This window comes from Streptomyces sp. enrichment culture, assembly GCF_964272895.1.
Taxonomy (GTDB): Bacteria; Actinomycetota; Actinomycetes; order Streptomycetales; family Streptomycetaceae; genus Streptomyces.
Map to the genome: position 1 here is coordinate 1180001 of NZ_OZ186832.1, position 57671 is coordinate 1237671.

Below are 57671 nucleotides of genomic sequence, written 5' to 3' on the forward strand. Positions count from 1 at the left end.
GACGCTTGGACGCGTCACTCAGCCCCCGGCAGGAGAACGACTGTACACGGGGCCGCGAAGCCCGCGCAAATCCATTAAGCTGGTGGTCTAGACCTCTGGACCGGGACCTCTCATGCGGAACCGGGACTTCATATGACATACGCTGCTGAACAACGCGCGTCATGGACAGGCAGTGACGACGCGTATGCAGACTCCACCCCTGGGAGGCTTCCCATGACCACCGTGACGTCCCCTCTCGCAGGACGCGCCATCGGGCTCGCGGCCGTGCCGGATCCCGTCTTCTCCGGGGCCATGGTCGGCCCGGGCACCGCCATCGACCCCGTCCGGGAGCCCTCCGAGGCTGTCGCTCCCGTCGACGGGGTCATCGTCTCCCTGCACCCCCACGCCTTCGTGGTCGTCGACGGCGAGGGGCACGGTGTGCTGGTCCACCTCGGCATCGACACGGTGCAGCTGAACGGTGAGGGCTTCGAGCTCCTGGTGAACAAGGGGGACTCCGTGACGCGCGGCCAGGGGGTCGTGCGCTGGGACCCCGCCGCCGTGGAGGCCGCCGGCAAGTCCCCGGTCTGCCCGATCGTTGCGCTGGAGGCCACGGCCGAGGCTCTCTCCGATCTCCGCGAGGACGGCGACGTCAAGGCGGGCGACAGTCTCTTCCTCTGGAAGTGACACAGGCGCCGTCGTCATGACGGCAGGCAGGACAACCACCGCGGCGGCGGGACCCGCCGCACTATCGGAGACGGGTGAGATGGAGACAACGCTGCGAGGCGTCGGCGTGAGCCACGGTGTGGCGATCGGCGAGGTTCGGCACATGGGCACGGCGGTTCTGGAGCCGCCGGCCAAGCAGATCCCGGCGGAGGACGCGGAGCGCGAACAGGGGCGTGCCCGCAAGGCCGTGGAAGCTGTGGCGGCCGACCTGATGGCGCGCGGCAATCTGGCGGGGGGCGAAGCCCAGGCGGTGCTCGAGGCGCAGGCCATGATGGCCCAGGACCCCGAGCTCATGGCGGACGTGGATCGCAGGATCGCCGTCGGCAGCACCGCCGAGCGGGCTGTCTACGACGCCTTCGCCGCGTACCGCGAGCTGCTGGCCGGCGCGGGTGAGTACCTCGCCGGACGCGTCGCCGACCTCGACGACGTGCGGAACCGTATCGTCGCGCGGCTGCTCGGCGTGCCCATGCCGGGTGTGCCGGACAGCGACGAGCCGTATGTGCTCGTGGCGCGTGATCTGGCGCCGGCGGACACGGCGCTGCTGGACCCGACTCTGGTTCTCGGCTTCGTGACCGAGGAGGGCGGGCCGACCAGCCACAGCGCGATCCTGGCCCGTGCGCTCGGGGTGCCCGCCGTGGTGGCGCTGCCGGGTGCGGGTGAGCTGGCCGAGGGCACCGTGATCGCGGTGGACGGCAGCACCGGTGAGATCTTCGTGGACCCGAGCGAGGAGAAGAAGGCTCAGCTGGAGGCCGCGGCCGCCGAGCGCAAGGCCGCGCTGGCCGCGTCGACGGGTCCGGGCGCCACCGCCGACGGGCACAAGATGCCGCTGCTGGCCAACATCGGCGGCCCGGCGGACGTGGCCGCCGCGGTGGAGGCCGGTGCCGAGGGTGTGGGTCTGTTCCGTACCGAGTTCCTCTTCCTGGACGACAACAAGAACGCGCCGTCCGAGGAGAAGCAGGTCGAGGCATACCGCAAGGTGCTCGAAGCCTTCCCCGAGGGTCGCGTGGTCGTGCGTGTGCTGGACGCGGGCGCCGACAAGCCGCTCGACTTCCTGACGCCCGCCGACGAGCCGAACCCGGCGCTGGGCGTGCGTGGTCTGCGGACGCTGCTCGACCACCCCGAGGTGCTGCGGACCCAGCTGACGGCGCTGGCGAAGGCCGCGGAGGGGCTGCCGGTCTACCTTGAGGTCATGGCCCCGATGGTGGCGGACCGTATCGACGCCAAGGCGTTCGCGGACGCGTGCCGTGAGGCCGGGCTGCGGGCGAAGTTCGGTGCGATGGTCGAGATCCCGTCGGCGGCGCTGCGGGCGCGCTCCATCCTTCAGGAGGTGGAGTTCCTGTCGCTGGGCACCAATGATCTCGCCCAGTACACCTTCGCCGCCGACCGTCAGGTGGGCGCGGTGTCGCGGCTGCAGGACCCGTGGCAGCCGGCGCTGCTGGATCTTGTCGCGCTGTCCGCGGAGGCAGCGAAGGCCGAGGGCAAGAGCTGCGGTGTCTGCGGTGAGGCCGCGTCCGATCCGCTGCTGGCGTGTGTGCTGACCGGTCTGGGTGTCACCTCCCTGTCCATGGGCGCGGCGTCGATTCCTTACGTGCGCGCCACGCTGGCGAAGTACACGCTCGCCCAGTGCGAGCGGGCCGCGGCGGCGGCTCGGGCGGCGGACAGCGCCGAGGAGGCGCGGACCGCCGCGCAGGCGGTGCTGTCCGGCGAGTGACGGCGGTTCATCGGCCGCCGGTGTCGCCGGTTGTCGTCGAGGGGCGCTCCATCCATGGGTGGGGCGCCCCTCGGGCGTTCAGTGGCCGTGGCTGTCCGGTGTGGCTCCCCGTTCCCCGAGGTCCGGTGGCTCGCGGTAGTCGACGTTGGACTCCGGTGAGATGAGCTCGCCGGATTCGGCGTCGGTGCAGTAGGCGTCGAAGACCTCGCCGGCGGTCAGCGGTTCGAGGGTGTCGCCGCGCAGGCGCCAGCCGTAGATCTGATCGGGGTGGCCGGGGGCCGTGGTCCGCATGACCAGTCCGCCGGGGCGGTGGGTGGCGAGGCCGAGCGCCAGGACGGTGGTGAACTCAAGGGCTTCCGCTTCGTCGAGGTCGAGCCCGCCGGGCTGGGTCTGCTCCGCGTGCAGGACGGAGACGAGGGCTTCGGGTGTGGTCGTGACGCTGCAGACGAGGTGGTGGTGGCCGGCCGGTGCGGTGTCGAGGATGCGGAGGAGGAGGTCGGAGGCGCGGGTGAGGGCGGCCCGTCCGAGGTCCTCGCCGCAGGAGGCGCAGGTGCCGAGGCCGGCCAGCAGCATGGTGGCGTACTCCCAGGTCGCCTGGCGTACGGCTTCGTCGACGAGGGCGGGGAGCAGGTCGCTGAGGGGCTGGCCCTCGTAGGGGAGGGCTGGTCCGGTGGCGGCGAGGTGCGCGGTGAAGCGGGCGCGGCTGGATGCCTTGTCGGGATCGAGGCCGGTCTCGGCGCAGTAGTCGGCGTACTCCTGCGGGTCGAAGAGCGCCACGGTCGTGTGGCCGCCCTGGGCGGCGCGGGTGCGCAGGAGGGCCTCCACCTCGTGGAGGTAGTGGGCGTGGTCGTGGAAGGTGAAGCTGCGGTAGCGCCGCATCGCGCGGAAGTCCTGTTCGTCGGCCAGCAGGCCGATGGTGCCGGCGATCTCGCGGCGCAGGACGCGTCGCAGGGTCTGGTGGTCGGTGTGCGCCATTGCTTACCCCCGTGCGGTTGATCAATGCTCACTCACAGTAACCGCCGCCACTGACAACGGGGGCCTGGCCGGGGGTCTTCGCAGGTCAGCGGGGGGTGCGTGGGGGTGGCCGCGGATCCGTCGGTGACGGTCCGCGGCCGGGTGACCGGTCGCCGCGGTCGGGTCAGGCGCGCTTGCGGGCGAGGTCCTCGTAGAAGCGGAGAAGGTCGAGGTTGTCGATCGAGCCGGGGTTGACGGCCTTGGCGAGGGGGGTTCCCTGGAGCAGGCGCTTGACCGGGACCTCGATGCGCTTGCCGGTCAGGGTGTGCGGGATGCCGGGGACCTCGATGACCTCGTCGGGGACGTGGCGGGGGGACAGCTGCTCGCGGATGGTCTGCTTGATGCGGTTCAGCAGGGCGTCGTCGAGGGCGGCGCCGGGGGCGAGGTGGACGAAGAGGGGCATCCAGTAGCCGCCGTCGGGTTGTTCCACGCCGATGACGAGGGATTCCTTGATCTCGGGCAGGCGTTCCACGGCCTCGTAGATGTCGGCGGATCCCATCCGTACGCCCTGGCGGTTGAGGGTGGAGTCGGAGCGTCCGTGGATGACGACGGAGCCTCGGGAGGTGACGGTGATCCAGTCGCCGTGGCGCCAGACGCCGGGGTAGGTGTCGAAGTAGCTGTCGTGGTAGCGGCTGCCGTCGGGGTCGTTCCAGAAGTGGATCGGCATCGACGGCATCGGGTTGGTGACGACGAGCTCGCCGACCTCGTCGATGAGGGGCTTGCCGCTGGGGTCCCAGGACTGCAGGTCGGTGCCGAGGCCGGGGGCCTGGAGCTCGCCGATGTAGACGGGGAGGGTGGGGACGGCTCCGGCGAAGCAGGAGCAGACGTCGGTGCCGCCGCTGACGGAGGCGATCCAGAGGTCGTCGCGGACCTCGTCGTGCAGCCAGCGGAAGCCGTCGGGCGGGAGCGGGGAGCCGGTGGTCGCGACGCAGCGGACCGTGGAGAGGTCGTAGTCGCGCGAGGGGTGCACGCCGGCCTTGCGGCAGGCCATGACGTACGCGGCCGAGGTGCCGTAGAGGGTGGCGCGCGTGCGTTCGGCGACGCGCCACTGGGCGCCGGTGTCGGGGTATCCGGGGCTGCCGTCGTAGAGGACGACGGTGGTGCCGGTGAGCAGGCCGGAGACGAGGAAGTTCCACATCATCCAGCCGGTCGAGGTGTACCAGAAGAAGCGGTCCTCGGGGCCGAGGTCGCAGTGCAGGCCGAGTTGCTTGAGGTGTTCGACGAGGATGCCGCCCTGGGACTGGACGATGGCCTTGGGCAGTCCGGTGGTGCCGGAGGAGTAGAGGACCCAGAGCGGGTGGTCGAAGGGGACCTGTTCGAATTCGGGTGCGGTGTCGGCGGTGGTGAGGGCGGACCAGTCGAGGGTGCCCTCGGGTGCTTCGGTGCCGAGCAGCGGGATGTGGACGACGGCGCGCAGGGTGGGGAGCTCGCGGCGCAGTTCGGCGACGGTGTCGCGGCGGTCGTGTTCCTTGCCGCCGTAGCGGTAGCCGTCGACGGTGAACAGGACGACCGGTTCGACCTGCTGGAAGCGGTCCAGGACGCTGCGGGCGCCGAAGTCGGGTGCGCAGGAGGTCCAGACTCCGCCGACCGCGGCGGTGGCGAGGAGGGCGACGACGGCTTCCGGGATGTTCGGGAGGTATCCGCTGACGCGGTCGCCGGGCCGGACGCCCAGGGCGCGCAGTTCGGCGGCCAGGGAGCCGACCTGCCGGCGCAGTTCCGCCCAGGTGACGGGGCGTGTCTCGTGCGTCTCGTCGACGTACAGGAGGGCGGCTTCGTCGGCGCGGGTCGCGGCCGCGCGCAGGGCGTGTTCGGCGTAGTTGAGGGTGGCGCCGGGGAACCATTGGGCGCCGGGCATGGAGCGGTCGGCGAGCACGCGCGTGTAGGGGGTGGTGAAGCGGACGTCGAACCACTGGGTGACGGCCTCCCAGAATGCCTCCGGTTCGTCGACGGACCAGCGGTGCAGTGCGGGGTAGCCGCCTTCGGCGGGTGCTCCGTGGTGGTCGGCGGCCCAGGTCTGGAACTTGGTGATCCGCGCGTCGGCGATGCGTTCGGGATCGGGCTGCCAGAGGGGCTGAGGGTTCTCGGTCGACATGGGGCGGCTCCCGGACTGTGCGCGTGGTGTGCGTCGGCCGCGCACGAGCGGGGTGTGCGCGTGACGCGGATGACACGGACGATGCCACGTGATCGACTTCCGCACCAGGGGCCACCCCACATAGTCCGTGTCGTGAAGGTGTGGTCCCGGCACGGGTGAACGGCAGTTGAACGACACGCGCGCGGGGGCCTGTCAGTGGCAGGGTGAGCGGCATGGACGGTCGTGACCTGGTGCGTTCGGTGAAGGCGGTCGGCTCTCTCGGGTTTGCGCAGGGGTTGCGCGCCGTGGGGGCGGCGTGGCGCCGGCGGCGTGCCGACGCTGCCGGGCTGCCGCCGCGGGGTGCCGAACGCGCGCGGGTGCCCGGTCCGCTGCGGGAGGCGGAGCCGGGGCCCGGTGGTGGGGTGATCCGGTTCGGCCGTGCGGAGCTGCGGATCATGGTGACCGTGCACGGGGCGGTGTTCTGGGGCTGGGACGGGGCCGGTCCGGAGCCGTCGTACGCGCTGGCCGGGCGGTGTCCGGAACCGGATCCCCGGGCGGTGCTGGAGCCGGACAAGGACGGCGGCTGGCGGGTGGTGGCGGAGCGGATGACGGTGGCCGTCTCGCGCCACGGGGCGGTCGAGGTGCAGACGCCGGGTGGCGTGATGCTGCGCCGCGATCTGCCGCCTCGCTGGTGGGAGCCGGTGGGCGGGGGTCCCGCGCGGTGGTTGCAGCGGTCGCGGGTGCCCGCGGACGCCCGGTTCTTCGGGCTGGGCGGACGGGCTTCGGGTCCGCGGCTGCGGGACGGTGTCTACCGGCTGTGGAACACCGATCCGGGCTTCGCCTTCGGGCCCGGGGACGATCCGCTGTACATCACGATGCCGGTGCAGATGGTGGTGGCGGACGCGGCGACGCATCTGGTCTTCCATGACACGTCGTGGGACGGCACGGTGACCCTGCGGGAGGGCGAGGAGGGCGCCGGTTCGGGCCATGACCGCGCGGGGGCGTGCGAGCTGCGGATGGAGGGCGGCCCGCTGCGCTGCTGGGTGATGGTGGGCACGCCCGCGCGCGTGCTGCTGGCCTGGGCGTCGCTGACCGGTGCGGCGGCGCTGCCGCCCGCCTGGGCGCTCGGACACCATCACGCGCGGTGGGGTTTCGGCAGTGAGCAGGAGGTGCGGCGGATCGTCGCCGGCTATCAGGAGCGGGGGCTTCCGCTCGACGCCGTGCATCTGGACATCGATCACTTCGACGAGCACCAGGTGTTCACGGTCGACGAGGAGCGTTTTCCCAAGCTGTCCGGGCTGGCCGAGGAGCTGCGCCGGGACGGGGTCCGGCTGGTGTCGATCGTCGATCCGGCGGTGAAGGCCTCCGCGGGGAACGCCGTGTACGACAGCGGTACGGCCGAGGACGTGTTCGTCAGGGACGCCTCGGGCCGGGTGGTGCGCGGGCTGGGATGGCCCGGGGACTCGGTGTTCCCCGACTTCACACACGCGCGCGTGCGCGCGTGGTGGGGGCGCTGGTACGAGGAGCGGCTGGCGCTGGGTTTCTCGGGTTTCTGGCATGACATGAACGAGCCGACGTCGTTCACGGCGTTCGGTGAGTCGACGTTGCCGCGTTCGGCCCGGCATTCCCTGGAGGGACGGGGCGGTGACCACCGCGAGGCGCACAACGTGTACGCGCTGGGCATGGCCAGAGCGGGTTACGAGGGGTTGCGCGAGCTGGCGCCCGAGCAGCGGCCGTTCGTCTTCTCGCGCTCGGGGTGGGCGGGCATGCAGCGGTACGGCGGGACGTGGTCGGGCGATGTGGCCACGGGGTGGCCGGGGCTGCGGGCGTCGCTGTCGCTGGTGATGGGGCTGGGTCTGTGCGGGGTGCCGTATTCGGGGCCGGACGTGGGTGGTTTCGACGGCAGTCCGTCGCCGGAGCTGTTTCTTCGTTGGTTCCAGATGGCGGCGTATCTGCCGCTGTTCCGCACCCATGCGAGTCTGCGGGCGGGGCGCCGGGAGCCCTGGGAGTTCGGGCCCGAGGTGTTGGAGCACGCGCGCGTGGCGCTCGTCGAGCGGCGGCGGCTGCTGCCGTACTTCCTGACGCTGGCGCATCTGGCCCGGCGTACCGGGGCGCCCTATGTGCGGCCGCTGTGGTGGGGCGCGCCGGAGGACCGGGTGCTGCGGGACTGCGAGGACGCGTTCCTGCTCGGTGACTGTCTGCTGGTGGCGCCGGTGCTGGACCCGGGGACGGACCGGCGTGCGGTGCAGCTGCCGCGGGGGCGCTGGTACGACACGGCGACGGGTCGGGCGTACCAGGGGCCGGGGCAGGTGCTGGTGGACGCGCCCTTGTCGCGGATTCCGGTGCTCGCGCGCGCGGGTGCCGTGATTCCGGTGCGGGGCGCCGACGGAGGGCTGGAACTGGAGGTGTGGGCGCCGGCCCGGGGCCGGACGGGCGGCGGGCTGGTCGTGCCGGATTCCGGTGAGGGGTGGCAGGAGCCGGAGATCGAGCGCTATGTCAGCCGCTGGGAGGGGCGGCGGGTGGTGGTGCGGCGCGAGGGTGAGGACGGCGTCGGTGCGCCGCCTCACCCGGTGCGTTTGCGTGGTGTCGCCGACGGCGAGGGTCGGGTGTAGCGGCCCTCGGGTCGGGTCCTGCGGGGATCAGACGTAGCGGCCCTCGAACCAGGCGCGTACGGCCAGGGTGTGGAGGGGGAAGGCGAGTTCCTCGGGCCTGCGCAGCAGGTGCCAGCCTTCCGTCTCGTCGGTGGGGGCGGACGGGGGCAGGCGGTCGGCGGGGCGCTCCGGGAGGATGCCGAACAGCAGCAGGTGCCCGTCGGCCGAGCTCATGGCGTCCGCGAGGCGCACGTCGCGGCTCGCCGCGTCGATGCCGGTCTCCTCCTTGAGCTCCCGTACGAGGGCCTGCCGCCAGTCCTCGCGGTCGTCGATGTAGCCGCCGGGCAGGGCGATGCCCCCGCGCGCGGGAGGTACGTCACGGGTGACGACGACCAGGGCGGTGCCCTTGGTGTCGTAGACGGGCTGGAGCGCCACCGCGACGGGCAGCGGGTTGCGGTAGGCCACGGTGCCGCAGGCGGGGCAGGTGCGGGGCCAGCCGGAGATGCCCTCTCCGTAGGGCGATCCGCAGCTCGAACAGTGGGAGCCCGGCGCGGAGTTGGGGGTGGAGGTCTGGTTCTCGGACACGTCGCGGACTGTATCCGATCACGGAGAGGGCGGCCGCATCGGAAGGTTCAGCGGTGGTGGGTGAGCGATCCGGCGGAGACGGGGAAGTCGAAGTAGGTGTCGGGGTAGGGCTCGGGCTTGTAGGTGTAGTGCCACCATTCCTCGGCGAGGTTGACGAAGCCGAGCTTCTCCAGGGTGTTCTTGAGCCGCAGCCGGTTGGCGCGCTGTTCGCCCTGGATGCGGGGGTCGAGGGTGTGGCTGAGGGTGTCGAAGCAGTCGAAGCCGGTTCCCATGTCGACGGAATTGTCGGGGAAGCGTTCGCTCTGGGGCGCGTAGCAGGGCACGAGGGGTTCGCCCGGGTGGTAGGGCCGGGTGGGCTTCGCCGGGAGTCTCACCAGGGTGAGGTCGACGGTGGAGCCGCGGCTGTGGCCCGACTTCTCAGCGATGTAGCCGTCGGTGAACAGGCGGCTCTTGTCCACGTTCGGGTAGAACTCGGCCTTCATGGCCTCGTCGTCGAGGTCCTCGGCCCAGCGGACGAAGTGGTCGACCGCGCGCTGGGGGCGGTAGCAGTCGTAGACCTTGAGGCTGTATCCCTGGCGCAGCAGTTGCCGCTGTGCCGTGTGAAGGGCTTCGGCGGCGGGGCGGGTGAGGAGGCACAGGGGCTGGCGGTAGCCGTCGATGCGCTCGCCGACGAAGTTGTGCGGGGTGAAGTAGCGCATCTCCTGGATGATCGTCCGGTCCACGCTTCGCAGGGACACGAAGTCGGCGGGGGCCTGGGGTTCGGTCGCGGCCCGGGCGCTCGGGGGTGCGGCGGTCATGGCCGTGAGGGCGGCCAGCGCGGTGACGATCCCGCGGAATGCGGTGGTGACGCGTACTGCGGCGAGGAGTCGTGTCATGTCTCCTGCGTCTATCAGGAGCGGGGCCCTCCGGGGAAGCGGTCCGGCCGCGATGGGGGCTCGGGGGGAGGGACGGTCGGGGCCACCCCCGTGGGCCTCGTCCGTCCCTCCCGATACGACGACGCCGGGGAGGCGCGGTTGGTTCACCCCTGATGGCCTGCACTTTTATGGTTGCCCGTGGCACACTTCTGACGGTCCATCAGATCTGCTGCCAGGGAGGGACGTTGACGCGTACACGTATTCCTGTCGTCGAGGGGTGGTTCACCGGTGAGGGCGATTCGTTTCGTCTGCTCGGCACGCGCTGCTCCGCCTGCCTGTCCGTGTTCTTCCCCCGGGAGGACACGCACTGCCGTAATCCGGGGTGCGCGGGGGGTGACCTGAAGGAGGTGCCGCTGTCCCGGCGCGGCCGGATCTGGTCGTACACGGACACGCGATACCGGCCACCGTCACCCTATGTGACGAATCCGGAACTTCCCTGGGTGCCGTACGCGTTGATCGCTGCGGAGCTGGAATCGGAGCGGATGGTGGTGCTGGGGCAGGCCGCACCCGGTGTCACCGTCGCCGATCTGGCGGTGGGCATGGAGGTGGAGGTCGTCGGCGGCGTGCTGCACGAGGACGCCGAGACGGTCCGGACGACATGGCACTGGCGGCCGACGGGGGTGCGGACATGACGGATGTGGCGGTGCTGGGGGTGGGCATGCACCCCTGGGGGAAGTGGGGACGTGGCTTCGTCGCGTACGGGGCGGTGGCCGCCCGCGCGGCGCTCGCCGACGCCGGGATGGAGTGGCGGGACATCGGGTCCGTGGTCGGCGCCGGCACCGTGCGCGGGGGCTATCCGGGCCATGTGGCCGGGGCGGCCTTCGCCAAGGCGCTCGGGTGGCAGGGCGCCCGGGTGACGAGCGTGTACGCGGCGTGCGCCTCGGGGGCCCAGGCGGTGAACACCGCGCGGGCGCAGATCCTCTCCGGGCTCGCCGACGTGGTGCTGGTGGTGGGCGCCGACTCCGCGCCCAAGGGCTTCTTCCGGCCGGCGGGCGGGGACCGGCCGGACGATCCCGACTGGCTGCGGTTTCGGGTGCTCGGCGCGACCAACCCCGTCTACTTCGGGCTCTACGCGCGGCGGCGGATGGCGGTGTACGGGGACACGGAGGAGGACTTCGCGCGGGTCAAGGTCAAGAACTCCGCGGCGGGGGCGCTCAATCCGTACGCCCGCTACCGCACACGCGTCACCAAGGAGGAGGTGGCCGCCTCGGCGGTGGTCGCCGATCCCCTGCGGCTGCTGGACATCTGCGCCACCTCCGACGGCGGTGCGGCGCTGGTCCTGTCGAGCGTGGACTTCGCTCGCCGACGAGGCGTCAAGGAGCCGGTGCGCATCCGGGCGGTGTCCACGGTGACGCCGCGCTATCCCAACACCGTGCTGGACCTTCCCGACTTCGCGACCGACTCCGCCGCGGCCGTGGAACCGGCGCCGGAGACCTTCCGCGCCTCGATCGCCCGCGCGGCCTACGAGGAGGCGGGTGCCGGTCCCGAGGACCTGTCGCTCGCGGAGGTCTACGACCTGTCGACCGCTCTGGAGTTGCAGTGGTACGAGGATCTCGGGCTGTGCGGCGAGGGCGAAGGGGCGAAGCTGCTCAGGGAGGGCGCCACCGCTCCTGGCGGACACATACCGGTGAACGCGAGCGGCGGCCTTGCGTCCTTCGGCGAGGCGGTGCCGGCCCAGGCGATCGCCCAGGTGTGCGAGCTCACCTGGCAGTTGAGGGGCGCGGCCGGGGACCGGCAGGTGGACAGGGCGCGGGTCGGGCTCGCGGCCAACCAGGGGCTCTTCGGGCACGGTTCGGCGGTGGTCGCGGTGCGGTGAGGCGCGGTGGCGGTGGGGGCGCGCTGGCAGTCGGGAGGCGGTGGCGGTCGGGGTGCGGCCTCGCGACGGTAGCGCGTCCGTCGAGAGCGGGCCTCGGGGTCGTACGGCTGTTCCCGTCGGCGATGTGCACTCTGAGTGAGCGGGCAGGAATGCTGCGTGAACGTCTCGTGAACTGGGCCTGGGGGTGTGCGGGCGGCGCCATCATGCTCCCGTGCACTCCTGGACGGATACTCTCCGCTTCGCCTTCCAGCCGGTGGTCAATCTGACGACCGCGGGGATCGCGGCGCTGGAGGTCCTCGCCCGCCCGGAGGCGGGAGACATCCTGGCCGAGGCCCGTCGGGACCCCGAGTTGGACTGCCGACTGGCCGTGCTGGCGCTCCGCGCGGCGGCGCGCAAGGAGACGTTGCTGCCGCTGCACCTCAACGTGTTCGCGGGCAGCATCGCCGACCTGGGCGGGCTCGGGCCGCTGCGCGAGGCGGTGCGCCAGGTGGGCCGGCTGCCCTGGGAGGTGACGGTCGATGTCGGGCCGCCGTTCACGCATGTGCCGCAGCAGGCGCTGCTGGAGGGCCTGGCGGCGCTGCGGGGTGCGGGCTTCCGGGTCAGCGCGGACGGTGTCGGGGACGGCGACCTGCCCCTTCGGATGCTCGACAACATGGCGCCCGACCTGGTCAAACTGGACGCGTCGCTGCTGACCCGGCCGCCCGCGGTACGGGCCATGCGCACGCTGTGCGACGAGCTCGGCGCCCTGCTGTCGGTGGAGGGCGTGGAGACCGAGTCCCAGTACCGGGCGGCTGTGGAGGCCGGTGCCCAGCTCGGTCAGGGCGAGCTGTTCGCGCCGCCGGCCCGGCTGCCGGCCGCGGAGGTGTACGTTCCGCCGCGTCCGTCCGTCGCCGCCGCGGGGCCACGGCCCGGGCCGTCGGTACGGGAGTTCGTGCGTCCCGCCGCGCTGCTGCCGGACACCGCGTCCGCCGGTCAGGTGCGCGCGCTGCTGACCGGCTCGCCGGAGGTCTCCGGGGTGCTCCTGGTGGACCGGGAAGGGGTCCCGGTGCGTTCCGTGCACCGGTCCCGCTTCCTGCTGTCGATGTCGGGGCGCTACGGGCACGCCCTGTACGCCGACCGGCCCGCCGCCCGGCTCGGTGACGCACCGCGGACGGTGGGTGTGGACGCCACCGCGTGGGAGGTGCTGGACGTGGTGGCCGACGGCGGGCGGGACCGTACGTCGGACGACGTCGCCGTGGTGGACCGGTACGGGCGCTGTGTGGGTGTCGTACGGCTGGCGGATCTGGTGCGGGCCCTGGCCGAGTCGCGGGTCGAGGAGGCGGCCGGGCTCAACCCGCTGACCAGGCTGCCGGGCTCGGACGCGATCACCGGTGAGGTCGACCGGCGGATCGCGGACGGGCGGGCGTTCGCGCTGAGCTGGCTGGACGTGGACCACTTCAAGCAGGTCAACGACGGGGCCGGCTTCGCGGCGGGCGACGAACTCATCCGGTCCGTGGGACATGCGCTGCAGCACGCCGCGTCCGGCAGCACGCGGGTGGGGCACATCGGCGGGGACGACTTCCTGGTCCTCGCCGACCCCGAGGGGCTGGACGCGCTGGCGGCAGCCGTGCTGGACGCTCCGTGGTCGGCGGGCGGGCGGCCCGTCACACTGTCGCTGGCCACGGTGGTGTGCGCGCCGGGAAGCGTACGGGATCACCGGCAGGCCGCCGCCTGTCTGGCGCCGCTGAAGAAGGCCGCCAAGGCCCTCACCGGCGCGAGCTGGGTGCTGGGGCGGGCGGGCAGGCCCGAAGACCCCGAGGTACGGCGCGGTGCGGCCCCTACGGCCGGCCAGACGGGGGCCGTGGTGGCCGAGCCGCTGGGGTGAGGCGGGGGTGCGGTCGGCTGGGCCGAGCTGCCGAGCTTCTGAGGCGGGGGACCAGGGCGGGGCGCGTCGCCTGGGGCGAGCCACTGAGGCAGGGCGGGGTGGGGCGGGGTGCGCCACCTGGGGCGAGACACTGAGGCAGGGCGGGGCGGGGTGCGCCGCCTGGGGCGAGCCGTGAAATGACGCCGGCGGCCCACGGGCACTCGGGCCGAGCCTCCGAGGCGGGGGCGGCTCCCCTAGCCTAGGGCCGAGCGCCTGCGGCCGAGCCTCCGAGGCAGGGCGGCTCGCGTCGCCTGGGGCCGAGCCGCTGAGACGACGCGGGCGGCGCACCTCGCCTGCGGCTGGGCCTCCGAGGCGGGGCGGCTCCCGTCGGCGCCGAGCGGCCCCGTCGTGGACTGGCCGATTCTGTGCGTCGCCGGCATCCGTCGGCAGGCGGGCGGAAGGTCTCCCGGACCCGCCGGGCACCGGTGCCCACCGGCTGACGCGCGCTGCAGAACCGTATCGCCGGGCCCTCGCACATCAGACGGCGAGGCGCTCGGGAGCCGGTCCTCGTCGCGAGCGCGGTGTCCGCGGTGGCCGGTTCGAATCGGGCCGGTCCTTTGATGTCGGCGACCTTGACGCCCTGTGAGCGCCGGTGAACACTTCCCGGTGTCAGTCGACATCGCCGTACATTCTCGGCGTAATCCGGCACGCGCCACGGGCCTGAGCGCGGCAAGGCCCACTCCCCCACGGGCGATTCGGCTGCCACGGCACGCTCGTCATGGACGCCGGGCGGGGCGCGGGACCCTCCCTGCCACCGGCTGGTTGCGCCAGGAGAGCCACGGGACCCAACAAGCGCGCCCTGCACACCCACCGGGGTCGATGCACCCTGGGACGAGGGGCCTAGCGTCTAGGAGCCGCCATGAGCAACGGAGACATTTTCGTCGGGGAGATCATCGGCACCGCGATCCTGATCCTGTTCGGTGCCGGTGTGTGCGCCGCCGTCACCCTCAGATTCTCCAAGGCACGGTCCTCGGGGTGGGTGGTGATCGCGTTCGGCTGGGGATTCGCCGTGCTGGCGGGTGCCTATACCGCCGCGCCGCTGTCCGGCGGGCATCTCAACCCGGCCGTCACGCTGGGTATCGCGATGGACACGGGTGACTGGGACCAGGTGTGGGTCTACGTGCTGGGTCAGATGGTCGGCGCCATGCTGGGCGCCGTTCTCGCGTACCTGGTGTACTTCGCGCAGTTCCAGGCCAACGTCCGCCAGCAGGGCACCACGGAGGGCACGGTGGACGAGCCGACCCCGACGCTCGGGATCTTCTCCACCATCCCGGAGATCCGGAACCCGGTCGCCAACCTGGTCACCGAGATCATCGCGACCATCGGTCTGGTGCTGCCGATCCTCGCCTTCGGGCTGACGAAGGGGCTCGGCGAGTCGGGCACCCTGGTGCTGATCGTGTCGCTGCTGGTCGTGGGCATCGGTCTGTCGCTGGGCGGGCCGACCGGTTACGCCATCAACCCCGCGCGCGACCTCGGTCCGCGCATCGTGCACAGCTTCCTGCCGATTCCGAACAAGGGCACCTCCGACTGGGGTTACGCCTGGGTTCCGGTCGTCGGCCCGCTGATCGGAGGGGCGCTCGCCGGCCTCATCTACAACGCAGCCTTCTGAACGAGCTGAACGAGCCCAAGGGGTAGCCATGACGGACAACGCCGAGAAGTACGTCGCCGCGATCGACCAGGGCACGACCTCCAGCCGCTGCATCATCTTCGACCACGGCGGTTCCATCGTGGCCGTGGACCAGCGCGAGCACCGCCAGATCTTCCCGAAACCGGGCTGGGTGGAGCATGACGCCACCGAGATCTGGTCCAAGGTCCAGGCGGTGGTCGCCGGGGCCATCGCCAAGGCGGGGCTGCGGGCCGACCAGCTCAGCGCCCTGGGCATCACCAACCAGCGGGAGACGACGGTCCTGTGGGACCGCGCCACGGGCAAACCCGTGCACAACGCGATCGTGTGGCAGGACACCCGCACGGCGGCGCTGTGCAACGAGCTGGGCGGCGCGGACGGTCAGGACCGCTTCCGCGAGCAGACGGGTCTGCCGCTGGCGAGCTACTTCTCCGGACCCAAGGCGGCCTGGCTGCTGGACAACGTGCCCGGGCTCAGGGACCGGGCCGAGCGCGGCGAGATCGCCTTCGGCACCATCGACTCCTGGCTCATCTGGAACCTGACCGGTGGCACCGACGGCGGCCGTCACGTCACCGACGTCACCAACGCCGGGCGCACCATGCTGATGAACCTGGAGACGCTTCAGTGGGACAGGTCGATCCTGTCCGCGATGAACGTCCCGGAGCAGATCCTGCCCGAGATCAGGTCCTCGGCCGAGGTCTACGGCACCGCGGTCGGCCAGCTCGGGGGCGTACCGGTCGCGTCGGCGCTCGGCGACCAGCAGGCCGCCGTGTTCGGTCAGGCCTGCTACGACGTGGGCACGGCGAAGAACACGTACGGCACGGGCAGCTTCCTGCTGCTGAACACCGGCAACCGGCCGGTGCCGTCCAAGAGCGGGCTGCTGACGACGATGGGCTACAAGATCGGCGAGGAGGCGCCGGTGTACTGCCTGGAGGGTTCGATAGCCATAACGGGCGCGCTCGTGCAATGGTTCCGCGACCAGCTGGGCATCATCCGCACCGCCGACGAGATCGAGACCCTGGCGGCGAGCGTCGAGGACAACGGAGGCGCGTACATCGTGCCGGCGTTCTCGGGTCTGTTCGCGCCGTACTGGCGTTCCGACGCGCGCGGTGTCGTCACGGGCCTGACCCGGTACGTCACGAAGGCGCACCTCGCGCGCGCGGTGCTGGAGGCGACCAGCTGGCAGACGCGCGAGGTCGTGGACGCCATGTACCAGGACTCCGGGGTGCGGATCACCACCCTGAAGGTGGACGGCGGCATGACCAAGAACAATCTGCTGATGCAGCATCAGGCCGATGTGCTCGACGTGCCCGTGATGCGGCCGCGGGTCTCCGAGACCACCTGTCTGGGCGCGGCGTACGCGGCCGGTCTGGCCACCGGGGTGTGGAACGACCTGGACGAACTCAAGGCGCACTGGCAGAAGGACGCCGAGTGGACGCCGGCGATGGACGCCTCGGTGCGTGACCGCGAGTACCACAACTGGCGCAAGGCCGTGGAGAAGAGCTTCGGCTGGCTGGAGGACGAGCACGCGTAGGTACACGCGCGTGAACGTCGCCGCGGACCGCGGCCCGTACCCCGGTCGGCGGGGGTACGGGCCGTGCGCGCTGTCGTCCGGGTGGTGTCAGGTGGCGACGGCCTCGGCGGCGCGGCGGCCGGCGGCGAAGGCCATGGCGTGCTGGACCACGCCGACGAGGACCTCCTTGACCGACTCGCGCTCGCGGGCGTCGCACAGCACCACGGGCACGTCGTCGTCCAGGTCGAGGGCCCGGCGGACGTCCTCGGCGGGGTAACGGACGGCGCCCTCGAAGCAGTTGACGCCGACGAGGAAGGGTATGGAGCGGCGCTCGAAGTAGTCGACGGCCGCGAAGCAGTCCTCCAGCCGACGGGTGTCCGCGAGGACCACGGCGCCGAGGGCGCCTTCGGACATCTCGTCCCACATGAACCAGAAACGTTCCTGTCCGGGTGTGCCGAACAGATAGAGCACCAGGTCCTCGCGGAGGGTGATGCGGCCGAAGTCCATGGCGACGGTCGTGGTGTGCTTGCCCTCCACGCCGCTGGTGTCGTCGACCGGGCGGCCGGCCTCGGTGAGCAGTTCCTCGGTACGCAGCGGTCTGATCTCGCTGACCGCGCCGACGAGCGTGGTCTTGCCCACGCCGAAGCCGCCGGCCACCAGAATCTTGAGCGTGACGGGCTCGACCGGCGGCTTGGCGCGCTCAGAACGCCCGAAGATCATCGATCTCTTCTCCTGCTTGATGGGGGTGAGGGGGACGGCTCTCAGGGGTGTGGCGGGGGCGGCGGCCCGTAGCCTCCGCCGCCGGGGGTCTCCACGACCAGGACGTCACCGGGGCCGACGTCGGTCGCGTCGCTGCCGCCGAGTTCGGTGACCGTTCCGTCGGCGCGCTCCACCAGGTTGGCGCCGAGCGCGCCCGGCTCGCCGCCCGCCATGCCGTACGGCGGCACTCTGCGGTGCTGGGACAGCGTGGAGACGGTCATCGGCTCCAGGAACCTGATGCGGCGCACGGCTCCGTCACCGCCCCGCCAGCGGCCGGCGCCGCCGCTGCCGCGCCGGACCGAGAACTCCTCCAGCCGTACGGGCAGCCGCCATTCGAGGATCTCGGGGTCGGTCAGCCGCGAGTTGGTCATATGGGTCTGTACGACGCTCGCGCCGGGGAAGCCTTCCCCCGCGCCGGATCCCGAGGCGACGGTCTCGTAGTACTGGTGGCGGGCGTTGCCGAAGGTGACGTTGTTCATGGTGCCGGAGCCCTCGGCCTGGACGCCGAGCGCGGCGTAGAGGGCACCGGTGATGGCCTGGGACGTCTCGACGTTGCCGGCGACGACGGCGGCCGGCGGTTCGGGGGCCAGCATCGAGCCCTGCGGTACGACGATCCTCAGGGGGCGCAGACAGCCGTCGTTCAGCGGGATGTCGTCGGCGACGAGGGTGCGGAAGACGTACAGGACGGCCGCGTTGACCACCGCGTAGGGGGCGTTGAAGTTGGTGGTCAGCTGGGGTGAGGTGCCGGTGAAGTCGATGGTGGCGGAGCGGTTCTCGCGGTCCACGCGCACGCGTACCCGGATGACGGCGCCGGAGTCGGTCTCGTAGGCGTACTCGCCGTCGTCGAGTGCGTCGATGACGCGGCGCACCGCTTCCTCGGCGTTGTCCTGGACGTGCCGCATGTATGCCTGGACGACGTCGAGGCCGAAGTCGTCGATCATGCGGGTGACTTCGTCGACGCCCTTCTGGTTGGCGGCGATCTGGGCGCGCAGGTCGGCCAGGTTGGTCGTGGGGTTGCGGGAGGGGTGGGGTGCCTCGTCGGTGAGCAGGCGGAGTGTCTCCTCCTCGCGGAAGCGGCCGTTCTCGGCGAGGAGCCAGTTGTCGAAGAGGACGCCTTCCTCGTCGATGGTGCGGCTGTTCGCGGGCATAGAGCCGGGGGCGATGCCGCCGATCTCGGCGTGGTGGCCGCGGGAGGCGACGTAGAAGAGGACCTGTTCACTCTCCGTGGTGCCGCTCGGGCCGGGGCCGAAGACCGGGGTGATGACGGTGACGTCGGGCAGGTGGGTGCCGCCGTGGTACGGGTCGTTGACGGCGTAGGTGTCGCCGGACCGCATCCGTGGGCCGCGGCGGCGGATGACCTCTTTGACGCTGGTGCCCATCGAGCCCAGGTGGACGGGGATGTGCGGGGCGTTGGCCACGAGGTTTCCGTCGGGGTCGAACAGGGCGCAGGAGAAGTCCAGCCGCTCCTTGATGTTGACCGACTGGGCCGTGGACTCCAGCCGGGCGCCCATCTGTTCGGCGATCGACATGAAGAGGTTGTTGAAGAGTTCGAGGAGGACGGGATCGGCCTTTGTGTCGGCTCGGGAACTCTCCGTAATCGCCACCCGTTCCATGACCAGATGCCCGCCGTCGGTCGCCGTGGCCCGCCAGCCGTCGTCGACCACGGTCGTCGCACTGGCCTCGGTGATGATCGCGGGTCCGGTGACGGGCTCGCCGGGGGGCAGGTTCTCCCGGCGGTGCAGGGGTACGTCGCGCCAGGTGCCGCCGGTGTGGAGGCGGACGGACTCGGGCGCGGCGGGGCGGCCTTCGTACGGGGCGAGGGCGGACAGATCGGGGGGTTCGGTGATGCCGGTGGCTTCCACGGAGAGGGCTTCGACGACGATCGGCCGGTCGAGGACGAAGGAGTAGGTGGCGCGATGGCGTTCTTCGAAGGTGTGCCTCATCGCGTCCGGGGTGGTGAGTTCGACGGTGAGGGTGGTGTCGGTGCCGTCGTAGCGCAGATGGGCTCGGCGGGTGACGCGGATGCGGTCGTCGGGGACGTCCTCGGCGAGGAGTTCGGCGCGGGCGGCGGCCTCCAGGTCGTCGGCGGTCTTGAGCACGGCGGGCAGGGCGGCCGGTTCCAGGGGTGCTTCCACGGACTGCTCGCGCATGGCCGTGGTGTCGGCCAGTCCGATGCCGAGGGCGGACAGGACGCCGGCCATGGGCGGTACGAGGACGGTGCGGATGCCGAGGGAGTCGGCGACCATGCAGGCGTGCTGACCGCCGGCGCCGCCGAAGGTGGTGAGGGCGTAGCGGGTGACGTCGTGGCCCTTCTGGACGGAGATCCTTTTGACGGCGCCCGCGATGTTGGCGACGGCGATGCGCAGGTAGCCCTCGGCGACCTGTTCGGGGGTGCGGTCGTCTCCGGTGTGCTGCCGGATCTCGCGGGCGAGTGCGGTGAAGCGGTCGCGGACGAGCGCGTCGTCGAGGGGCTGGTCGCCGTCGGGGCCGAACACCTTGGGGAAGTGCGCCGGCTGGATGCGGCCGAGCATGACGTTCGCGTCGGTGACGGCGAGCGGGCCGCCGCCCCGGTAGCAGGCGGGGCCTGGGTCCGCCCCCGCCGAGTCCGGCCCTACGCGGTAGCGGGAGCCGTCGAAGTGCAGGACCGAGCCGCCGCCGGCCGCGACCGTGTGGATGTCCAGCATGGGCGCGCGCAGCCGGATCCCCGCGATGTGGGTGGTGAAGACGCGTTCGTACTCGCCGGCGAAGTGGGAGACGTCGGTGGAGGTGCCGCCCATGTCGAAGCCGATGACCCGGTCGAAGCCGGCCAGTTGCGACATGCGGGCCATGCCGACGATGCCCCCCGCGGGCCCGGACAGGATGGCGTCCTTGCCGCGGAACTGTCCGGCTTCGGCGAGGCCGCCGTTGGACTGCATGAACATCAGGCGGACGCCGGTGAGGGTGTCGGTGACCTGGTCCACGTAGCGGCGCAGCACCGGCGAGAGGTAGGCGTCGACGACGGCCGTGTCACCGCGCGGGACGAGCTTCATCAACGGGCTGACCTCGCTGGAGAGCGAGATCTGCGGGAAGCCGATGCGGGCGGCCAGTTCGCCGACGGCCTGTTCGTGGGCGGGGTGGAGGTGGCTGTGCAGACAGACCACGGCGACGGCACGGATCCCGTCGTCGTGGGCCTGTCGGAGGGCGGCGGCGAGGGCGTCCAGGTCGGGTGCGCGCAGGACGGTGCCGTCCGCCGCGATGCGTTCGTCGACCTCGATGACGCGTTCGTAGAGCGGTTCGGGCAGGTCGATGCGGCGGGCGAAGATGTGCGGCCGGTTCTGGTAGGCGATGCGCAGGGCGTCGCGGAAGCCGCGGGTGATGACGAGGGCGGTGCGTTCGCCCTTGCGTTCGAGGAGGGCGTTGGTGGCGACCGTGGTGCCCATGCGGACGGCGTCGACGGTCTCCCGCGATCCGCCGAGCAGCTCACGGACCCCCGCGACGGCGGCGTCCGCGGCGGGGGCACGCCCGCGTGTGCGAGGCCGGGAGTGGGCGGGCGCCGGGCTGTCCGACAGCAGTTTGTGCGTGACCAGACGGCCGTCCGGGCGCCGGGCGACGATATCCGTGAAGGTGCCGCCCCGGTCGACCCAGAACTGCCAGCCCGTCACGTCTTCACCCCGCTTCCGCACTGCTCACAGCGCCCGGAGCCCGTTGATCACATCGCGCAGAATACTCTCGTCCGGCAGTTCGGCCGGGGGGACGGGGCGGGTCACATGGACGAACTCCCCGTCGACGAGATCGCCGACGAGGACCCGTACCACTCCGATGGGCAGATCCAGCTCGGAGGAGAGTTCGGCGACGGACTGCGGGGCGTCCCGGCACAGTTCGACGATGTCCGTGTGCTCCGGGGACAGCGTGGGGTCCGTCTCCGGGTCGCCCGCGTCGGGTTCGGTGACGACGACCGCGATGAGGTCGAGGCGGTGCTGGGCCGCGTGTCGGGTCCGGCCACGTGTCATGGCGTACGGACGGACGACCGGGCCTGCCTCGTCGTCGAACCAGTGGCTTGTTGCCTGACCGTCTGCGCTCATGTCATCCCACTACCCGCCCAGGGGCAGATCGGTGCGCGGAGCGGTACCCAGATGCACGCCGACCCGCTTCACCAGCAGGGTCATCTCGTAGGCGACCTGGCCGACGTCGGAGTCGGCGTCCGAGAGGACGGCGAGGCAGCTGCCGTCCCCGGCGGCGGTGACGAACAGGAAGGCGTCCTCCAGCTCGACGACGGTCTGCCGGACGCCGCCCGCGTCGAAGTGGCGGCCCACGCCCTTGGCGAGGCTGTGGAAGCCGGAGGCGACCGCGGCCAGATGCTCGCCGTCCTCGCGGGTGAGGTCCTTGGAGACCCCGGTCGCCAGGCCGTCGCCGGACAGGACGACGGCCTTGCGGATGCTCGCGACGCGGTCCACCAGGTCGTCGAGGAGCCAGTTGAGCTCGCCGGACTTGGTCTCCGTGTGGCCGGTCGCCTTCGGTGCGGTCATCGACCGTCCCCCTTAGTCGTTCCTTGCGGTGCTGTGCCGCTCTGGGCGTCGTTGCCCGCGGCGTTCTCCTCACGACCGCGCTGCCAGCCGCGCTGGAGCGAGGCCATACGGCTGCGTACTTCGTCGGCGTCCCGGTCCGCCGGGTCCGCGCGGTCCTCGGTGCGGCGCTCCGGGTCCTGCCTCAGTTGCGGGGCGAGGTTCGCCTGCCGGACGCGGCGGGGCAGGGCCGTGCTTGCGGCGGGTGGCGTCCCGTGGTCGGCGGGGCGCGTGGGGCTGTCGGGGGCGGCGGTGCGCTCGGGGCCGCCCGCGGCGGCGCTGCTCGCGGGGGTGTCCGGGGCGGCAGCCGCGGGCGCGGCCGGGGCGTCCGGACGGCGAGGGGCCGGGGTGTCGCGCTGGGCGCCGGCCTCGGTGGTGGTCCGGTCGCGGTCGCCGGTGCGATCGAGGTCGGTGCGGTCGAGGTCGGTGCGATCGAGGTCGGTGCGGGTGGGGCCGGTGCCTCGGATGGCGGGGCCGGTGCCGCGTCGGCGCGTGGGCAGCGGGGCGGGGGCGGACGGATCGAGGGTGCGGCCGGTCGGGGTGGACGGCGCGTCGGTCGGCTCCGAGCGCCGGTATCGCTGGTCGGTGACCGGTCGGCCGTGGGAGCTGACGAGCTTGGGAGTGCGGCGGTGGGGCAGCGGTACGGGCGCGCTCACCTCGTCGGTGTCCTCGCCGCGGGGGCCCTCCTGCCGCCCGGATACGCGGTGGTACGGCGCGAGGGGGCTGCCCTTGGGGTCGGATTCCGTGTGCGCGATGGAGCGACGTGGCCGGAAGAGACCGCCGCGCTCGCTGTCCTCGTCGTCGAGGGCTCCGGGGAAGTCGGAGATCGCGTCCAGGTCGACCGGTGCCTCCAGCTCGACGGGACCGTCCAGCAGGGACGCGGACAGGCCGGGCAGCGGGGCGGGGACCTGGGACAGCGCCGACCGGCGGCTGCCCGCCCGGTCGGGTTCTTTGACTGTGCGGGGGCGGTCGAGGCGGAAGCCGATGCCGTTGGTGTCGGGCACGTCGTCGGTCAGCAGGGCGTCGGGGATGAAGACGACAGCCGTGGTGCCGCCGTACGGCGAGGGCTGCAGCGAGACCCTGACGTTCTGGCGCTGGGCGAGCCGGCTGACCACGAACAGCCCCAGCCGGTCGGTGTCGGACAGTTCGAACTCGGGCGTCTCCGCGAGCCGGAGGTTGGCGTCCAGCAGCGCGTCGGCCGCCATGCCGAGACCCCGGTCGTGGATCTCCAGGGTGAAACCGTTGGCGACCCGCTCGCCGAGCACCTGCACGGCGGTGTGCGGCGGCGAGAACACCGTGGCGTTCTCCAGCAGTTCGGCCACGAGATGGGTCAGGTCGGCGACCGCGGGGCCGGTGACGGCGACCCGGGGCAGGCGGCGCACCTCGATGCGTTCGTAGTCCTCGACCTCGGCGACGGCGGCGCGGACGACGTCCATGAGCTGGATGGGTTTGCGCCACTGCCGGGAGGGTGCGGCGCCGGAGAGGATCACCAGGCCCTCCGCATGGCGGCGCATGCGGGTGGTGAGGTGGTCGAGGCGGAAGAGGTCGGCGAGTTCCTCGGTGTCCTCGGTCCTGCGCTCCATCGTGTCGAGGAGGGTCAGCTGCTTGTGCAGCAGGACCTGGCTGCGTCGGGCGAGGTTGACGAAGACCTCGGAGACGCCGGCCCGCAGTTCGGCCTGCTTGACGGCGGCCTCGACGGCGGCGCGCTGGAGGGTGTTGAGGGCCTGGCCGACCTCGCCGATCTCGTTCCGGTCGTACTCGAGGCGGGGGACTTCGGTCTCCACGTCGACCTGTTCACCGGCCGACAGGCGGCGCATCACGCTGGGCAGGCGCACACCGGACGCCTCGTGCGCCTCCAGGCGCAGCTGTCGCAGGTCGCGGATGAGGGTGCGGCCGATGCGCACGGAGACGAAGAGGGAGGCCAGGAGTGCGATGAGGCCGAGGACGCCGGCGATGACGGCCTTGACGATGACGCTGGTCACGATCGGGTCGACGCGGTCCTGGTAGCGGGCGGCGGCCTGGTCGTCGAGAGAGGCGAGTTCGTCGAGGACGTTGCCCGCGGCGGTGTCCCAGCTGGTCACGGTGACGCCGCGCGGCTGTCCGGACCGGCTCTCGACGGCGGCCTCCTCCGCTCTGCGCAGCGGGGCGGTGGCCGCGCTCTTCCAGAACCGGGTGTAGCGGTCCCGTTCGGAGGAGGGCAGCAGGGGCAGGCTGACCTCGTAGAGCAGACCCCGCTGGGCCACGAGGTCGGAGATGGCGCGGGCTTCGCGTCGGGTGACCTCGCCGACCACGAGCGCGGAGCCGAGCAGGGCGTCCTCGCGGGAGAGGAGTTCACGGGCGCGGCTGAGATTGACCAAGGCCCGTGACTGCTTGTCCATCTCGCCGTTGTCGAGGAGTTCGAGGTCGGCGTACAGCTCGTAGCAGGGGTCGACCAGGTGGTTGTAGTGCTTCAGTGCCTGGGCGCGGTCGACGGTGCCGTCCTCGACGCTGCGGCGCAGGGGTTCGAGGCCGTCGAAGGAGTCCAGGACCGCGGTGAGGCGTGCGTCGGTGGTCGGGCCGATGGTGTCGCGTACTTCCGAGTCCTGGGCGTTCTCCCGGATCTGCGCGACGGCCCGGTCGGTGGCGGCTCTGCTGCGCCGCAGCGCGGCGAGCGCGTCGGAGGCGCGGGGGTCGGCGAGGTAGGTGAGGCTCTGGCGGCGTTCCTCCTGCAGGACGCGCACGGTGTCCTCGGCCGGATAGCCGATCTTCTCCACGACGGCCGAACCGCTGAGCAGCCGGGTCGCCTCGCGCCCGGTGAGTACGGTGGCGAACGCCCAGATCGCGGTCAGGGACAGCAACGGCACGAGAAGCAGCGCCACGATCTTCCGGCGGATTGATTTCCCGCGAAAGCGCATGGCCTCCCCCAGCTCGGCCCCCACGGTCGGGGGCACACATGTGCGTCAACAAACGGCGCGAGCCTACTACCGACGCACAGGGAACTCGAAGACCCAACCGGAAGCTCAACTTCCGCACGGGCCTGGAGAGATGGCGTGTTGTCCGCCCATTGCGGGAGATTGCGGCCCCGAAACCCTCGGTGTCCATGGAACCCGATGTGGCTTGGATGTCAGATCAATTGGCCGGAAATTTTCGAAGTCCGGGAATCTTCGAGGGGTGCCGCTCGTCCTTCTCTATGGGAAACGGGGGCGGAATCGGCCACATGAGCCGCATCCCGCACCCGGGCGGCGTAAAGGGACGCAAGCCGGGCAGGCACAGGGGAGACGGTCTTCGGGCCGGGACGAGGCGCCTGCTGGCGGTGGGGAGTGACACGGTGATGGGCACGGCTGAGCGGCACGGGACACCCGGACGGGGCGCCACGGCACAGATGACGGTCCCCGAGGGCGCCGAGGCATCGGATCTCGACATTCCGGCGGACGCGAGCCGGACGTCGGGCGAAGCCGGTGCCGCCACGCGTGCGGCGCGCGAGGGTTCGGCCGAGCGGCGCACGGCGCGCCACGAGACCGCCCCGCCCCGGGCCGCCTACCGGCCCCTGTGGGTGGAGGAGCCCGCGAAGCGACGCAGGATGCCCGACCCGGTGCGTACGGCGGCGGTACGCGCGGTGCTGATCATCGCCGTGACGCTGATACAGGCCATGGTCGCGGTCCTGTGCACCCTGGCCGGGTCGTGGCTGGCGTTCCCCATGGTCATCAGCAGCGTCGCCAGCACGGTCGTGGCCACCTGGGGCGTGCTCGACGTCTGGGTGACCCGTCAGGTCTGGAACCAGCGCAACGGAGTGGTGTCCACGCCGAGCAGCACCGCCCGTGCGCTGCGTCGGGAGCGGCGTCGGGCCCGCCGTCAGGCGCGGTCGGTCGCCCGGGCCCAGGAGCGGATAGGCCGGCCCGGCGGTGCCGGGCAGCTGTCCCACTCCTGAGCCACGGCCGGCGTCAGGGCGTCGCGGGCGCCGGTCGCTTGAACATCCGGGTCGCGGTGATCTCGCTGTGCACCGCCTCGCCCGCCTGCGGCGGTTGCGGCAGTCCGGGGCGGAGATGCTCCTCGACGCTGATGTACTTCAGGCCCGCCCGCAGGTCCGCGTCATTGCGCAGCCGGATGACCAGCGGGAACTCGGCCAGAGCCGTCGTGTCGAACAGGCCCGTGGTGTACAGCAGCTGCACGCCGAGCGCGTCGGAGACGGCGCGCTGGAGCTCCAGCAGATAGGTCGCGTTGGCGCGGCCGATGGGGTTGTCCAGGAAGAGCGTGCCCGCGTGCCGGTGCTTGTCGCGGCCCCGGTCGTTCGAGCGGAGCGCGGCCATCGTGCAGTACAGGGCGATGGCCGCGGTCAGGAGCTGGCCGCCGGAGAAGACGTCGCCCATCTGCCCGACGGGCACCCGCTCGGCGCGCAGCACGGCGTCGGGCTTGAGGATCTCGACCGCCACGCCCTTGGGCTGGAGGGCCGCCGCCACACCGCGCAGCAGCAGTGACATGCCGTCACGGCGCAGGTCGGAGTTCTTCTTCACGGCCGCGCGGGTCGCCTCGTCGATGACCTCACCCAGGCGCTCGGTGAGGGTGGCCTGATCGGGCTCCTCGAAGCGGATGCGCAGGAACTCCTGCCCGGACCACTCGCCCAGGCCCTCGGGCAGCCGGGACAGCCGCTGGGCGGAGCGCAGGGTGGCCAGGGCGGACTCGACGAGGCCGCGCAGGCGGTCGACGATGGAGTCGCGATTGCGCTCCAGCTGGGCCAGTTCGTCGGTGAGGACGCGCAGCCGGGGTGCGAAGGCGTCCGCCCACTTCGCGGCGTGCTCGGGCAGTGCGGAGGCGGGCAGCTCGCGGATCTGCTGCCGGGCGGGGGTGCGGACCTGCTCGTAGCGGGTGGAGTTGGCGTGCCGGACGAGAACGTCGCTGGCCTCGCGCACGGCGGCTTCGGCGGCCGAGAGGTCGGCGGCGCAGCCGCGCAGCGAGCGGCGGGCCTCAGCGGCGGACTGGCGGGCGTCCTCCAGGCTGCCGGGGTAGGGCTCGGGCTGCTCCTGGTCGTCCTCGGGGATGTGCTCGCGCAGCAGGTCGCGCAGGAGGGCGGCGATCTCGTCGAAGCCGCCGGCCGCGTCCTCGGCGGCGCGGTGGGCTTCGAGGAGCTCGGCGTGTGCCTCGCGGGCCTCGTTCAGGGCCTCGGTGCGGGAGGCGAGTTCGGCGGTGGCGGTGCGCAGCAGGGCCTGGGCGTGGTCGGCGTCGCGCGGTTGCAGCTCCTCGGGGAGCTCGGTGTGGGCGTCGCCCTCCTCGGGGGCGTGCCGTTCGGCCTCGCCGCGCAGTCGGCCGAGCTGCTCGCTGGCGGTGGACATCCGGGTCTCCAGGAGCTGGACCAGCTCCTCGGCACGGGCGGCGGCCGCCTGCCGGGAGGGTCCGTCGGAGCCGTCCGGGGACTGCAGAAGCTGCTCGGCGCGGGTGCGGACCTTGTTGCTGAGGCGGTCCAGTTCGGCGCGGGCCGCGCTCTCGTCGCTCTCGGCGCGGGCCTGCTCGGCGCGCAGGTCGGCGCCGACACCGACCTTCTCGTAGACCTGGGAGGCCGCGCGGTATGCCTCGCGCAGGGCGGGCAGGGACGCCTCGGGGGCCGCGGCGTCGGTGTCCGGGAGGTCGTCGGGGGCACCGGCGATCTCGGAGCGCTCGGCGCGCAGGGCACGGGCGGTGCGGCGGGCGTCGTCGGCGGCGCGCTGGGCGGCGCGGCGGTCCTCGTCGGCGGCGCGGGCCCGCTCCAGGCAGACCTGGGCGCGGGCCTCGGACTCGGTGGCCTCGTCGGCGAGTTCGCGCAGGCGGGCCTGCCAGCCGGCGCGTTCACGCAGCCGGAACGCGAGCCCGGCGAGGGCGTCGGCGGCGCGCCGGGCCTTCTGGGCGGCCTCCTGCCGTTCGTCGCGGACCTGGGCGGCCTCGGCGGCGGCCTCCTCCGCCTCGGCGCGTACCACCCGTGCCTCCGCCAGCTCGGCCTCGGCCTCCTCGGCGAAGGCGCGGGCCTCGCGGGCGGCGTCGGCGAGCTCCAGCAGGCGTCCGGCGGGGCAGCCGGTGCGCCAGGAGGCGAGCCGGGCGGCCAGCTCGCGATCCTTGCCGAGGCGGGCGGCGAGGACGCGGATCTCCTCGTCGCGTGCGGTGGCGCGGGCGCGCAGGGCCTGGCGTTCCTCGTCGGCGGCGTGCTCGTCGTGCATGGCCGGGTTCGGCGGGACCAGGAACACCTCGCCGTCGTCCGCGGCCGGTGCCGGGGTCGGGGCGAGGAGGGCGGCGGCGGTGCCGACGGCGACGGCGGAGCGGGGCAGCAGGGCGGCGTCGCTCAGCGCCTCGCGGGCGCGGGCGTGGGAGGCGGGGTCGGTGATGATGACGCCGTCGACGAGTTCGGGCCGGGCGGCGAGGACGCGCGCGTGGTCGGCGGGGTCGACGGCCTGGGCGAGGTAGCGCCAGCCGGGCAGGGCGGGGATGCCGTGCTCGCCGAGGAACTCGACGGTGGCCAGGACGTCGGGGCCGGGCGGCAGCAGGCCGCCGTCACCGAGGGCGCCGAGGATGCGGGAGTCGTCGGCGGCCGCGGTGCGCAGCTCGAACAGCTGGCGTTCGGCGGAGGAGACGGCGTCGTCGAGGAGTTCGCGCAGTTCGTCGGCGAAGCGGTCGAGTCCCTCGGCGGTCAGCGGGGCCTCGGCGGGCGTGGCGGCGTCCTCGTCCTGGCGCTCGCGGCGGGGCTGCGGCACCCCGGCACGCGCGTCGGCGCCGGTGGGGTGGCCGGCGCGGACGTGGTGCCCGGCGAGCCCCAGCAGTTCCCCGAGGCGCTCCTCGGCGGCGAGGGCCTGGGCGGTGCGGCGTTCGCCGTCGTAGGCGCGTTCGGCGGCGAGCGCGGCGTCGGCGGCGCGGGCGGCGGTCAGTTCCGCGCGGGACTCGGCCGAGGCGGCCTCGCGGGCGTGCTCGGCGGCGCGGCGGGCGGTCTCGCGGGCGGTGTCCCAGGCGGCGACGGCGGTCTTCTCGGCGTCGCTGGCGGCCAGGGCGGCGCGGGCCGGGTCGGCGTCGGGCGTGCTGTCGTCGAGCCAGCCCGCGCGGACGGCCTCGGCGGTCTCCTGCTCGACCTCGGTCAGGCGCTGGCGCAGATGTCCGGCCTCGCTGCGGGCGCGCTGGGCCTCGGTGGCGGCGGCGGTGGCGTCGCGGTGGGCCAGGTCGCCGGCCTCCTGGAGGGCGGCGGAGCGCTCCTCCTCCTCGTTGGCGAGGGTCTCGGCGCGCTCGGCGGCCGCGTGCAGGGCCCGTACGAGGTCGACGGCGGCCTTGGTGCGGGCGGCGAGGGCGGGGGCGGCGTCGCGCTCGGCCTCCTGGATGGCGGCGGCCACGCGGGCGACGCGGTCGGCGGCGGCGCGGTGGCGCAGGACGGCCTCGGCGGCCTGCCAGGCGGCGTGCAGGGTGCGCGCGTCGGCGAGCTCACGCTTCTGCGCTGCGGCGGACTTCTCGGCGGCGGCGAGGGCCAGCGAGGCGTGCCGGTAGGCGAGTTCGGCGGCGATCAGGGCGCTGCGGCCACGGGCGGACTCGGAGTGGGTGACGGCGTAGGCGGCGGCCGTGACCCGCTGGGCGAGGTCGGCGGCGCGCCTGCGCTCCTCGACGCCCCGCGCGGACAGCCGGCGGGCCAGGGTGCGGGTGCGGCGCTCGGCTCCTGCGTGGATGTCCCGCGCGCGTGCCCGTGCCTCGGCGGCCTCGACGATACGGCCGAGCAGGTCCACCGACCCCGCGGTGAAGTCGCGTTCGGCGATCAGCTCGGCGCGCCGGCCGAGCTTGTTGCCGAAGCCGCTGACGAGGTCGGCGAGTCCGTCGGTGTCGCGGGTGTCGGTGACCGCGCGCAGCAGCAGGTCGGTGAAGTCGGAGTCCTTCTTGACCGCGAACAGGCCGGCTGCCTCGCCCTCGTCGGCGTTCATCTCCCGCTGGTAGCGGAAGAGTTCGGGGTCGAGGCCGAGGTCGCCGAGGTGGTCGGTCCAGCGTTCGTGGATCTCCTCCCAGTGCACCTCCAGGTGCGGATACGCCTTGCCCGCCTCGGTGAGGGCGTCGCGGAAGCCCTTCATGGTGCGGCGGCGGCCCTGCGCGCCGGAGGCGCCCTCCACGGGCGGGCGTACGGCGGTGGACTCGGCGACGGGGAGGTTGTCCAGGGTGAGGCCGGGGCCGGGCCGGAAGGAGTACCATGCCTCGGCGAACTTGCGCGGGTCGTTGGAGACCTGACGGCCGCGCCACTCGCTGACCTTGCCGACGACGACGCACTCGCCGGTCTGCACATGCTGCCACTCCAGCGCCACATGCCCGCAGTCGTCGGCGAGCAGGAACTTGCGCAGCACGCCGGAGCTGGCGCCGCCGAGCGTGTTGCGGTGGCCCGGCAGCATCACCGAGAAGATCAGCTTGAGCAGCACGGACTTGCCGCCGCCGTTCTCCAGGAAGAGCACGCCTGCGGGCGCCGGGCGGCGCGGCGGGCCGACCGGCTCCTCCTCGAAGAACTCCGCCTGCGCGGGCGCGGGGTCGGGCACGACATCGCCCACGCCCCGCAGGTCAAGCACGGTGTCGGCGTAACGCGCACCGGCGGGTCCGATGGAGTAGAGGCGGACCCGGGACAGCTCGTACATGGCGGACTCTCGACAGTCTTCGTAAAAGGCGTACTACGGCGTGAAGGGTGCGGTGGTTCGGGAGCTCCGGAGAACCCGGGAACCTCAGGAGTGGAACGGCAGCCCCGCGTCGGCCACCAGCTCCAGGTCGTCGCCGTCCTGGGCGGGCAGCAGCGTCGGCGTGCCGTCGGTGACCGGGACGACGCCCAGTTCCAGGAGCTCGGCCATGGCGGCGCTGCCGGCCATGTCGCGGACCTGGAGCTGGTAGCGGGCGGTGGTGCGATACGTGCCGCCGTGGTCGTCGCCGGTGCGCTGCAGGAACCCGGAGTCGGTGAGGAAGGCGACCGCCTTGCCGACGATGCCGGTGGTGGACCCGGCGAGGCGGCGGGCGTCCTTGGTGGCGCCGGTGGCGCTGCGTCTGGCCCAGACCCGCCAGGCGGCCTCCAGACCGGGCGCGTCGGTGGCCGGGTCGGTGTTCTCGCCCTGTTCCTCGGCGCGCTCCTCCAGGCGGCGGCATGCCTGCCGGACGAAGGCGTCGACGCCGTTGACGCTGACCCGCCCGATGTAGCCGTCGTCGGCGAGGTCCTCGGGGCGCGGGAACGCCATGGCGGCGACGGCGAGGTGGGCCAGTCCGTGCAGGAAGCGGTCGGAGCCGTCGGCGGAGGTGCGCCGGGCGTAGTCGCCCATCCGCACGGCGAACACCGAGTCCTCCGCGGCGGTGACGGCCATGCCCGCGCGCGGGGAGACCTCCAGCACGACCAGGCCGAGGCCGGCGGCGACGGCGTCGGCGAGCCGGGCGAAGGCCGGGTCCTCGCGGTAGCGGCGCAGCAGGTCGGCGTACTCCTGGTCGCGCGCGGGCTGCAGCTTCGGCTGCAGCCCGAAGGCGACGAGCCGGGCCGCGTCGGCGGCGTCGGCGGGGGTGACGGCGGTGCTCACCGGCGCGGCGGCGGCCTCCGGCTCACTCCACTCGACGTGCTCGGTCACGGCTTCGGCTCCTTGCTCGGGTCTCCCGCACGGCGCGGGTGTCGCTCACTCATGCGGCTTCGGTCCGGTCCGCCGCCATCCCCGCGGCGTCCAGCAGGGCGGTGCCCACTATCAGGTCGGCGCCGCCGAACTCGGGGTCGTCCAGCTCGGTGCCGTCGTCCACGGCGAACAGCAGCTTCTCCTCGCCCTGCCGGTAGGCGGTGCCCACCGCCGGGCTCGCCGCGTGCACGGCCAGCAGCGCGACCAGGTACGGCAGCTCGGGGTCCTGCCGGCGGGCCTCGGCCAGCAGGCCGGAGAGCCGGCGGGGCGCGTCGGCGGGCAGGTCCAGCAGCTCCCGTGCCGCGGCCAGCTGCTCCTCGCTGAACCGGCTGTCGTCCGGCGTGGCGATCAGGTCCGGCTCGGGCATCTCCGCGCCCAGGTGCTCGCGCTCCATCGGCGGGGTGAGGAGTATGTCGACGAGGTCGCCCACGCGCACGGACACCGGCGTCCGCAGCCCGGTGCCGCGCGCGAAGAACGCGTCGGTGACCTTGACGGCCTGCTCCAGCGGCAATGGCAGCACGGGGGCGACCAGATGCCCGTACAGGTCTATCCCCGAGGACGTCACCGGGGTGGCGAACGCCTGCCGGTCCTGCTCCGCGCGGAACAGCGGCCCGGCCTCCAGCAGGCGCGACTGGAGCTGGGTGTGCCGCCTGATGCAGTCCTTGACGATGTCGACCAGCTCGGCGGCCCGCCGCTTGTGCTCGGGGTCCTCGGACTCGTCCCGCGCCTTGCGGATGTTCGTCAGGATCGCGTTCTCGTGGCGGTAGCGGTCGGCCACGTGGTCCAGCGCCTCGGCGATCATGTCCGGCACGGTCCTGAGCCAGTCCACCGCGCGGACGTTGCGCCGGGTGGCCTCCAGGGCCCGGCGCAGTGTCTCGGAGTACTGCACGGTCCGGTAGCGGGCCTGCTCGGCGGCGAGCTGCGCGTCGGCGAGACGGCCGCGGCTGATCAGGACCTCCAGCTTGACCTCGGCGGCGATCTGGGCGCTGGTCACATCGGTGTCGAGGGCGCCGACCAGGACGTTGACCGCCTCGTCGGTCGTCCGGAGGTAGACGCTGCCGCCGGGACCCGGGACCTCCTCGATCAGCTTGAAGTCGTAGTCCCGCCGGACATAGGTGCCGTCCGCGGCGAAGGTGCCGTACACCGCGCGGAAACCGCGGTCGACGCTGCCGACGTTGATCAGGTTCTCCAGGACCCAGCGGGCCACGCGCTCGTGCTCGGCGGTGGGGCGCTGCGGGGCCTGGGCGGCGATACGGGGGACGAGCCGGGCGACGACCTGGTCGTGGTCGGCGCCGGTGTCGAAGTCCATGTTGAGCGTGACAAGATCGATGGCGGCGAGGGCCACCTCCGCCATCCCGTAGACCGAGTACTCACCGGCCAGGTTGGCCTTGCGCGCGTCGAGGTCGTGCAGCGGCGCGGTGCAGGCGAGCGCGCGCAGGCGCCGCGCCAGCCCTTCGTCGGCGGCCGGGCCCGGTGCGGGGCGCGGCCCCGCGCTGAGCTGGGGCGGAACGCTGTCCGTCGTTGCTGGCGAAGTCACGGTGCACAGACTAGGCGCTGGGTCTGACAACGACCCAAATCGGAGCGCCGGGGGCCGGGCGGCGGCTTCGGCTGCGGGCCGTCGCGAGCCACTCGGTTGCACCGGCCGTCACGCAGCGCCCGGCGCCCTCACGCCACGTAGCCCCGCGCCCTCACGTAACGCCCGCACCCTCATGCAACGCCGGCGCGCTCAGGCCACACTGCCCCGCGCCACACGCACCGCCCGGTGCCCTCCCGCCCCCCGTGCACCCTCCCGCCACGCACGTCCCCGGCAGCCCCCGGCCCCTACCCCTCGTCCACACGCCGCCGATACACCTCCACCACGCGCTCCAGCGAGTCCGCCAGATAGACCGCCAGCAGCCGCTCCGCTCCCTCGCGGTCGCCGGATTCCAGCGCGTCCAGGATCTCCTCGTTCCGCGCCAGGTACGGCTCGTGCAGCTCCCGCGGGTCCTCCACCACGTGGAAGGCGAGCCGCAGCTCCGCGAAGACGCTGCGCATCAGCTCGTCCGTGCGCTCGCTGCCCGCCAGCGCCACCAGCTCCCGATGGAAGTGGATGTTGGCCGTCCCCAGCGATTTCCAGTCATCCTCGGCGACCGCTCGACGCCCCCGCGCCACCGCCTCCGCCAGCCGGCCCAGCGCGTAGGGAGGCTCCCCCAGTCCCCGGACGACCGCGCACTCGACCAGCGCGCGCGTGCGGTAGATGTCCTCGACGTCCTCGACGGTGAGCACCCGGACGAAGACCCCGCGGTTGAGCTCGTGGACCAGCAGCCGCTCGTGCGTGAGCAGCCGGAACGCCTCGCGGAGCGTGTTGCGGGAGACGCCGAGGGCGCCGCCGATGCTGTCCTCCGACAGCCGGGTGCCGGGCGGGAAGAAGCCGTCGGCGATGCGGCTCCTGAGGATGTCCGCGACGCGTTCCGCGGTGCTGGTGCGCCCGAGGAGAGCGCGGTCGTCGGCCAGTCCCGTCAGCTGCTCTGCCATGCCCGAGATTCAACCGCAGTCAGGAGAACGAGACAACACGGGTATTGAGGGATCGTTGAACAATCCCCTACCTTGCTGGGCATCGCACGCTCACCACCGCATCCTCCGTCCCTCACTGCGAGGTGCCCATGAGCTCAGTCCCCCCGCCGAAGGCGACCGCCCGCGCCACGTCCGCCCCACCCACCACGTCCGCCCCACCCACCGGCTCCGCCCCGCCCACCGCCTCCGCCCCACCCACCACGTCCACCCCACCCACCACCTCCGCCCCACCCACCGCGAGCGACGGCCCGCTCGGCTGGCTGCGCGCCCTCGGACCGCGTGGCCGCCGCGCCTTCGCCGGCGCGTTCGGCGGCTATGCCCTGGACTCGTACGACTACTTCACGCTGCCGCTGAGCATGGTCGCGCTGGCCGCGTACTTCGGCCTGGACAGCGGTCAGACCGGGCTGTTCACCACGGTCACGCTGGTGGTGTCCGCGGTCGGCGGGGCGCTCGCGGGCGTGCTGGCCGACCGGATCGGCCGCGTCCGGGCGCTGATGATCACCGTGATCACCTACGCCGTCTTCACCGTCGCCTGCGGCTTCGCGCCCACCTACGAGTGGCTGCTGGTCTTCCGCGCCCTGCAGGGCCTCGGTTTCGGCGGCGAGTGGGCGGTCGGCGCGATCCTGGTCGCCGAGTACGCGAGCGCGAAGCACCGGGGACGCACCCTCGGCGCGATCCAGAGCTCGTGGGCCGTGGGCTGGGGGCTCGCCGCGATCATGTACACGGTGGTCTTCTCGCTGCTGGACCACGATCTGGCCTGGCGCGTGATGTTCTGGACCGGCGCGCTGCCCGCCCTGCTGGTCGTCTGGATGCGCCGCCGCGTCCAGGACGCGCCGCAGGCGACCGCCGCGCGCGAGCAGAGCCCCGCCCGCGGGTCCTTCACGGCGATCTTCAAGCCGGGGCTGCTGCGGACGACGGTCTTCGCGGTGCTGCTCTCCACCGGGGTGCAGGGCGGCTACTACACCCTCGCCACCTGGGTGCCGACGTACCTCAAGACCGAGCGCGATCTGTCGGTGGTCGGCACCGGCGGCTATCTGACGTTCCTGATCTCGGGCGCCTTCATCGGCTATCTGACCGGCGGGTACCTCACCGACCGGCTGGGCCGCCGCCGCAACATCTGGCTGTTCGCCGTGCTGTCGGCACTGTGCATCCTGGCGTACGCGAACATCCCGAGCGGCGCCGACAGCCTCCTGCTGGTGCTCGGTTTCCCGCTCGGCTTCTGCATGTCGGCGATCTTCAGCGGCTTCGGTTCGTTCCTCAGCGAGCTGTACCCGACGGCGGTGCGCGGCACCGGGCAGGGCTTCACGTACAACACCGGACGCGCGGTGGGCGCGGTCTTCCCGACCACGGTCGGCTTCCTGGCCGACAGCTGGGGTGTGGGCGGCGCGCTGGCCTTCGGCGCCATCGGCTACGGTCTGGCGGCGCTGGCCCTGCTGGGGCTGCCGGAGACGCGCGGGAGGGAGCTGGCATGAAGCGCGCCCAGGACCGCCCGCTCGTCCTCACCGACGAGCACGCGCACGCGTGGAGCCCGAAAACGGCACGGATCCGTTTCCGGGCGGGCCTGACCGGGCCCACGGCCGGGGTCGCGGCCGGCCACACCCAGGTCAACCTGATCGCGGTCCCCGCGGACTGGGCGTACGACATGCTGCTGTTCTGCCAGCGCAATCCGAAGCCCTGCCCGCTGCTCGACGTCACGGACGCCGGTTCCTGGACCACCGTCCTCGCCGAGGGCGCGGATCTGCGCACCGATCTGCCGCGCTACCGGGTGTGGCGGGACGGCGAGCTGGTGGACGAGCCGACGGACGTGCGCGCGTACTGGCGGGACGACCTGGTGTCCTTCCTGATCGGCTGCAGCTTCACCTTCGAGTGGGCGCTGTCCTCGGCGGGGGTGCCGATCCGCCACGTCGAGCAGGGCCGCAACGTCCCGATGTACGTGACCAGCCGTCAGTGCCGCCCGGCCGGGCGGCTGCACGGCCCGATGGTGGTGTCGATGCGCCCCGTACCGCCGGAGCATCTGTCCGCGGCGATCCGCGAGAGCAGCCTGCTGCCGGCGGTGCACGGCGGGCCCGTGCACTGCGGCGATCCCGCGGTGCTCGGCATCGACGACCTCGACCGCCCCGACTTCGGCGACCCGGTGACCGCCGCACCCGACGACATCCCGGTGTTCTGGGCCTGCGGCGTCACCCCGCAGGCGGCGGTGATGGCCTCCCGGCCGCCGTTCGCCCTCACCCACGCGCCGGGCCAGATGTTCCTCACCGACACCCGTGACGAGCAGTACCGCATCCTCTGAAGTCAGAGGACGAGCGGTACCGCGTCCCCCGAAGAAGGAGCGGTACGGCACCCTCCGAAGAAGGAGCGGTACGGCACCCCCCGAAGAAGGAGCGGTACCGCATCCTCGGAAGAACGAGCGGTACCGCATCCTCGGAAGACCAGCGCCGCACCCTCGAAGGACCAGCACCGCCGGCCGCACCGCAGGCAAGGGAAGGACCCATGACCACCTCGATCGATCTGAACGCCGACCTCGGCGAGGGCTTCGGCCGCTGGCGGCTCACCGACGACGAGCAGTTGCTGTCCGTCGTCACCAGCGCCAACGTGGCCTGCGGCTTCCACGCCGGGGACGCGGTCACCATGCGCCGGGTGTGCGAGCTGGCGGCCGAGCGCGGTGTGACGATCGGCGCGCAGGTCTCCTACCGGGACCTGGCCGGTTTCGGCCGGCGGGCGATGGACGTGCCCGCCGGGGAGCTGGCCGCCGAGGTGGCCTACCAGATCGGCGCCCTGGAGGTGTTCGCCCGGGCGGCGGGCGCGCGCGTGGCGTACGTCAAGCCGCACGGCGCGCTCTACAACCGGGTCGTGGACGACGACGAGCAGGCCGGCGCGGTCGTGGACGGCGTGCTGCTGGCCGACTCCTCGCTGCCCGTGCTGGGACTGCCCGGCTCACGGCTGCTGGAACGGGCCGAGAAGGCCGGCCTGCCCGCGGTCACCGAGGCATTCGCCGACCGCGCCTACACCGACCGGGGCACGCTGGTTCCGCGTGGCACCGAGGGTGCGGTGGTCAGCGACCCGGCGGCGGTCGTGGAGCGGTCGGTGGGGCTGGCCCGGGACGGCCGGGTGCTGTCGCACTCCGGGCTGCCCGTCGAGGTGCGGGCGCGCTCCCTGTGCCTGCACGGGGACACTCCGGGCGCGGTGGACCTGGCCCGGCGGGTGCGGCGGCGGCTGGAGGCGGCCGGGCTGCGGGTGGAGGCGTTCGCATGAGGGTCCTGCCCGTCGGCGAGGACGCGCTGCTGGTCGAGGTCTCCTCCGGCGAGGAGGCCGAGGCCCTGCACGCCGAGCTGGTGCGCCGCCGCGCGCAGGGCTCGCTGCACGTCCGCGAACTGGTCCCCGCCGCCCGTACGGTGCTCCTGGACGGCGTCACCGACCCGTCCCGCCTCGCCTCCGAGCTGACCGCCACCGAGCTGCCGACCGTGCCGCCACGCGCGCGCGAGGTCGTGGAGATCCCGGTGCGCTACGACGGCCCCGACCTCGGGGACGTCGCCGCGCACTGGGGTGTCCCCGTGCCGGAGGTGGCCCGCATCCACGCGGGCACCGAGTTCCGGGTCGCCTTCTGCGGCTTCGCACCCGGTTTCGGCTACCTCACCGGTCTGCCGCCGCGCTACGACGTCCCGCGCCGGGCGACTCCGCGCACGGCCGTTCCCGCGGGCGCGGTGGCCCTGGCCGGGCCGTACACGGGCGTCTACCCGCGTTCGTCGCCCGGCGGCTGGCAGCTGATCGGCAGCACGGACACCGTTCTGTGGGACCACGCGCGCGTGCCCGCCGCGCTGCTGTCCCCGGGCGTCCGGGTGCGGTTCGTGCCGCTGGGGGACGGATGACCGACCGCGCGCTGTCCGTCGTACGCGCCGGGGCGCTCACCACCGTGCAGGACCGGGGCCGGCCCGGGCACGCGCACCTCGGTGTGCCCCGCTCGGGAGCGCTGGACGCCCCCGCCGCGGCGCTCGTCAACCGGCTGGTCGGCAACCCGCCCGACGCCGCCGTCCTGGAGACCACCCTCACCGGCTGCGCCCTGCGCCCCCGCCGCACGGTCACCGTCGCGGTCGGCGGCGCGCCCTGCGCGGTCGGCGTGGACGGACGGCCGGTCGCCTGGGGGGCGCCGGTACGGGTCCCGGCGGGGGCGCTGCTGGACGTCGGCCGGGCGGTGGCGGGCGTACGCAGTTATGTCGCCGTCTCCGGCGGGATCGCCGTCGAGCCGGTGCTGGGCAGCCGCTCCACCGACCTGCTGTCGGGGCTCGGCCCGGCGCCGCTGACCGACGGTGCGGTGCTTCCCCTGGGACAGGCCGGCGGGCCGCCCGCGCGCGTGGACGTGGTTCCGCAGCCGGCGCCGCCCGCGGAGCTGGTGCTGCGGGTGACGCCGGGTCCGCGCGACGACTGGTTCACGGCCGAGGCGCTGCGCGTGTTCACCACGCGCGCGTACCGCGTGTCCGCCGCGAGCAACCGCATCGGGCTGCGCACCGAGGGACCGGCCCTGTGGCGGGCCCGCGCAGGTGAGCTGCCCAGCGAGGGCATGGTGCTGGGCGCTGTCCAGGTGCCGCCGGACGGCAGGCCCGTGGTGTTCCTCGCCGACCACCCCACGACCGGCGGCTACCCGGTCGTCGCCGTCGTCCACCACGCCGACCTCGCGGCGGCCGCACAGGCGGTACCGGGGACGCCGGTGCGGTTCGCGGTGGTACGGCGGCGCTGAGGGGCGCCACGCCGCTCCTTGGCGGTACGGCAGGGCCGACGCGTCCTGGGTGAACGCGACGGGTTCATCGGCCGGTCCCTCCACCGGCGGCGCGGCCCACCCCCGCCGTCCGCCGTCCGCCGTCCAGGGTCCCCCGCGCCTTCGGCCAGGGAGTCCCCGAGCGCGGCGAACCGGACGCGTCTCATGGCGCGCCTCCCGGCCCGACCGGATGAGCGTTGCGCTGCGCACCCGCGCAGGTCAGGCGGCATCCATACGCCTGACCTGCGGGTCGTCCCTCGTTCACCGGGCGGGCGCGGGTCCGTCCCGCGCCCCGCGCTCCCGGTGGTTTCCGGCCGGAGGAATCAGCCCTGCCGGCAGACGAACCGGCTGCCCACCGCGTCGCTCACACGGGCGGCGTCTCGGTCCCGAAGCGGCTGCGTACGGCGGTCTGGACCTCGGCCTCCTCGGCCGGATCGGCGGCGAGGCGGCGCAGGCGGTCGACGACGCGGGTGTCACCGGTCTCGGCATGGCGTGCGGCGAGTTCGCGGGTGGTCTCCTCGCAGTCCCACAGGCATTCGACGGCGAACCCGGCGGGGAAGGAGGGATCGGTGGCGGCGAGGGCACGGGCGGCCCGGCCGCGGAGGTGCGAGGACGCGGTCTCGCGGTAGATGTGCCGAAGGACGGGGGCCGCGCAGGCGATGCCGAGGCGGCCGGCGCCGTCGACCAGGGTCCACAGGGTGGGCGCGTCGGGGCCCTCGCCGCGGACGGCCTCGCGCAGGGCGGCGAGGACCAGGTCCTTGTCCTGGGCTCCGCCCCGGCAGGCCAGCATGCGTCCGGCGGCGGCACCGAGCGGGTCGGGCCGGTGCGCCCAGCGGCGGGCGCGGTCCACGGCGGCGACGCTGCGCATGCGCTCATACGCCTCCACGGCGGCCTCCACCACCGGCGTGGGGCCGGTGGTGACGGCCTGCTCGACGAGGTCGAGGGCGTCGGGGTCGTTGCTGTCGGCGAGGTAGCGCAGGGCCGTACAGCGGGCGCCTTCACTGCCGGCCCGGGCCGCCTCAAGGATCTCGGGGCGGTCGTCGGGCCCGGCGACGGCGGTCAGACAGCGGGCGGCGGGCACATGGAGGGCGGTGCCGCGTTCGACGCCCTGCTGGGCCCAGTCGAACACCGCCCGCACGCTCCAGCCCGGACGGGGGCCGCTCGGGCGCATCTGCCGCTGCCAGCGGTCGAAGCATCCGGTCTCCTGGGCGGCACGCACGCGCGTGGCGATCCATTCGCGCGGGTCGTCGGCCCACAGCCGCCAGGGCCGTGGCTCGAAGGCGTCACGGACGACGGCGGCCAGCTCCGCCTCGCCCTCGGCGTCGGCCGGGAAGCGGGCGAGCACCGGGGCCGCGAGGGCACGCAGTCCGGCGTCGTCGTCACGCAGGGCGAGCTCGTCCAGCGCCCAGGCCCAGTTCGTGCCCTCGGCGGCGTACCTGCGCAGCAGCTCCAGGGCGTCCCGCCTGCCGTAGGAGGCGAGGTGGCCGAGGACCGCGAGGGCGAGACCGGTGCGGGTCTCCTCCGTGTCGAGCAGGTCCTCGGCGTCGAAGAGGTGGGCCTCGATGACGTCGAGTTCGCCGCCGAGGTCGAGGTACAGGCGGGCGTAGTAGAGGGAGCGGTTCTCCACCTGCCAGTCGTGGCGGGGATCGCGCACCACACAGTGGTTCAGCGCCGCGAGCGCCTCGGCGCGGGGGGCGGTGAGCGCGTGCAGCGTGCCGTCGCCGCGGCCGCGCTGGAGCAGGCCGAGCAGCGTACCGCTGGGCGCTATGACCGGATCGAACATGGGAAACAGCCTCACATCAAGCGTCGACGCAACCGGGAACGTGCATTACCTGGCTGCGTGACAACACGTCGGTGCGCCCGCCGTCTCATGCTTGCTGTAGACCATCTCTCTCTGCCTCTCGTCGGTGGCCCATGCGGACCGCATCACGGCCCGCGCGGTGCGGCAACACCTGCCCAGCCATCGCGTCCGTGAATCACGACGTCATGATGACTCGGCGCTCTTCGATGCCGCGACCGAAATTTCCGGCGGCCCTGTACCGCCTCCCCCGTTTTCCGTTGCGTGACCCGCCAGGAACCCTGTTCTCCCTGGTCAGGGCCTTGGGACTCAGTGTGCTCCGAACAGTTCCAACAGGTCCGTCTTGCCGAACATCCGGGCGGTGTCGACGGCCGACGGCGTCCCCGCGGAGGGATCGGCTCCGGCCTCGAGCAGCACCTTGATGACGGCTTGCTCCCCCTTGAAGACCGCCCCCGCGAGGGGGGTCTGGCCTCGGTCGTTGACGCGGTCGGCCTCGGCCCCGCGCTCCAGCAGGGCGCGTACGGTCGCGGCGTGCCCGTGATAGGCGGCGAGCATCACCAGCGAATCGCCGCGGTCATTGGTGAGGTTGGCCGGAACGCCCGCGTCGACATACGCCACGAGCGCCTCGGTCTGCCCCTGCCGGGCGAGATCGAAGATCTTGGTCGCGAGCTCCACGACCTCGGGGTCGGGGGCTTCACTCATCGGGCCTCCGCCTCTCCTTACAGCCGTTCAGGTGAATCGCCAGGGTACTGGCAGTGGGCGCACATGACCGCCGTCGCCCGAGGCAAAGATCACCACGAGACCCGTTCGACGCAACTCCCCTGCTCAGGCCGACCGCGAAAGGTGCCGCCACGCGGGGGAAATCTCCCGAATTTCCACCATTTGCACCTTTAATCGTATGGATACATCCTGTGATCCTGGAAGTACTCATGGTGACTGTCCCCGCGAACCAGGAGCACTCAAATGATTCTCTCCCTCTCGGCCGTCGTGATCCTCGGCATCGTCGTCTTCATCTTCTTCCGCAAGGACGGGCTCAAGGCCTCGCACGCGCTGATCTCGGCGCTGTTCGGCTTCTACCTGGCCAGCACGGCCATCGCCCCCAGCATCAAGGCGGGCGGCGAGAGCCTGGCGAGCCTGCTCGGCGGCATCAAGTTCTGATCCCGCGGTCCCCGTCCGTACGCACCTCCAGGAGACAGCAGTGGTCCGGCGCCCCCTCCCCCGCATCCTGAGCACAGGCAGCGCGCAGATCGCCCGGAGCCGGGAGCTGGCCCGGACGGCGGCCGACAGCGCCACCGACGTCCTCCACCCGCTGATCACGATCACCCGCGGTCTGCGCCGGCTGGCCTCGGCCGGGCGGCGCAGGTGGAAGGACACGCCCAAGGACAAGCGCGGGCCGCTGCTGTTCCTGGTCGCCTCGGTGATCCTGGTGGTCGCGCTGGTGCCGTACGGCCCGCTGCTGGCCGTCGTCACACTGATGGCGGCGGCGGCCTGGCAGGGCCGGGACCGCACCCCGCCCACCCCCGAGGGCCCCGACGAGTCGCAGATCCAGCGCCTCCAGGGCCTCTACGAGGCGCTGGTCCCCTACTTCTCCGCCGCCGAGGACCCCGCTCCGCTGTACTCCCACGGCGGCGACTGGGAGAAGGCCCTCACCGGCTTCGAGTTCGACGAGACGGGCCGGGTCAGCCACCTCGTGGTCCGCTACCCGGCGTACTTCACCGACGGCGAGCCCGAGGCGCGCGCCCGTATCGAGCAGCTGCTGACCGCGAAGTCGGGCCGCGGCCGCGAGTACCACTTCGCCTGGGACGAGGAGGGCAACCAGCTCACCGTCAGTGTCCTCGCGCCGCTGCCCACCGACATCGCCGCCCAGCGCTTCGTCACCTCGCCCGGCGAGACCGTCCTGGGCTTCACCGACCCCGGCGAGGTGCAGCGCACGCTCCCCCTCACCCACGGCGAGGAGCAGCGCGACGTCCCGCCCGTGGTGTGGCGCACGGGCATCCGCTCCACCGAGCCGCACCTGCTGGCGGTGGGCCAGCCCGGCAGCGGCACCTCCACCCTGCTGCGCTCGATCGCCCTCCAGGCCCTCCAGTACGGCGATGTCGTCATCGTGGAGGGCGGCGGCACCGGCGAGTACGCCTGTCTCACCGGCCGCGACGGGGTGCTCGCCGTCGAGTGCGCCGCGGCCGGGGCGCTGACCGCGCTGGAGTGGGCCGCGCACGAGACCGAGCGCCGCTTGATCGCCGTCAACCGCGCCCGCCAGGCCGGCAACCCGCCGCCGGACGACACCCGGCGCCCGCTGTGGATCCTCCTGGACCGCCCCGCCGCGCTCGGCATCGTCGGCGCCGAGGGCCATCAGGACCCGCAGGCCCTGCTCCAGCTGCCCCTGCGACACGGCCGCGCCGCCAATGTGACGGTGGTCGTCGCCGAGCAGTTCGACTCCCTCGACTTGCTCAGTGAGGGCGTACGTCAGCACACGCGCGCGCGTGTCGTCCTCGGCCCGGCCACCGCCGAGCAGCTCCAGGCGGTCCTCGGCGCCCCGCCGCACACCACGCCGGTCTCCCAGGTCCCGCCCGGCCGCGGCTACGCCCGCCTGGGCACCGGTCCGGTACTGCGCCTCCAGGTGCCGGCCACGCCCGACCCGTACGACGACGCCACCACCGACGCCCATCGCCAGGCCGTCCTCGACCTGCTCCCGCCCCGCACGACCCCGGCGGACGGGGAGACGGTCACGCTCCAGCCGATCCCGGCCGCGAAGGTGCCGGTCGAGAAGGCGCTCGGGGAGACCGTGCCGGTCGAGCCGGTGCCGGTGGAGACGGTGCCCGTGGAGACAGTGCCCGTCGAGAAGCCGCCCATGGAGAAGCTGCCGCCCGTGGAGAAGCTGCCGCTGGACAAGGTCCCCACCAACAGCAAGCTGCCCGTGGAGAAGGTGCCGACGGAGGCCATGGCGACGGAGGGCTGAGCACGCCGACGACAGCCACGAGGGCCGGGACGGAGGCATCCGCACCGGCCCTCACGTCACGTCAGGCACCTCACGCCACGAACAAGCGCACCCGTCGCTCCGGAAGCCGCCACGCAACGACCGAGCGCACGGCCACTCCAGGAACCCTCACGCCACGAACAACCGCGACGCCTCCGCCCCCACCGTCCCCCCGCTCTCCACCAGCCGCGCCGCCGCGGCCAGCCGTACCGCCGCCTCGTCGGCGACCGCCCCGCCCACGGTGAACGGCAGCCGCACATACCCCTCGAACGCCCCGTCGACCCCGAAGCGCGGCCCCGACGGCACACGGATGCCGACCCGCTCCCCCGCCTCGGCGAGCCGCGACCCGGACAGCCCCCCGGCGCGCACCCACAGCGTCAGGCCACCGCCGGGCACCTCGAACTCCCAGTCCGGCAGCTCCCTCCGTACCGCCGCGACCAGCGCGTCCCGGTTCTCCCGGGCCTGGGCGCGGCGCAGCTCGGCGGCCTGCTCCCAGCCCCCCGTGCTGAACAGCCAGTTGACCGCGAGCTGTTCGAGGACCGGCGTGCCCAGGTCGGCGTAGGCGCGGGCGGCGACCAGGCTGCGGATGACGTCGGGCGCCGCGCGCACCCAGCCGATGCGCATCCCGGCCCAGAACGCCTTGCTGGCCGAGCCGACCGTGATCACGGTGGACCCGGCCGGGTCGAACCCGCACACCGGCCGGGGCATGCCGGCGCCCTCGAACTCCTCGTCCAGCCACAGTTCGCTCATCGTCTCGTCGGCGACCAGCACCGTCCCGGCCGAGCGGGCCGCCTCCACCAGACGCCGGCGCTGGTCCTCGTCGGCGAGGGCGCCGGTGGGGTTGTGGAAGTCGGCGACGACGTAGGCGATCCGGGGCGCGGCCTCCCGCAGCACCTGGCGCCAGCGGTCCAGGTCCCACCCGGCGAGTCCCTCGGCCATGGCGACGGGCACCAGCCGGGCGCCCGCCTCCCGCATGAGCTGGAGGATGTTGGCGTAGGAGGGCGATTCCACGGCGATGCGCTCGCCGCGGCCGCCGAAGAGATGGCAGATGGCGTCGATGGCGCCCATCGCGCCGGTCGTCACCATGATCTGCTCGGGCATGGTGGGGATGCCGCGGGCGGTGTACCGCTCGGCGATCACCGCGCGCAGGGCGGGCAGCCCCGCGGGATAGTCGCCGTGGGTGTGCGCGTACGGCGGCAGTTCCTCCAGGGCGCCCTGGAAGGCGCGGGTGAGCCAGGGTTCCGGGGCGGGCAGCGCGGCGCAGCCCAGGTCGATCATCGAGCCGAGCGCCTCGGGCGGCAGCGGCTCCAGACCGCGCGCGGGCAGCGGATTTCCCGCCGGTACGGCGGTCCAGCTGCCGGCGCCGCGCCGGGACTCCAGGAAGCCCTCGGTGCGCAGCGCCTCGTAGGCGGCCGCGACGGTGGTGCGGCTGACGGACAGCGACAGGGCGAGCTCCCGCTCGGCGGGCAGCCGGGCGGCCACCGGTACGCGGCCTTCGAGCACCAGCAGCCGGATGCCGTCGGCGAGGGCGCGATAGGCGGGCGGGCGGCGCGTGCCGGGCCCCGCGGGCCGGTCCTGCTGGGACTTGAGCAGCCGCGCCAGCTGCGCGGCACCCACCGCAGAGGTCCACTGCGCCATGGATACCAGTCCACCTTCCCCGAATTGGCCATGGATGAGGTTTCATCCCAAGCCACAGAGTGACATGCGTCAGGCCACCATCACCACCCCAGGGGGTATCTGTGTCTCTGCCATCCATGCCGGACCATCTCCTGCGACGGCTCGTCCAGCTCTACGCCGGTCTGGCGCTGTACGGCGCCAGCTCGGCCCTGCTGATCCGCTCGGGGCTCGGCCTTGAGCCCTGGAACGTGCTCCACGAGGGCCTGTCCGAGCGGACGGGGCTGTCGATCGGCGTGGTGCTGACCATCGTCGGCGCGGCCGTGCTGCTGCTGTGGATCCCGCTGCGCCAGCGGCCGGGCCTGGGCACGGTGTCCAACGTCCTGGTGATCGGTGCCGCGATGGACGCCACGCTGGCGGTGGTCCCCGACGCGCACGCCCTCGCGGTCCGGGTGACGCTGATGGTGGCCGGGATCGTCCTGAACGGCGCGGCGACCGGCCTGTACATCGCCGCCCGTTTCGGGCCGGGCCCCCGCGACGGGCTGATGACGGGGCTGAACCGGCGTACCGGCTGGTCGATCCGGCTGGTGCGCACAGTGGTCGAGATCACGGTCGTGGTGACCGGCTTCGCCCTCGGCGGCACCATCGGCGTCGGCACCCTGCTCTACGCGGTCACGATCGGCCCGCTCGCCCAGGTGTTCCTTCGGGTGTTCGCCGTCCCGTCGGCATCGGCGGGCAGCACGGTCGTTGCCGGCGGGTCACCCCGCCGGGCGATACTGCGTCCGTGACCACCCTCATACGCCACCCTTATCTCGACCACCCCGGGCCGATCGCCTTCGCCCACCGCGGCGGGGCGGCGGACGGTCTGGAGAACACCGTGGCGCAGTTCCGCCGGGCGGTCGCGTCCGGCTACCGGTACATCGAGACCGACGTGCACGCCACCCGCGACGGCAAGCTGGTCGCGTTCCACGACGCGACGCTGGACCGGGTGACGGACGGCGCCGGGCGGATCGCGGACCTGCTGTGGGCGGACGTGCGCCGCGCGCGTGTGGCGGGCGAGGAGCCGGTGCCGCTGTTCGAGGAGCTGCTGGAGGAGTTTCCCGAGGTCCGCTGGAACGTCGACGTCAAGGCCGAGTCGGCGCTGCATCCCTTCCTGAACCTGGTGGCCCGCACGAACGCCTGGGAGCGGGTGTGCGTCGGCTCCTTCTCCGAGGCCCGCGTGGTGCGTGCCCAGCGTCTGGCCGGTCCCCGGCTGGCCACGTCGTACGGCACGCGCGGGGTGCTGAATCTGCGGCTGCGCTCCTGGGGCGTGCCCGCGGCCCTGCGCGCCTCGGCGGTCGCGGCGCAGGTGCCCGAGACGCAGTCCGGCATCCAGGTGGTCGACCACCGCTTCGTCCGGGCGGCCCACGCGCGCGGGTTGCAGGTGCATGTGTGGACGGTCAACGAACCCGAGCGCATGCACCGGCTGCTCGATCTGGGAGTCGATGGCATCATGACCGATCACATCGACACGCTGCGCAAGGTCATGGAGGACCGGGGCGTCTGGGTCTGACCCCGGAACGCGCCCCCGTGCGGCGCCGGAGAACAGAGCGAGGGCGCGGGTGGGCACCGGAACCGTGCGCACGGCGGCCGCCGACGAGGCGGCCGAGCGGCGGCGCGAGCAGCGCGGCTGGTATGTCTACGACTGGGCGTGCTCGGTCTACTCGACCAGCGTCCTGACCGTGTTCCTCGGCCCCTATCTGACCTCGGTCGCCGAGGAGGCGGCGGACGCCGACGGCTTCGTGCATCCGCTGGGCGTGCCGGTGCGGGCGGGGTCGTTCTTCGCCTACTCCGTCTCGCTGTCGGTGATCGTCGCGGTGCTGGTGATGCCGCTGGTGGGCGCCGCCGCCGACCGCTCCGGCCGCAAGAAGCCGCTGCTGGGCGCGGCCGCCTACGTCGGGGCCGGGGCGACGGCGGGGATGTTCTTCCTGGACGGCGAGCGCTATCTGCTGGGCGGTCTGCTGCTGATCGTGGCGAACGCCGCCCAGTCCGTCGCGATGATGCTCTACAACTCCTATCTGCCGCAGATCGCCGCCCCCGAGGAGCGGGACGCGGTCTCCTCCCGCGGCTGGGCGTTCGGCTATGCGGCAGGCGCCCTGGTGCTGGTCGCGAATCTCGTCCTGTACCTCGCCCACGACAGCTTCGGTCTGTCCGAGAGCATGGCCGTGCGGATCTGCCTGGCCTCGGCCGGACTGTGGTGGGGCGCCTTCGCCCTGATCCCGCTGCGCAGACTGCGCGACCGCCGCGCCCCGGCCCGCGAGGGCGCGACCGCCCCCGGCCCGCGCCGGCTGGCGGCCACGCTTCGCGACATGCGCCGCCACCCGCTGACGCTGGGCTTCCTGCTGGCGTACCTGGTCTACAACGACGGCATCCAGACGGTGATCTCCCAGGCGTCCGTCTACGGCTCCGAGGAGCTGGACCTGGAGCAGTCCACGCTCATCGGGGCGGTGCTGCTGGTCCAGGTGCTGGCGGTGGCGGGCGCGCTGGCGTTGGGGCGGCTGGCCCGGACGTACGGGGCCAAGCGCACCGTCCTCGGTTCGCTGGCGGCGTGGACGGCCGTGCTGGCCGCGGGCTACTTCCTGCCCGCCGGTGAGCCGGTGTGGTTCTTCGTGCTGGCCGCCGGCATCGGACTGGTGCTGGGCGGCAGCCAGGCCCTGTCCCGCTCGCTGTTCTCCCACCTGGTCCCGCCCGGCAAGGAGGCCGAGTACTTCTCCGCGTACGAGATCAGCGACCGCGGCATGAGCTGGCTCGGCCCGCTGCTGTTCGGGCTCACGTATCAGCTGACCGGCAGTTACCGGGAGGCGATCCTCTCGCTGGTGGCGTTCTTCCTGCTCGGGTTCGTGCTGCTCGCCCGGGTTCCGGTGCGCCGCGCGATCGGCGACGCGGGCAACCCGGTTCCGGAGAAGATTTAGCACTCAGGGCGAAAGGGCGGTAGTGTACGCCTTTGGCCTGCCAGGCGTACCGTTACTGCGCGTCTTAGATGCAAAAACGCTGGGTGACATCTCCTAGCAGATGTGACAAACCGGGCGCCGGTGGGTACTGCACTGGTTGACAAGGCTGCGGCTACGACGGCGACGCATGACCCGGAACGGGACACGGAACGGGAATCTTTACCGCCGACCGGACGTTGACCGGATGACGACGACAGCGACACCTGTCCTGTGGGCGACAAGCCCGGGAGGCACGATTCATGAGTGAGCGAGCTCTTCGCGGCACGCGCCTCGTGGTGACCAGCTACGAGACGGACCGCGGCATCGACCTGGCCCCGCGCCAGGCCGTGGAGTACGCATGCGAGAAGGGGCACCGCTTCGAGATGCCCTTCTCGGTCGAGGCGGAGATCCCGCCGGAGTGGGAGTGCAAGGTCTGCGGGGCCCAGGCACTCCTTGTTGATGGCGACGGTCCTGAGGAGAAGAAGGCCAAGCCCGCGCGTACGCATTGGGACATGCTGATGGAGCGGCGCACCCGCGAGGAGCTCGAAGAGGTCCTCGAGGAGCGTCTTGCCGTTCTGCGTTCGGGGGCGATGAACATCGCCGTTCATCCCCGGGACAGCCGCAAGTCCGCGTAAGCCCTCGCGGGGGTTGACCGGCGACAGTGACCGCGGGCGCCGTACGTTCCGACGTACGGCGCCCGCGGTCTGTGCATGTCCGGAGAGGCTCACCCGCGCTCTGTGCCTGTCCGCAGAGGCTCAGCGGGTCAGCGGCGGCCGGGGCTCCTGCGGGGCGTCCCCGCGCGGCTCGTCCCTGACGACCTCGCCCTGTACGACCTTGCCGTCCGGGCGATGGATGCGCGCCTGCTGGAAGGCGTCCCCGAAACCGCCCGGCGCGGCGGCCCGCAGCCGGCGCTCGAAGCTGCGCTCGGCCCGCCGCCCGAGGGCCTTCTGGACCGGCGGAACCAGCAGCACCAGGCCGATCGCGTCGGAGACCAGGCCCGGCAGCATCAGCAGCAGCCCGCCCAGCATCAGCCAGCCGTTGCCGCTGCTGCTCTCACCGTTCGCCGGAGCCCCGCCGCGCTGCAGCGTCTCGTTCAGGTTCCGCAGCGCCCGGCGCCCCGCCCGCTTCACCACGGCCGCGCCGAGCACAAAGCCGGCGACCAGCAGCAGGAGGACGGCGAGCCCGCCGGCCTCCCCCGCCACGACGGTCAGCAGCCAGATCTCCAGCACCAGCCACGCGGCGACGCCCAGCGGCAGGAACCGGAGCTTCCCCGAGCGCGGGCGCCCGGCAGCGGGATTCATCGAGTGCGGTGCGCCTGTCGTCATGTGTCCAGTGTGCCCGTACGAGGCTCAGTACGGGATAAGGGGCCGTCCGGCGACGAGGCCCCTGATCCGCAGGCGCTACCGCTGCCCCTGGTCCCGGTGCACGATCTTGCCGACGCGCTCCCCCACACCCCACGTGGTGACCCGCCACAGCGCCTCGACCAGGATGTCCCGGCTCATCTTGGAGTCGCCCAGCTCACGCTCCACGAACGTGATGGGCACCTCGACGACGTGGTACCCCGCCTTGATCGCCCGCCGGGCGAGGTCGACCTGGAAGCAGTAGCCCTGCGACGCGACCTCGTCCAGGCCGAGCCCCTCCAGGGTCTCCCGGCGGAACGCCCGGTACCCGCCGGTGACGTCACGGATCGGCACGTCCAGCAGCACGCGCGAGTAGAGGCTGCCACCGCGCGAGATGAACTCCCGCGTCTTGGGCCAGTTCACCACCCGGCCGCCCGGCACCCAGCGGGAGCCGAGCACCAGGTCGGCGCCCTTGAGCGCGGTCAGCAGCCGGGGCAGCTCCTCGGGCTGGTGGGATCCGTCGGCGTCCATCTCGATGAGCACGCCGTAGTCCCGCTCCAGCCCCCAGCGGAACCCCGCGAGGTACGCGGCGCCGAGGCCCTCCTTGCCCTTGCGGTGCAGCACGTGCACCTGCTCGTCACCGGCCGCCAGCTCGTCCGCCAGCTTGCCCGTGCCGTCCGGGCTGTTGTCGTCGGCCACCAGAACGTGCGCCTCGGGGACGGCCTCACGCACCCGCCCCACGATCGCCTTGATGTTCTCCGCCTCGTTGTAGGTCGGAATGATCACCAGGGCCGTACCGAGCGGGCCGAAACGCCTGCCCTGGGCGTCCGCCGCCCCGGTCCCCTCGCCGTCGTTCACTGCTGCCCCTTCGTGTCCATGCGCAGAGCTCCACCATAGTGGGCACGGCCTGCGATGACGTGACAGGACGTTCGTATGCTCGCGGCGCGGTGGCGTCGGCGGTCCTGGCGGACCCGCGCGGGTGCTGCGGATGGGGGCCCGCCGCCCTTCGGGCCGGCCTGGGATCCGCTGGCTGCGGATCGACCGAGAGCCGTTGTCTACTGAGCGGCCGGGCCCCACCCGGGTCACACCGTCCCGACCGGCCGGAACGTTCCCTCGCCGCGGCGCGGGCGCTGAGCCTGGCTCCCAGTGGCGGTGCCCGGTGCGGTCACCGTCCCTGACCCAGCGGCGCGGCGGCGAGTGCGCGGACGTGCCCCGGTCGGGCGTCCTGTGGTGGACTCCGCCGAACCTACCGGCCCCGGACCGTCCCCTGTCAACAGTCGCTTGACCTGCGCATACGTTCGGAAGCCGCTGGTCGGCGGGGAGGATGCGCAGGTCGTGCGGCGGGCCGCCGGACGGGGCCCGCCGCCGTGGATCACTCGCCCGGCCGTACGAACACCGTGCGCCCGCCGACGACCGTGCGCAGACACACCGGCAGCTCGTGGCCGGGGGTGAGGTCGGGCAGGCCGGGGGTGCCGGAGCGGGGGTCGGTGGACCAGCGGGCGACCCGGTCGTCGGGGGCCTGCACCACCAGCTCGCCGGTGCGCCACACCGCGTAGTCCGCGGGCGCGCCGGGCACCAGGACGCCCGCGTCGTCGCGGCCGACGGCCCGCCAGCCGCCGCGGGTGTGGGCGGTGAAGGCGGCACGGACCGAGACGCGGTGCTCGGGGGTGCGGTGGAAGGCGGCGGCGCGGACCGTGCCCCAGGGGTCGAGGGGGGTGACCGGGCTGTCGGAGCCGAGGGCCAGCGGGACGCCCGCCCTGAGCAGGGCGGCGAAGGGGTTGAGGGTCCGGGCCCGCTCCGCGCCGAGCCGCTGGGCGTACATGCCGTCCTCGCCGCCCCACAACGCGTCGAAGGCGGGCTGCACGGACGCGGTCAGGCCCAGCTCGGCGAAGGCGGCGATGGTCTCGGGGGTCAGCATCTCGGCGTGCTCGACGCGGTGCCGGGCGGCGCGCACACGGGTGAGCCCGACCTTGTCGGCGGCGGCGCGCACGCCCTCCACGACGGCGGTCACGGCGGCGTCGCCGATGGCGTGGAAGCCCGCCTGCAGCCCGGCCTCGGTGCAGGCGACGACGTGCGCGGCGACGGCGGCCGCGTCCAGGTAGGCGGTGCCGGTGTGGCCGGCGTCGGCGTACGGCTGGTGCAGACAGGCGGTGTGGGAGCCGAGGGCGCCGTCGACGAACAGGTCGCCCGCGGCGCCGAGCGCGCCCAGCTCGCGCGCCTTCGCCACGTCCTGCTCGGCCCAGTAGCCGACGACCCGCGGGCCGGGCTCCTCGGCGGCGAGGCGGAGCAGCCCGGTGAAGTCGTCCTCGGAGGAGATCTCCGGTCCGCCGCACTCGTGGACCGAGCCGATGCCGAGGGAGGCGGCGTGGGCGAGCGCGGCGCGCTGGGCCTCGGTGCGCTGGGCGGGGGTGATGGCGGCCAGCGCGGTGGCGCGTACGGCGTGGTGGGCGTCGGCGGTGAGCGGGCCGTCCGGGCGACCGGCGCCGGGGGTCATGTCGAGCAGGGCCGTGGTGACGACCGCGGAGTGGACGTCGATGCGGGAGAGGTAGAGCGGCCGTCCGCCGGTGGCCTCGTCCAGTTCGGCGCGTGTCGGCGGGCGGCCGCCGGGCCAGCGGGCGGCGTCCCAGCCGTGGCCGAGCAGGACGCGGTCGTGGGGGCGGGCGGCGGCGAACTCCCGTACCAGGGACAGCGCCTGCTCGAGGTCGCGCGCCCCGGACAGGTCCAGCCCGGTCAGGGCCAGACCGGTGGCGGTGGTGTGCACGTGCGCGTCGGTGAACGCGGGGGTGACCAGCGCCCCGTCCAGGTCGACGACCTCGTCCACACCGTCGGCGAAGGCGTCGGCCGCGCCCTCGGAGCCGACCCAGGCGACCTGGCCGTGCTCGACGACCATGGCGGTGGCGAACGGGTCGGCGGGGCTGTGGACCTCTCCTCGGCGGAGCAGGACGGTCTGGGTCGGGGCGGTGCGCTCACTCATGGGGAACAGTCTCGCGCCTCGCCCCGGCCGGGTTGCGCCCAGGGCGTCAGATACGCGGCGGCCGTGCCTCGTACGGCGTCGACAGCACCACCGTCGTCCGGGTGGAGACCCCCGCCAGCGAGCGGATGCGGGCCAGCAGCCCCTCCAGCTCGTGCGGTGTGGCCACGCGGACCTTGAGGATGTAGTTCTCGTCGCCGGCGACGCTGTGACACGCCTCGATCTCGGGCACGTCGACGAGCCGTTCGGAGATGTCGTCGGGGGCGCTGGGGTCGAAGGGTTTCACCGAGATGAAGGCGGTCAGCGGCAGCCCGACGGCCTCGGGGTCGACCACCGCGGCGTAGCCGCGGATGACGCCACGCTGTTCCAGCCGGCGCACCCGCTGGTGCACGGCCGACGTCGACAGGCCCGTGGCCTTGCCGAGGTCTGTGTAGCTCATCCGCCCGTCCTTGACGAGCAGCTGCACGATCTGACGGTCCAGCTCCTCCATGGCGCAAGAACCTACAGTGCGGTTGATCTCCTCGGATACCTCGACGGCACCGGTCATGCCCGGTTCGTGATCTGCGGGAGAGCCGCTCAAGGGTCGCTAGCGCGATCCGGGGCCGGGACACGCCGATTTCGGGCACCTTCGAGCGGCATGTGACGAACGCCACAGGCCGCGGGGGGTCTCCGTGATGTTCTCGTGATTACCTCGGATGCCGGACGGGAAGTGCTTGCTGTGGTCGAGGCCGCAGCGCCTTCACGGCCCAGCCCGAGGGGGAGAATCCCATGCAGAGTCTTAAGCGTCCTGGTCGTACCGCGCCCAAGCGGCAGCAGCCGGTCGTCGAGCCCGCGCCGGAGGGTGTCGAAACCGACGCCTTCGACGGCGACGACCTCGACGACGCGTACGACACCTTCGAGATGTACCGGGTGATCTGCCCGGACTGCGCCCAGCCCATCGCCCTGCTGGCGGACGAGGAGGTCCTGCCGGAGCACGCGCTGTGCGCCTCGCCGTGGAACCCGTTCGGGCTCACGGTGTGCGCGGGCACCGGCCGCAGCGCCACCGACGCCCGCCCGGCGGACGAGACCTTCCAGCCCCAGGAGCAGGACACCGCCCTGCTGCTGACGCTTCCCCAGGGGCTCGACTGGCGGACCCAGCCCTTCTCTCACGTCGGCGGGCCGGGCTCGCGCCCGATGCGGGTGCCGACGATGCGCCGCCACGCCGCCTGAGCCTCCCTCACCACCGGTAACCGCCCTGCACCATGGCCCGCAGGCTGCCGTGGTGCAGGATCAGCGTGTCCGGATCCGCCGGGACGGCGACCTCACCGAAGTGCACCCGCCGGTAGGCGACGCGCAGCATGACGATCGCCTGCCGCAGCGCGGCGTACAGCAGGTAGAAGTCCATGTCGCGCGGGATGTGCCCGGTCAGCCGCGCGTAGCGCTCCTCGACGCGGTCGCGGCGCAGCAGGTCCGGCAGTCCCGGCTGTCCCGAGGCGGTCGTCAGGTCCTGGAAGAAGCGGTGCAGGTAGATCGTCCAGCCGAGGTCCACCTCGCGCGGGGCGGGCGCGGCCATCTCCCAGTCGAGGACGGCGGCGGGTGCGAAACCGTCGTAGAGGATGTTCCCGATCCGTGCGTCGCCCCAGGTGAGGACCGGTGGGCCCGGCTCGCGCGGCCAGAGTTCGCCGAGCCGGTCGAAGGCCGTCTCGATGAGCGGTGAGCGGGGCAGGCCCTCGATCACCCAGGCGTAGTAGGCGCGTTGGGCCGCCACATGGCGGTGCAGGGTGTCTCCGTCGCCGGGGAGGTCGAGGAACCCGGCCTCGCCGAGCGGCGCTTGGTCGTGCAGCCGGGCCAGCACCGCGACGGTGGCCGCCTCCAGCCGCTCCCGTTGCATGCCGCTCGCCGCGTGCAGCCAGCTGCCCGCGTAGGTGTACGGCATGACGTCGGGCGGGACGCGGCCCTCGACGCGCTCCATGACGAAGAAGGGCGCGCCGAGCGGCCCGGTGTCCTCCTCCAGCCAGAGCACACGGGGCACCGGTACGTCGGTGTGCTCGGCCACCAGCCTCATGGTGCGGTACTGGCGGGGCATGTCGTACGCGGGGAACACGGTGTACGCCGACGGGTCCGCCGCGAGCCTCAACACACAGGCCCGCACGGGTGTTTCGGGGTGCTCGATGTCGAACAGCACGGTCTCGCTGGACATGCCGTTGGAGGAGGGGACGCGGACGCCGGTCACCGCGGCGCCGGGGAGCCGGGTGCCGAGCCAGGCGGTGAGGCGGCGGGCGATGTCCTCGGGGTCGCGGGTGGTGGTGCGGGGGCGGGGTGAGGTGGGCATCCGCGCTCCTCACTCCGCCACGGAGTCGAAGCCGGTGAAGCCGCTGGGGTCGTGGCGGCCGAAGGAGCCGTGCTCGAAGATGCCGTAGCCCGTCCGTCCGCCGAGCCGGAAGCGTGCGGCGTGGTCCGTGACGCCGTAGGCGGCGCGGGGGTGCGGGGCGGTCATGTCGTACGTACGGCGGTCCTCCCAGCCCCGGCCCCGCCAGGTGCCGTGCTGCCAGTCGTCCGCGGGCGGATAGCCGGCGCCGACGGCGAGCGGCGAGGAGGTCAGGATCTCCACCTCCATCTCCTGCGGCTTGCGCACGTCCCCCAGATGGATGACGGCGCGCTCGGGGTCGCGGGTGCCGGGGCGGTAGCTGATCTCGGCCTGGGGCCAGCCCAGTTGGCGGTCCCGGTGGCCGGGGCGGACGAGGGTGGCGTCGTTCAGGGAGCGGTGTCCGTCGGCGTCCTCCTGCACGACGACCATCAGGAACCGGTCCTCGAAGCGCACCGGGCTCCAGATCCAGTGGAAGCCCTCGGTGGGGTGGTCGGCGGCGAGCGGGCCGCCGTCTTCACCGGGTACCGGGCGCACGCCCCAGCTGCGGTCGCGGGTGCCGCTCCACGCGCCGGGCGTCAGGCGGATCTCCCGGCCGCCCGCGCGGATCCAGCCCACGCAGCGTCCGGCCTGCACGAACCGCCTGCCCTCAAGGGTGAGCCGGCCGCCACGCCGCTGGAGGTGGTGCGGCTCCCACAGGGCCGGGAAGTCGGCGCACCAGCGGATCTCGAAGGACAGTCCGTCGGGGTCGTCGGGCGGGGGCGCGCAGCCGAGCACGAACTCCGCGAGGGGCCGCTCGACGGTGGTGCGCAGCGGGCCGACGGCGAGCCGGGTACGGTCGTCGCCGAGGGCGTCGCTCGCGCGTACGGCGTACAGGGTGTCGCCGAGGCGCAGGGTGGCGTAGGCGTCGATGACGCCGAGGTTGGGGTACACGCCGAGGCCGGTGATCAGCAGGGCGCGGCCGGTGTGGTCGAAGACGTGGAAGATGCCGCGGTCGTAGGCGTTGCGGTCACCGGTGGCCACGTGCTTCATGGACAGCGGGACCTGGTGGACCGGGTATTCGTCGAGCGGTACGGGGCGGTCGTCGGCCATGGCGCACCTCCCTGACGGTGGTTCAGGTGACGGTACGTCAGGTGGTGTCGGCTGACCAGACCGCGGGACGGGACGGGCGCGAACTCACGGCCGATTCCGTCGACCGGTGACCCGGTGCGGCCCGTCGGCGTTGGCCCGGTATGACCCCCACCTATTCCACGACCGGGCGTCAGCACCGAGTGTTCGTCCCGACCCGCGCAGAATCGGTTCCGCTGCCACCGCTCGCGGCTCAGTCCCCCATGACCCAGCCCCTCGCGGCTCAGCCCCACATGACCCAGTCCCTCACGCCTCAGCCCCACATGGCCCAGCCGCGCATGGCCCAGGCGTTCCCGAGCGCCCCGCAGGCGGCCCCGCCGCAGCCCGCGGACCCGCCGATCTACCGGGCCCTGCTGCGCACCTGGGCCGACCGCGGCCGCACGCTGCCCGGACGCCACGACCCGGAGTGGGTACGGCTCGCGGCGCCCCTGGTGCGGCCGGGTCAGTTCAGCGCGTCTCCGGACCCGCGAGGTGACGGGCGATGACCATCCGCTGGATCTGGTTGGTGCCCTCGACGATCTGGAGGACCTTGGCCTCGCGCATGTAGCGCTCGGCCGGGAAGTCGGCGGTGTAGCCGTAGCCGCCGAGGATCTGGACGGCGTCCGTGGTGACCTTCATCGCGGTGTCGGTGCAGTGCAGCTTGGCCATCGCGGCCTGCTTGGCGAAGGGCAGCCCGGCGTCGCGCAGCCGTGCCGCCGCCAGGTACAGCGCGCGGCCGGCCTCGATCTGGGTGGCCATGTCGGCGAGCATGAAGCGCAGGCCCTGGAAGTCGGAGATCGGCTTGCCGAACTGGCGGCGCTCCTGCGCGTACCCCACGGCCTCGTCCAGGGCCGCCTGGGCGACCCCTATGGCGCAGGCCGCGATGCCGAGCCGCCCGGAGTCCAGCGCGGACAGCGCGATGGAGAAGCCCTGGCCCTCCTCGCCGATACGGCGGCTGTCGGGGACGCGGACGCCGTCGAAGTTGATCTGGGCGGTGGGCGAGCCCTTCATGCCCATCTTCTTCTCCGGGGCGGCGGCGCTCAGGCCCTCGGCGTCGCCGGGCACCAGGAACGCGGTGATGCCGCGCGGGCCGTCCTCGCCGGTGCGGGCCATCACGGTGTAGAAGTCGGCGATGCCGCCGTGGGTGATCCACGCCTTGGTGCCGGTGATCACCCAGTCGTCGCCGTCGCGCACGGCCCTGGTGCGCAGGGAGGCGGCGTCGGAGCCGGAGGCCGGCTCGGACAGGCAGTAGGCGCCGAGCAGGCCGCCGGCGAGCATCGCGGGCAGGTGTTCGACCTGCTGCTCCTTGGTGCCGTAGGTGGCCAGGCCGTAGGAGGCCAGCGTGTGCACGCTGACGCCGAGACCGACGGTGAGGCGGCCCATGGCGAGCTCTTCGAGGACCTGGAGGTAGACCTCGTAGGGCTGCTCGCCGCCGCCGTACTCGGCGTCGTAGGGCAGGCCCAGCAGGCCGGAGCGGGAGAGCAGGGTGAAGGTCTCGCGCGGGAACTGCCCGGCTTCCTCCTCCTCGGCCGCCACCGGAGCGATCTCGCGCTGGGCGATGTCGCGGACGAGCGAGATCAGGTCCCGGGCCTCCTCGGTGGGCAGTTGACGGTCCACCGGCTGCGGGGCGCGGTCGGGCATGGCGACGCTCTCCTCCCTGTCGGGCACGGGCGGCACGGCCCGTTGTGGGGGCGGCTCCGCCAGGTCTCTGGGGTGCCGGACGATGCTCGCAGTTCCGGGTCTCGGAAGGCTGCTGACCAGCGGCTCGGCGCTGTGAGTATGCCCGATCGGAGGCGGCGCGTCACTGGTTAACGACCGCTTACTTCAGGTAATCGACCGGGAATCGAGATTGGTCCGCACCATTGACCGAACTGGTCTAGTCCTCCTACGGTGTCGGTTCACCGGCAATCATCGCGTTCA

The 57671-nt window shown here is 73.0% G+C and carries 44 protein-coding genes and 1 pseudogene; 22 read left to right on the forward strand and 23 right to left on the reverse strand.

Features of this window, described 5'->3' with window-relative positions:
• Positions 1-213: 213 nt before the first annotated feature.
• On the forward strand, positions 214-663 hold the full coding sequence (locus ACSU6M_RS05335) for a PTS sugar transporter subunit IIA (RefSeq protein ID WP_437067495.1): 450 nt from the start codon (positions 214-216) through the stop codon (positions 661-663).
• 79 nt (positions 664-742) lie between these two features.
• Positions 743-2413 (forward strand): phosphoenolpyruvate--protein phosphotransferase, encoded by a 1671-nt coding sequence (ptsP, locus tag ACSU6M_RS05340; protein WP_437067497.1) that lies wholly within the window; start codon positions 743-745, stop codon positions 2411-2413.
• Positions 2414-2491: 78 nt separating this feature from the next.
• Here ptsP and ACSU6M_RS05345 read toward each other — a convergent pair whose 3' ends face one another.
• Together ACSU6M_RS05345 and ACSU6M_RS05350 are read right to left on the reverse strand one after the other, a co-directional pair.
• Positions 2492-3388, reverse strand: a complete 897-nt coding sequence (locus ACSU6M_RS05345; protein ID WP_437067499.1) for a hypothetical protein — start codon at positions 3386-3388, stop codon at positions 2492-2494.
• Between the two features lie 163 nt (positions 3389-3551).
• A complete protein-coding gene (locus ACSU6M_RS05350; RefSeq protein ID WP_437067501.1) occupies positions 3552-5519 on the reverse strand; it encodes an acetoacetate--CoA ligase in 1968 nt (655 codons plus the stop codon).
• Between the two features lie 212 nt (positions 5520-5731).
• Here ACSU6M_RS05350 and ACSU6M_RS05355 point away from each other — a divergent pair, with 212 nt between their 5' ends.
• Entirely contained in the window at positions 5732-8110 is a 2379-nt protein-coding gene (locus tag ACSU6M_RS05355) for a glycoside hydrolase family 31 protein (protein ID WP_437067502.1), read from the forward strand.
• Positions 8111-8137: 27 nt separating this feature from the next.
• On the opposite strand, the gene ACSU6M_RS05360 is transcribed toward ACSU6M_RS05355, so the two are convergent.
• Both ACSU6M_RS05360 and ACSU6M_RS05365 read right to left on the reverse strand, forming a co-directional pair.
• Positions 8138-8674, reverse strand: coding sequence for an NUDIX domain-containing protein (locus ACSU6M_RS05360; RefSeq protein WP_437067504.1), 537 nt, complete (start codon positions 8672-8674; stop codon positions 8138-8140).
• Positions 8675-8721: 47 nt separating this feature from the next.
• Positions 8722-9549 carry a M15 family metallopeptidase gene (locus ACSU6M_RS05365; RefSeq protein ID WP_437067505.1) on the reverse strand — a complete coding sequence of 276 codons (828 nt, stop codon included), beginning with the start codon at positions 9547-9549 and terminating at the stop codon, positions 8722-8724.
• A 224-nt stretch (positions 9550-9773) separates the two neighbouring features.
• Between ACSU6M_RS05365 and ACSU6M_RS05370 the strand changes: the two genes are divergently transcribed.
• From ACSU6M_RS05370 to glpK, 5 genes are all read left to right on the forward strand, one after another.
• On the forward strand, positions 9774-10220 hold the full coding sequence (locus ACSU6M_RS05370; RefSeq protein ID WP_437067506.1) for a Zn-ribbon domain-containing OB-fold protein: 447 nt from the start codon (positions 9774-9776) through the stop codon (positions 10218-10220).
• A complete protein-coding gene (locus tag ACSU6M_RS05375) occupies positions 10217-11404 on the forward strand; it encodes a lipid-transfer protein (RefSeq protein WP_437067508.1) in 1188 nt (395 codons plus the stop codon). Before ACSU6M_RS05370 ends, ACSU6M_RS05375 begins: the two co-directional genes overlap by 4 nt.
• A 211-nt stretch (positions 11405-11615) precedes the next feature.
• Positions 11616-13268 carry an EAL domain-containing protein gene (locus ACSU6M_RS05380; protein ID WP_437067509.1) on the forward strand — a complete coding sequence of 551 codons (1653 nt, stop codon included), beginning with the start codon at positions 11616-11618 and terminating at the stop codon, positions 13266-13268.
• An 898-nt stretch (positions 13269-14166) separates the two neighbouring features.
• Positions 14167-14916 carry an MIP/aquaporin family protein gene (locus ACSU6M_RS05385; RefSeq protein ID WP_437067511.1) on the forward strand — a complete coding sequence of 250 codons (750 nt, stop codon included), beginning with the start codon at positions 14167-14169 and terminating at the stop codon, positions 14914-14916.
• A gap of 28 nt (positions 14917-14944) precedes the next feature.
• A complete protein-coding gene (glpK, locus tag ACSU6M_RS05390) occupies positions 14945-16465 on the forward strand; it encodes a glycerol kinase GlpK (protein ID WP_437067513.1) in 1521 nt (506 codons plus the stop codon).
• Between the two features lie 87 nt (positions 16466-16552).
• Here glpK and ACSU6M_RS05395 read toward each other — a convergent pair whose 3' ends face one another.
• From ACSU6M_RS05395 to ACSU6M_RS05415, 5 genes and pseudogenes are all read right to left on the reverse strand, one after another.
• On the reverse strand, positions 16553-17164 hold the full coding sequence (locus ACSU6M_RS05395) for a GTP-binding protein (RefSeq protein WP_437067515.1): 612 nt from the start codon (positions 17162-17164) through the stop codon (positions 16553-16555).
• A pseudogene (locus ACSU6M_RS05400) lies at positions 17145-20844 on the reverse strand (hydantoinase B/oxoprolinase family protein). Before ACSU6M_RS05400 ends, ACSU6M_RS05395 begins: the two are co-directional and overlap by 20 nt.
• A 24-nt stretch (positions 20845-20868) precedes the next feature.
• Positions 20869-21264, reverse strand: coding sequence for a DUF742 domain-containing protein (locus tag ACSU6M_RS05405; protein ID WP_437067516.1), 396 nt, complete (start codon positions 21262-21264; stop codon positions 20869-20871).
• Positions 21265-21273: 9 nt separating this feature from the next.
• Positions 21274-21708, reverse strand: coding sequence for a roadblock/LC7 domain-containing protein (locus ACSU6M_RS05410; protein WP_437067518.1), 435 nt, complete (start codon positions 21706-21708; stop codon positions 21274-21276).
• Complete coding sequence (locus ACSU6M_RS05415) at positions 21705-24638, reverse strand: nitrate- and nitrite sensing domain-containing protein (protein ID WP_437067519.1); 2934 nt, start codon at positions 24636-24638, stop codon at positions 21705-21707. Before ACSU6M_RS05415 ends, ACSU6M_RS05410 begins: the two co-directional genes overlap by 4 nt.
• Positions 24639-25054: 416 nt before the next feature.
• On the opposite strand from ACSU6M_RS05415, the gene ACSU6M_RS05420 reads away from it, so the two are divergent.
• Positions 25055-25651, forward strand: coding sequence for a hypothetical protein (locus ACSU6M_RS05420; RefSeq protein ID WP_437067521.1), 597 nt, complete (start codon positions 25055-25057; stop codon positions 25649-25651).
• A 13-nt stretch (positions 25652-25664) separates the two neighbouring features.
• Here the strand turns inward: ACSU6M_RS05420 and ACSU6M_RS05425 are convergent, their stop codons facing one another.
• The 4 genes from ACSU6M_RS05425 to ACSU6M_RS05440 all read right to left on the reverse strand — a co-directional run bounded on the left by ACSU6M_RS05425 (position 25665) and on the right by ACSU6M_RS05440 (position 33845).
• The gene (locus ACSU6M_RS05425; protein WP_437067523.1) at positions 25665-30329 is read right to left on the reverse strand and encodes a hypothetical protein; all 4665 of its coding nucleotides are present in this window, start codon (positions 30327-30329) and stop codon (positions 25665-25667) included.
• A gap of 84 nt (positions 30330-30413) precedes the next feature.
• Entirely contained in the window at positions 30414-31292 is an 879-nt protein-coding gene (locus ACSU6M_RS05430; RefSeq protein WP_437067524.1) for a hypothetical protein, read from the reverse strand.
• Between the two features lie 49 nt (positions 31293-31341).
• On the reverse strand, positions 31342-32868 hold the full coding sequence (locus ACSU6M_RS05435; RefSeq protein WP_437067526.1) for a hypothetical protein: 1527 nt from the start codon (positions 32866-32868) through the stop codon (positions 31342-31344).
• 284 nt (positions 32869-33152) lie between these two features.
• Positions 33153-33845 (reverse strand): GntR family transcriptional regulator, encoded by a 693-nt coding sequence (locus ACSU6M_RS05440; protein ID WP_437067527.1) that lies wholly within the window; start codon positions 33843-33845, stop codon positions 33153-33155.
• 128 nt (positions 33846-33973) lie between these two features.
• Here ACSU6M_RS05440 and ACSU6M_RS05445 point away from each other — a divergent pair, with 128 nt between their 5' ends.
• From ACSU6M_RS05445 to ACSU6M_RS05465, 5 genes are all read left to right on the forward strand, one after another.
• Positions 33974-35356, forward strand: a complete 1383-nt coding sequence (locus tag ACSU6M_RS05445) for an MFS transporter (protein ID WP_437067529.1) — start codon at positions 33974-33976, stop codon at positions 35354-35356.
• Complete coding sequence (locus tag ACSU6M_RS05450; RefSeq protein WP_437067531.1) at positions 35353-36174, forward strand: putative hydro-lyase; 822 nt, start codon at positions 35353-35355, stop codon at positions 36172-36174. The genes ACSU6M_RS05445 and ACSU6M_RS05450 overlap by 4 nt, the downstream gene beginning before the upstream one ends.
• A 200-nt stretch (positions 36175-36374) precedes the next feature.
• Positions 36375-37136, forward strand: coding sequence for a LamB/YcsF family protein (locus tag ACSU6M_RS05455; RefSeq protein WP_437067533.1), 762 nt, complete (start codon positions 36375-36377; stop codon positions 37134-37136).
• On the forward strand, positions 37133-37750 hold the full coding sequence (locus ACSU6M_RS05460; protein ID WP_437067535.1) for a 5-oxoprolinase subunit B family protein: 618 nt from the start codon (positions 37133-37135) through the stop codon (positions 37748-37750). Before ACSU6M_RS05455 ends, ACSU6M_RS05460 begins: the two co-directional genes overlap by 4 nt.
• Complete coding sequence (locus ACSU6M_RS05465) at positions 37747-38616, forward strand: biotin-dependent carboxyltransferase family protein (protein ID WP_437067536.1); 870 nt, start codon at positions 37747-37749, stop codon at positions 38614-38616. The genes ACSU6M_RS05460 and ACSU6M_RS05465 overlap by 4 nt, the downstream gene beginning before the upstream one ends.
• A 382-nt stretch (positions 38617-38998) precedes the next feature.
• Here the strand turns inward: ACSU6M_RS05465 and ACSU6M_RS05470 are convergent, their stop codons facing one another.
• Positions 38999-40417 (reverse strand): HEAT repeat domain-containing protein, encoded by a 1419-nt coding sequence (locus ACSU6M_RS05470; RefSeq protein ID WP_437067538.1) that lies wholly within the window; start codon positions 40415-40417, stop codon positions 38999-39001.
• A gap of 324 nt (positions 40418-40741) precedes the next feature.
• Positions 40742-41134 (reverse strand): ankyrin repeat domain-containing protein, encoded by a 393-nt coding sequence (locus ACSU6M_RS05475; protein ID WP_437067540.1) that lies wholly within the window; start codon positions 41132-41134, stop codon positions 40742-40744.
• 261 nt (positions 41135-41395) lie between these two features.
• On the opposite strand from ACSU6M_RS05475, the gene ACSU6M_RS05480 reads away from it, so the two are divergent.
• Together ACSU6M_RS05480 and ACSU6M_RS05485 are read left to right on the forward strand one after the other, a co-directional pair.
• Positions 41396-41590: a hypothetical protein gene (locus tag ACSU6M_RS05480; RefSeq protein ID WP_437067542.1), complete on the forward strand. Its 195-nt coding sequence runs from the start codon at positions 41396-41398 to the stop codon at positions 41588-41590.
• A gap of 40 nt (positions 41591-41630) precedes the next feature.
• Positions 41631-43388 (forward strand): hypothetical protein, encoded by a 1758-nt coding sequence (locus ACSU6M_RS05485; protein WP_437067544.1) that lies wholly within the window; start codon positions 41631-41633, stop codon positions 43386-43388.
• Between the two features lie 147 nt (positions 43389-43535).
• Here ACSU6M_RS05485 and ACSU6M_RS05490 read toward each other — a convergent pair whose 3' ends face one another.
• Positions 43536-45044 carry a PLP-dependent aminotransferase family protein gene (locus ACSU6M_RS05490; RefSeq protein ID WP_437067545.1) on the reverse strand — a complete coding sequence of 503 codons (1509 nt, stop codon included), beginning with the start codon at positions 45042-45044 and terminating at the stop codon, positions 43536-43538.
• A 116-nt stretch (positions 45045-45160) separates the two neighbouring features.
• On the opposite strand from ACSU6M_RS05490, the gene ACSU6M_RS05495 reads away from it, so the two are divergent.
• From ACSU6M_RS05495 to ACSU6M_RS05510, 4 genes are all read left to right on the forward strand, one after another.
• Positions 45161-45808, forward strand: coding sequence for a YczE/YyaS/YitT family protein (locus ACSU6M_RS05495; RefSeq protein ID WP_437067547.1), 648 nt, complete (start codon positions 45161-45163; stop codon positions 45806-45808).
• Complete coding sequence (locus tag ACSU6M_RS05500) at positions 45805-46572, forward strand: glycerophosphodiester phosphodiesterase (RefSeq protein WP_437067549.1); 768 nt, start codon at positions 45805-45807, stop codon at positions 46570-46572. The genes ACSU6M_RS05495 and ACSU6M_RS05500 overlap by 4 nt, the downstream gene beginning before the upstream one ends.
• Positions 46573-46621: 49 nt before the next feature.
• Positions 46622-47971: an MFS transporter gene (locus ACSU6M_RS05505; RefSeq protein WP_437067551.1), complete on the forward strand. Its 1350-nt coding sequence runs from the start codon at positions 46622-46624 to the stop codon at positions 47969-47971.
• A gap of 278 nt (positions 47972-48249) precedes the next feature.
• A complete protein-coding gene (locus ACSU6M_RS05510; protein ID WP_003977404.1) occupies positions 48250-48624 on the forward strand; it encodes an RNA polymerase-binding protein RbpA in 375 nt (124 codons plus the stop codon).
• 120 nt (positions 48625-48744) lie between these two features.
• On the opposite strand, the gene fxsA is transcribed toward ACSU6M_RS05510, so the two are convergent.
• From fxsA to ACSU6M_RS05530, 4 genes are all read right to left on the reverse strand, one after another.
• On the reverse strand, positions 48745-49314 hold the full coding sequence (gene fxsA, locus ACSU6M_RS05515) for an FxsA family membrane protein (protein WP_437067553.1): 570 nt from the start codon (positions 49312-49314) through the stop codon (positions 48745-48747).
• 75 nt (positions 49315-49389) lie between these two features.
• On the reverse strand, positions 49390-50187 hold the full coding sequence (locus ACSU6M_RS05520; protein WP_437067555.1) for a polyprenol monophosphomannose synthase: 798 nt from the start codon (positions 50185-50187) through the stop codon (positions 49390-49392).
• A 514-nt stretch (positions 50188-50701) separates the two neighbouring features.
• On the reverse strand, positions 50702-52303 hold the full coding sequence (locus ACSU6M_RS05525) for an amidohydrolase (protein WP_437067556.1): 1602 nt from the start codon (positions 52301-52303) through the stop codon (positions 50702-50704).
• A gap of 46 nt (positions 52304-52349) precedes the next feature.
• Positions 52350-52790, reverse strand: coding sequence for an Lrp/AsnC family transcriptional regulator (locus ACSU6M_RS05530; RefSeq protein WP_437067558.1), 441 nt, complete (start codon positions 52788-52790; stop codon positions 52350-52352).
• A gap of 278 nt (positions 52791-53068) precedes the next feature.
• Here ACSU6M_RS05530 and ACSU6M_RS05535 point away from each other — a divergent pair, with 278 nt between their 5' ends.
• Positions 53069-53509 carry a hypothetical protein gene (locus tag ACSU6M_RS05535; protein ID WP_437067560.1) on the forward strand — a complete coding sequence of 147 codons (441 nt, stop codon included), beginning with the start codon at positions 53069-53071 and terminating at the stop codon, positions 53507-53509.
• 7 nt (positions 53510-53516) lie between these two features.
• Here ACSU6M_RS05535 and ACSU6M_RS05540 read toward each other — a convergent pair whose 3' ends face one another.
• Positions 53517-54611 (reverse strand): phosphotransferase family protein, encoded by a 1095-nt coding sequence (locus ACSU6M_RS05540; protein WP_437067561.1) that lies wholly within the window; start codon positions 54609-54611, stop codon positions 53517-53519.
• Positions 54612-54620: 9 nt separating this feature from the next.
• On the reverse strand, positions 54621-55736 hold the full coding sequence (locus ACSU6M_RS05545) for a hypothetical protein (RefSeq protein WP_437067562.1): 1116 nt from the start codon (positions 55734-55736) through the stop codon (positions 54621-54623).
• 314 nt (positions 55737-56050) lie between these two features.
• On the opposite strand from ACSU6M_RS05545, the gene ACSU6M_RS05550 reads away from it, so the two are divergent.
• Positions 56051-56257, forward strand: coding sequence for a hypothetical protein (locus tag ACSU6M_RS05550; RefSeq protein WP_437075015.1), 207 nt, complete (start codon positions 56051-56053; stop codon positions 56255-56257).
• Here ACSU6M_RS05550 and ACSU6M_RS05555 read toward each other — a convergent pair.
• Entirely contained in the window at positions 56220-57392 is a 1173-nt protein-coding gene (locus tag ACSU6M_RS05555; RefSeq protein ID WP_437067564.1) for an acyl-CoA dehydrogenase family protein, read from the reverse strand. The genes ACSU6M_RS05550 and ACSU6M_RS05555 overlap by 38 nt on opposite strands.
• Positions 57393-57671 lie beyond the last annotated feature (279 nt).

Bases quoted from the DNA above. Each gene is read 5' to 3' on its own strand.
- ACSU6M_RS05540 (WP_437067561.1), bottom strand. From the start codon at position 54,611: ATGCCCACCTCACCCCGCCCCCGCACCACCACCCGCGACCCCGAGGAC.
- ACSU6M_RS05385 (WP_437067511.1), top strand. From the start codon at position 14,167: ATGAGCAACGGAGACATTTTCGTCGGGGAGATCATCGGCACCGCGATC.
- ACSU6M_RS05475 (WP_437067540.1), bottom strand. From the start codon at position 41,134: ATGAGTGAAGCCCCCGACCCCGAGGTCGTGGAGCTCGCGACCAAGATC.
- ACSU6M_RS05465 (WP_437067536.1), top strand. From the start codon at position 37,747: ATGACCGACCGCGCGCTGTCCGTCGTACGCGCCGGGGCGCTCACCACC.
- ptsP (WP_437067497.1), top strand. From the start codon at position 743: ATGGAGACAACGCTGCGAGGCGTCGGCGTGAGCCACGGTGTGGCGATC.
- ACSU6M_RS05405 (WP_437067516.1), bottom strand. From the start codon at position 21,264: ATGAGCGCAGACGGTCAGGCAACAAGCCACTGGTTCGACGACGAGGCA.
- ACSU6M_RS05335 (WP_437067495.1), top strand. From the start codon at position 214: ATGACCACCGTGACGTCCCCTCTCGCAGGACGCGCCATCGGGCTCGCG.
- glpK (WP_437067513.1), top strand. From the start codon at position 14,945: ATGACGGACAACGCCGAGAAGTACGTCGCCGCGATCGACCAGGGCACG.
- ACSU6M_RS05470 (WP_437067538.1), bottom strand. From the start codon at position 40,417: ATGTTCGATCCGGTCATAGCGCCCAGCGGTACGCTGCTCGGCCTGCTC.
- ACSU6M_RS05410 (WP_437067518.1), bottom strand. From the start codon at position 21,708: ATGACCGCACCGAAGGCGACCGGCCACACGGAGACCAAGTCCGGCGAG.
- ACSU6M_RS05415 (WP_437067519.1), bottom strand. From the start codon at position 24,638: ATGCGCTTTCGCGGGAAATCAATCCGCCGGAAGATCGTGGCGCTGCTT.
- ACSU6M_RS05445 (WP_437067529.1), top strand. From the start codon at position 33,974: ATGAGCTCAGTCCCCCCGCCGAAGGCGACCGCCCGCGCCACGTCCGCC.
- ACSU6M_RS05550 (WP_437075015.1), top strand. From the start codon at position 56,051: ATGGCCCAGGCGTTCCCGAGCGCCCCGCAGGCGGCCCCGCCGCAGCCC.
- ACSU6M_RS05450 (WP_437067531.1), top strand. From the start codon at position 35,353: ATGAAGCGCGCCCAGGACCGCCCGCTCGTCCTCACCGACGAGCACGCG.
- ACSU6M_RS05425 (WP_437067523.1), bottom strand. From the start codon at position 30,329: ATGTACGAGCTGTCCCGGGTCCGCCTCTACTCCATCGGACCCGCCGGT.
- ACSU6M_RS05395 (WP_437067515.1), bottom strand. From the start codon at position 17,164: ATGATCTTCGGGCGTTCTGAGCGCGCCAAGCCGCCGGTCGAGCCCGTC.
- ACSU6M_RS05365 (WP_437067505.1), bottom strand. From the start codon at position 9,549: ATGACACGACTCCTCGCCGCAGTACGCGTCACCACCGCATTCCGCGGG.
- ACSU6M_RS05490 (WP_437067545.1), bottom strand. From the start codon at position 45,044: ATGGCGCAGTGGACCTCTGCGGTGGGTGCCGCGCAGCTGGCGCGGCTG.
- ACSU6M_RS05495 (WP_437067547.1), top strand. From the start codon at position 45,161: ATGCCGGACCATCTCCTGCGACGGCTCGTCCAGCTCTACGCCGGTCTG.
- ACSU6M_RS05535 (WP_437067560.1), top strand. From the start codon at position 53,069: ATGCAGAGTCTTAAGCGTCCTGGTCGTACCGCGCCCAAGCGGCAGCAG.
- ACSU6M_RS05375 (WP_437067508.1), top strand. From the start codon at position 10,217: ATGACGGATGTGGCGGTGCTGGGGGTGGGCATGCACCCCTGGGGGAAG.
- fxsA (WP_437067553.1), bottom strand. From the start codon at position 49,314: ATGACGACAGGCGCACCGCACTCGATGAATCCCGCTGCCGGGCGCCCG.
- ACSU6M_RS05530 (WP_437067558.1), bottom strand. From the start codon at position 52,790: ATGGAGGAGCTGGACCGTCAGATCGTGCAGCTGCTCGTCAAGGACGGG.
- ACSU6M_RS05545 (WP_437067562.1), bottom strand. From the start codon at position 55,736: ATGGCCGACGACCGCCCCGTACCGCTCGACGAATACCCGGTCCACCAG.
- ACSU6M_RS05355 (WP_437067502.1), top strand. From the start codon at position 5,732: ATGGACGGTCGTGACCTGGTGCGTTCGGTGAAGGCGGTCGGCTCTCTC.
- ACSU6M_RS05440 (WP_437067527.1), bottom strand. From the start codon at position 33,845: ATGGCAGAGCAGCTGACGGGACTGGCCGACGACCGCGCTCTCCTCGGG.
- ACSU6M_RS05420 (WP_437067521.1), top strand. From the start codon at position 25,055: ATGGGCACGGCTGAGCGGCACGGGACACCCGGACGGGGCGCCACGGCA.
- ACSU6M_RS05525 (WP_437067556.1), bottom strand. From the start codon at position 52,303: ATGAGTGAGCGCACCGCCCCGACCCAGACCGTCCTGCTCCGCCGAGGA.
- ACSU6M_RS05510 (WP_003977404.1), top strand. From the start codon at position 48,250: ATGAGTGAGCGAGCTCTTCGCGGCACGCGCCTCGTGGTGACCAGCTAC.
- ACSU6M_RS05480 (WP_437067542.1), top strand. From the start codon at position 41,396: ATGATTCTCTCCCTCTCGGCCGTCGTGATCCTCGGCATCGTCGTCTTC.
- ACSU6M_RS05455 (WP_437067533.1), top strand. From the start codon at position 36,375: ATGACCACCTCGATCGATCTGAACGCCGACCTCGGCGAGGGCTTCGGC.
- ACSU6M_RS05345 (WP_437067499.1), bottom strand. From the start codon at position 3,388: ATGGCGCACACCGACCACCAGACCCTGCGACGCGTCCTGCGCCGCGAG.
- ACSU6M_RS05555 (WP_437067564.1), bottom strand. From the start codon at position 57,392: ATGCCCGACCGCGCCCCGCAGCCGGTGGACCGTCAACTGCCCACCGAG.
- ACSU6M_RS05350 (WP_437067501.1), bottom strand. From the start codon at position 5,519: ATGTCGACCGAGAACCCTCAGCCCCTCTGGCAGCCCGATCCCGAACGC.
- ACSU6M_RS05460 (WP_437067535.1), top strand. From the start codon at position 37,133: ATGAGGGTCCTGCCCGTCGGCGAGGACGCGCTGCTGGTCGAGGTCTCC.